Source organism: Rhodopseudomonas parapalustris (assembly GCF_053772255.1).
In genome coordinates this window covers 114,767-162,989 of sequence record NZ_JAMKBZ010000010.1, presented here as the reverse complement: position 1 = coordinate 162,989, position 48,223 = coordinate 114,767, and the positions used below count along the sequence as shown (strand labels likewise).

General features: G+C 65.7%; 45 protein-coding genes, 1 tRNA gene and 1 riboswitch. Of the genes, 20 read left to right on the top strand and 26 right to left on the bottom strand.

Going from position 1 to position 48,223, the window contains the following annotated elements; translation table 11 throughout:
- Nucleotides 1-34 precede the first annotated feature (34 nt).
- On the top strand, nucleotides 35-754 hold the full coding sequence (locus M9H71_RS11625) for a DNA-3-methyladenine glycosylase family protein (RefSeq protein WP_455405180.1): 720 nt from the start codon (nucleotides 35-37) through the stop codon (nucleotides 752-754).
- 16 nt (nucleotides 755-770) lie between these two features.
- Here the strand turns inward: M9H71_RS11625 and nikR are convergent, their stop codons facing one another.
- Nucleotides 771-1,211, bottom strand: coding sequence for a nickel-responsive transcriptional regulator NikR (nikR, locus tag M9H71_RS11620; protein WP_455405175.1), 441 nt, complete (start codon nucleotides 1,209-1,211; stop codon nucleotides 771-773).
- A gap of 187 nt (nucleotides 1,212-1,398) precedes the next feature.
- Between nikR and M9H71_RS11615 the strand changes: the two genes are divergently transcribed.
- Nucleotides 1,399-3,576 (top strand): TonB-dependent receptor, encoded by a 2,178-nt coding sequence (locus tag M9H71_RS11615; protein ID WP_455405174.1) that lies wholly within the window; start codon nucleotides 1,399-1,401, stop codon nucleotides 3,574-3,576.
- Nucleotides 3,577-3,996: 420 nt separating this feature from the next.
- Nucleotides 3,997-4,350 (top strand): PRC-barrel domain-containing protein, encoded by a 354-nt coding sequence (locus M9H71_RS11610; protein WP_455405173.1) that lies wholly within the window; start codon nucleotides 3,997-3,999, stop codon nucleotides 4,348-4,350.
- Between the two features lie 50 nt (nucleotides 4,351-4,400).
- Here the strand turns inward: M9H71_RS11610 and M9H71_RS11605 are convergent, their stop codons facing one another.
- On the bottom strand, nucleotides 4,401-6,017 hold the full coding sequence (locus M9H71_RS11605) for an alpha-amylase family glycosyl hydrolase (protein WP_455405172.1): 1,617 nt from the start codon (nucleotides 6,015-6,017) through the stop codon (nucleotides 4,401-4,403).
- A gap of 443 nt (nucleotides 6,018-6,460) precedes the next feature.
- Between M9H71_RS11605 and M9H71_RS11600 the strand changes: the two genes are divergently transcribed.
- Nucleotides 6,461-6,994, top strand: coding sequence for a hypothetical protein (locus M9H71_RS11600; protein ID WP_455405171.1), 534 nt, complete (start codon nucleotides 6,461-6,463; stop codon nucleotides 6,992-6,994).
- A 287-nt stretch (nucleotides 6,995-7,281) separates the two neighbouring features.
- On the top strand, nucleotides 7,282-7,707 hold the full coding sequence (locus tag M9H71_RS11595) for a hypothetical protein (protein ID WP_455405170.1): 426 nt from the start codon (nucleotides 7,282-7,284) through the stop codon (nucleotides 7,705-7,707).
- Between the two features lie 24 nt (nucleotides 7,708-7,731).
- Here the strand turns inward: M9H71_RS11595 and M9H71_RS11590 are convergent, their stop codons facing one another.
- A complete protein-coding gene (locus M9H71_RS11590; RefSeq protein WP_455405169.1) occupies nucleotides 7,732-7,884 on the bottom strand; it encodes a hypothetical protein in 153 nt (50 codons plus the stop codon).
- Between the two features lie 60 nt (nucleotides 7,885-7,944).
- Here M9H71_RS11590 and M9H71_RS11585 point away from each other — a divergent pair, with 60 nt between their 5' ends.
- Entirely contained in the window at nucleotides 7,945-8,118 is a 174-nt protein-coding gene (locus tag M9H71_RS11585; protein WP_455405168.1) for a hypothetical protein, read from the top strand.
- 7 nt (nucleotides 8,119-8,125) lie between these two features.
- On the opposite strand, the gene M9H71_RS11580 is transcribed toward M9H71_RS11585, so the two are convergent.
- Nucleotides 8,126-8,199, bottom strand: a tRNA-Gly gene (locus M9H71_RS11580).
- Between the two features lie 197 nt (nucleotides 8,200-8,396).
- Between M9H71_RS11580 and M9H71_RS11575 the strand changes: the two genes are divergently transcribed.
- A complete protein-coding gene (locus tag M9H71_RS11575; RefSeq protein ID WP_455405167.1) occupies nucleotides 8,397-8,975 on the top strand; it encodes a methylated-DNA--[protein]-cysteine S-methyltransferase in 579 nt (192 codons plus the stop codon).
- Here M9H71_RS11575 and M9H71_RS11570 read toward each other — a convergent pair.
- From M9H71_RS11570 to M9H71_RS11560, 3 genes are all read right to left on the bottom strand, one after another.
- Nucleotides 8,972-10,408, bottom strand: a complete 1,437-nt coding sequence (locus M9H71_RS11570; RefSeq protein WP_455405166.1) for an MATE family efflux transporter — start codon at nucleotides 10,406-10,408, stop codon at nucleotides 8,972-8,974. The two genes, M9H71_RS11575 and M9H71_RS11570, sit on opposite strands and share 4 nt — an antisense overlap.
- 114 nt (nucleotides 10,409-10,522) lie before the next feature.
- The gene (locus tag M9H71_RS11565) at nucleotides 10,523-11,572 is read right to left on the bottom strand and encodes a hypothetical protein (protein ID WP_455405165.1); all 1,050 of its coding nucleotides are present in this window, start codon (nucleotides 11,570-11,572) and stop codon (nucleotides 10,523-10,525) included.
- Nucleotides 11,573-11,717: 145 nt separating this feature from the next.
- On the bottom strand, nucleotides 11,718-12,824 hold the full coding sequence (locus M9H71_RS11560; protein ID WP_455405164.1) for a 2'-deoxycytidine 5'-triphosphate deaminase: 1,107 nt from the start codon (nucleotides 12,822-12,824) through the stop codon (nucleotides 11,718-11,720).
- A gap of 109 nt (nucleotides 12,825-12,933) precedes the next feature.
- Nucleotides 12,934-13,013, top strand: a riboswitch (SAM riboswitch).
- A gap of 75 nt (nucleotides 13,014-13,088) precedes the next feature.
- Here M9H71_RS11560 and M9H71_RS11555 point away from each other — a divergent pair.
- Nucleotides 13,089-14,300 carry an O-succinylhomoserine sulfhydrylase gene (locus tag M9H71_RS11555; RefSeq protein WP_455405163.1) on the top strand — a complete coding sequence of 404 codons (1,212 nt, stop codon included), beginning with the start codon at nucleotides 13,089-13,091 and terminating at the stop codon, nucleotides 14,298-14,300.
- Nucleotides 14,301-14,415: 115 nt separating this feature from the next.
- On the opposite strand, the gene M9H71_RS11550 is transcribed toward M9H71_RS11555, so the two are convergent.
- On the bottom strand, nucleotides 14,416-15,753 hold the full coding sequence (locus M9H71_RS11550) for an ATP-binding protein (protein WP_455405162.1): 1,338 nt from the start codon (nucleotides 15,751-15,753) through the stop codon (nucleotides 14,416-14,418).
- Complete coding sequence (locus M9H71_RS11545) at nucleotides 15,750-16,409, bottom strand: response regulator (RefSeq protein WP_455405161.1); 660 nt, start codon at nucleotides 16,407-16,409, stop codon at nucleotides 15,750-15,752. Before M9H71_RS11545 ends, M9H71_RS11550 begins: the two co-directional genes overlap by 4 nt.
- Nucleotides 16,410-16,510: 101 nt before the next feature.
- On the opposite strand from M9H71_RS11545, the gene dsbD reads away from it, so the two are divergent.
- The 3 genes from dsbD to M9H71_RS11530 are packed head-to-tail and all read left to right on the top strand — an operon-like array spanning nucleotide 16,511 to nucleotide 19,636.
- Nucleotides 16,511-18,319, top strand: coding sequence for a protein-disulfide reductase DsbD (gene dsbD / locus M9H71_RS11540; protein ID WP_455405160.1), 1,809 nt, complete (start codon nucleotides 16,511-16,513; stop codon nucleotides 18,317-18,319).
- A 23-nt stretch (nucleotides 18,320-18,342) separates the two neighbouring features.
- Nucleotides 18,343-18,975 carry a DsbA family protein gene (locus M9H71_RS11535; protein WP_455405159.1) on the top strand — a complete coding sequence of 211 codons (633 nt, stop codon included), beginning with the start codon at nucleotides 18,343-18,345 and terminating at the stop codon, nucleotides 18,973-18,975.
- Nucleotides 18,976-18,994: 19 nt separating this feature from the next.
- Nucleotides 18,995-19,636, top strand: a complete 642-nt coding sequence (locus tag M9H71_RS11530) for a L,D-transpeptidase (protein ID WP_455405158.1) — start codon at nucleotides 18,995-18,997, stop codon at nucleotides 19,634-19,636.
- Nucleotides 19,637-19,705: 69 nt separating this feature from the next.
- Here the strand turns inward: M9H71_RS11530 and M9H71_RS11525 are convergent, their stop codons facing one another.
- The 3 genes from M9H71_RS11525 to M9H71_RS11515 are packed head-to-tail and all read right to left on the bottom strand — an operon-like array spanning nucleotide 19,706 to nucleotide 22,706.
- A complete protein-coding gene (locus M9H71_RS11525; protein ID WP_455405157.1) occupies nucleotides 19,706-20,665 on the bottom strand; it encodes an SGNH/GDSL hydrolase family protein in 960 nt (319 codons plus the stop codon).
- Nucleotides 20,665-21,444 carry an SGNH/GDSL hydrolase family protein gene (locus tag M9H71_RS11520; protein WP_455405156.1) on the bottom strand — a complete coding sequence of 260 codons (780 nt, stop codon included), beginning with the start codon at nucleotides 21,442-21,444 and terminating at the stop codon, nucleotides 20,665-20,667. The genes M9H71_RS11525 and M9H71_RS11520 overlap by 1 nt, the downstream gene beginning before the upstream one ends.
- Nucleotides 21,441-22,706, bottom strand: a complete 1,266-nt coding sequence (locus M9H71_RS11515; RefSeq protein WP_455405155.1) for an OpgC domain-containing protein — start codon at nucleotides 22,704-22,706, stop codon at nucleotides 21,441-21,443. The genes M9H71_RS11520 and M9H71_RS11515 overlap by 4 nt, the downstream gene beginning before the upstream one ends.
- Before the next feature lie 250 nt (nucleotides 22,707-22,956).
- On the opposite strand from M9H71_RS11515, the gene apaG reads away from it, so the two are divergent.
- Nucleotides 22,957-23,349 (top strand): Co2+/Mg2+ efflux protein ApaG, encoded by a 393-nt coding sequence (gene apaG / locus M9H71_RS11510; protein WP_455405154.1) that lies wholly within the window; start codon nucleotides 22,957-22,959, stop codon nucleotides 23,347-23,349.
- A 100-nt stretch (nucleotides 23,350-23,449) separates the two neighbouring features.
- Here the strand turns inward: apaG and M9H71_RS11505 are convergent, their stop codons facing one another.
- From M9H71_RS11505 to M9H71_RS11495, 3 genes are all read right to left on the bottom strand, one after another.
- On the bottom strand, nucleotides 23,450-24,451 hold the full coding sequence (locus M9H71_RS11505; RefSeq protein WP_455405153.1) for an Hsp33 family molecular chaperone: 1,002 nt from the start codon (nucleotides 24,449-24,451) through the stop codon (nucleotides 23,450-23,452).
- Between the two features lie 254 nt (nucleotides 24,452-24,705).
- The gene (argF, locus tag M9H71_RS11500) at nucleotides 24,706-25,635 is read right to left on the bottom strand and encodes an ornithine carbamoyltransferase (protein WP_455405152.1); all 930 of its coding nucleotides are present in this window, start codon (nucleotides 25,633-25,635) and stop codon (nucleotides 24,706-24,708) included.
- Complete coding sequence (locus tag M9H71_RS11495) at nucleotides 25,635-26,846, bottom strand: acetylornithine transaminase (protein WP_455405151.1); 1,212 nt, start codon at nucleotides 26,844-26,846, stop codon at nucleotides 25,635-25,637. The genes argF and M9H71_RS11495 overlap by 1 nt, the downstream gene beginning before the upstream one ends.
- Nucleotides 26,847-27,323: 477 nt before the next feature.
- Between M9H71_RS11495 and M9H71_RS11490 the strand changes: the two genes are divergently transcribed.
- Nucleotides 27,324-27,833, top strand: a complete 510-nt coding sequence (locus M9H71_RS11490) for a GcrA family cell cycle regulator (RefSeq protein ID WP_164605690.1) — start codon at nucleotides 27,324-27,326, stop codon at nucleotides 27,831-27,833.
- A gap of 344 nt (nucleotides 27,834-28,177) precedes the next feature.
- On the opposite strand, the gene phoB is transcribed toward M9H71_RS11490, so the two are convergent.
- The 10 genes from phoB to M9H71_RS11440 all read right to left on the bottom strand — a co-directional run bounded on the left by phoB (nucleotide 28,178) and on the right by M9H71_RS11440 (nucleotide 38,091).
- Nucleotides 28,178-28,891 (bottom strand): phosphate regulon transcriptional regulator PhoB, encoded by a 714-nt coding sequence (gene phoB / locus M9H71_RS11485; RefSeq protein ID WP_011160307.1) that lies wholly within the window; start codon nucleotides 28,889-28,891, stop codon nucleotides 28,178-28,180.
- 73 nt (nucleotides 28,892-28,964) lie between these two features.
- Nucleotides 28,965-29,681 carry a phosphate signaling complex protein PhoU gene (phoU, locus tag M9H71_RS11480; protein ID WP_455405150.1) on the bottom strand — a complete coding sequence of 239 codons (717 nt, stop codon included), beginning with the start codon at nucleotides 29,679-29,681 and terminating at the stop codon, nucleotides 28,965-28,967.
- Between the two features lie 23 nt (nucleotides 29,682-29,704).
- On the bottom strand, nucleotides 29,705-30,526 hold the full coding sequence (gene pstB / locus M9H71_RS11475) for a phosphate ABC transporter ATP-binding protein PstB (RefSeq protein WP_455405149.1): 822 nt from the start codon (nucleotides 30,524-30,526) through the stop codon (nucleotides 29,705-29,707).
- On the bottom strand, nucleotides 30,523-31,386 hold the full coding sequence (pstA, locus tag M9H71_RS11470) for a phosphate ABC transporter permease PstA (protein WP_455405148.1): 864 nt from the start codon (nucleotides 31,384-31,386) through the stop codon (nucleotides 30,523-30,525). The genes pstB and pstA overlap by 4 nt, the downstream gene beginning before the upstream one ends.
- A gap of 1 nt (nucleotide 31,387) precedes the next feature.
- Nucleotides 31,388-32,389 (bottom strand): phosphate ABC transporter permease subunit PstC, encoded by a 1,002-nt coding sequence (gene pstC, locus M9H71_RS11465; protein WP_455405147.1) that lies wholly within the window; start codon nucleotides 32,387-32,389, stop codon nucleotides 31,388-31,390.
- A gap of 213 nt (nucleotides 32,390-32,602) precedes the next feature.
- On the bottom strand, nucleotides 32,603-33,613 hold the full coding sequence (gene pstS / locus M9H71_RS11460; protein ID WP_455405146.1) for a phosphate ABC transporter substrate-binding protein PstS: 1,011 nt from the start codon (nucleotides 33,611-33,613) through the stop codon (nucleotides 32,603-32,605).
- Nucleotides 33,614-33,762: 149 nt separating this feature from the next.
- Nucleotides 33,763-35,109, bottom strand: a complete 1,347-nt coding sequence (locus tag M9H71_RS11455; protein ID WP_455405145.1) for an ATP-binding protein — start codon at nucleotides 35,107-35,109, stop codon at nucleotides 33,763-33,765.
- Between the two features lie 3 nt (nucleotides 35,110-35,112).
- On the bottom strand, nucleotides 35,113-36,147 hold the full coding sequence (locus M9H71_RS11450; protein WP_455405144.1) for a UPF0104 family protein: 1,035 nt from the start codon (nucleotides 36,145-36,147) through the stop codon (nucleotides 35,113-35,115).
- A 249-nt stretch (nucleotides 36,148-36,396) separates the two neighbouring features.
- A complete protein-coding gene (locus M9H71_RS11445; RefSeq protein ID WP_455405143.1) occupies nucleotides 36,397-36,693 on the bottom strand; it encodes a hypothetical protein in 297 nt (98 codons plus the stop codon).
- A 3-nt stretch (nucleotides 36,694-36,696) separates the two neighbouring features.
- Complete coding sequence (locus M9H71_RS11440) at nucleotides 36,697-38,091, bottom strand: OmpA family protein (protein ID WP_455405142.1); 1,395 nt, start codon at nucleotides 38,089-38,091, stop codon at nucleotides 36,697-36,699.
- A 156-nt stretch (nucleotides 38,092-38,247) separates the two neighbouring features.
- Here M9H71_RS11440 and M9H71_RS11435 point away from each other — a divergent pair, with 156 nt between their 5' ends.
- Genes M9H71_RS11435 through M9H71_RS11425 form a run of 3 tightly spaced genes read left to right on the top strand, consistent with a single transcriptional unit; the run spans nucleotide 38,248 to nucleotide 41,311 of the window.
- A complete protein-coding gene (locus tag M9H71_RS11435; protein ID WP_455405141.1) occupies nucleotides 38,248-39,306 on the top strand; it encodes a polysaccharide deacetylase family protein in 1,059 nt (352 codons plus the stop codon).
- A 60-nt stretch (nucleotides 39,307-39,366) separates the two neighbouring features.
- Complete coding sequence (locus M9H71_RS11430; RefSeq protein ID WP_455405140.1) at nucleotides 39,367-40,173, top strand: SDR family oxidoreductase; 807 nt, start codon at nucleotides 39,367-39,369, stop codon at nucleotides 40,171-40,173.
- Nucleotides 40,157-41,311, top strand: coding sequence for a helix-turn-helix transcriptional regulator (locus tag M9H71_RS11425; RefSeq protein ID WP_455405139.1), 1,155 nt, complete (start codon nucleotides 40,157-40,159; stop codon nucleotides 41,309-41,311). The genes M9H71_RS11430 and M9H71_RS11425 overlap by 17 nt, the downstream gene beginning before the upstream one ends.
- A 6-nt stretch (nucleotides 41,312-41,317) precedes the next feature.
- On the opposite strand, the gene ugpB is transcribed toward M9H71_RS11425, so the two are convergent.
- Entirely contained in the window at nucleotides 41,318-42,643 is a 1,326-nt protein-coding gene (gene ugpB, locus M9H71_RS11420) for a sn-glycerol-3-phosphate ABC transporter substrate-binding protein UgpB (RefSeq protein ID WP_455405138.1), read from the bottom strand.
- A 215-nt stretch (nucleotides 42,644-42,858) separates the two neighbouring features.
- Here ugpB and M9H71_RS11415 point away from each other — a divergent pair, with 215 nt between their 5' ends.
- From M9H71_RS11415 to M9H71_RS11400, 4 genes are all read left to right on the top strand, one after another.
- Nucleotides 42,859-44,931 carry an ATP-binding protein gene (locus M9H71_RS11415; RefSeq protein ID WP_455405137.1) on the top strand — a complete coding sequence of 691 codons (2,073 nt, stop codon included), beginning with the start codon at nucleotides 42,859-42,861 and terminating at the stop codon, nucleotides 44,929-44,931.
- A complete protein-coding gene (locus tag M9H71_RS11410; protein ID WP_455405136.1) occupies nucleotides 44,901-46,640 on the top strand; it encodes an ATP-binding response regulator in 1,740 nt (579 codons plus the stop codon). The genes M9H71_RS11415 and M9H71_RS11410 overlap by 31 nt, the downstream gene beginning before the upstream one ends.
- Nucleotides 46,637-47,377, top strand: a complete 741-nt coding sequence (locus tag M9H71_RS11405; RefSeq protein ID WP_455405135.1) for a response regulator — start codon at nucleotides 46,637-46,639, stop codon at nucleotides 47,375-47,377. The genes M9H71_RS11410 and M9H71_RS11405 overlap by 4 nt, the downstream gene beginning before the upstream one ends.
- 204 nt (nucleotides 47,378-47,581) lie before the next feature.
- Nucleotides 47,582-48,193 carry a sigma-70 family RNA polymerase sigma factor gene (locus M9H71_RS11400; RefSeq protein ID WP_455405134.1) on the top strand — a complete coding sequence of 204 codons (612 nt, stop codon included), beginning with the start codon at nucleotides 47,582-47,584 and terminating at the stop codon, nucleotides 48,191-48,193.
- Nucleotides 48,194-48,223 lie beyond the last annotated feature (30 nt).

Here is a 48,223-nt window from a genome sequence, read left to right as displayed (position 1 = left end):
GCCCGCGCACGACGCCGGAAAGCCAAACCACCTGATGACCATCCACCTCGACTCCCAGGCCGACCTCGACGACGCCATCACCACGCTGGTGAAACAGGACCCGCGGCTGAACCCCGTGCTTCAGGTCGCCGGAATGCCCGCGCTGCGCCGACGCGAACCGGGCTTTGCCGGGCTGGCCGCGATCGTCTGCGGCCAGCAGCTCTCGACCGCCTCGGCGGCGGCGATCTGGGGCCGAGTGTCGGCGGCATTCGATCCGTTCGAGCACGACGCGATCAAGCGGGCACGGTCCGACAGGCTCGCCCGGCTCGGTCTGTCGACTGCGAAAATCAAGACGCTGAAGGCGCTCGCCAAGGAGCTCGCCGCCGAACGGCTCAACCTCGATGTGCTGGCCGAAGAAGACGCCGACGCCGCCCACGCCACGCTGACGGCGCTGCACGGCATCGGGCCGTGGACCGCCGACATCTATCTGTTGTTCTGCCTCGGCCATGGCGACGCCTGGCCGGCCGGCGATCTCGCCGTGCAGGAGGCGATGCGGATCGGCCTCGGCCTGAAAGCACGCCCGACCGTGAAACAGATGGCGCCGCTCGCCGAACCCTGGCGCCCGCTGCGCGGCGCCGCGGCACATCTGTGGTGGGCCTATTACCACGCGGTGAAGCGGCGCGAGGGCGTGATCGGCGACGACAAGGCGGCGAAAGTCGCGACGAAGAAAGCCCCGGCAAAGACGACTCGCACTCGGAAGTCGCCGTCACGCTGAAGGCTTCCGTTCAAGATCACGAGTCATGCTCGTGATGATGGTCGTGATCCTCTGCGGGCGGCTCGGCCGGGATCGTCACCAACCTTCCGTAGCGGACGCCGCGTTCGGCGAAGATGTGGTCGGCGAAGTGCTGCAGCTCGGTGGCGTTGCCGTCGAGGATCGTCACTTCCAGACACTGATCGTGGTCGAGATGAACGTGCATCGTGGCGCGCGACAGATCGTGGTGATGGTGGAAGCTCTGCGTCAGCTTGCGCGGCAAGTCGCGCTTGGAGTGATCATACGTATAGACCATCGCGCCGACGCAGTGACCGCTGGTGGTCTCTGCCGCGGTCTGCTGGATCCCGATCCGAGCCAGATCGCGGATCGCCTCGGAGCGGTTCTGGTAGCCGCGCGCCGCGATGATCGCGTCGAGCTTCTCCATCAGGTCGTCGTCGAGCGTGATGGTGACGCGGTGCATCGATAGCCCCCTTGGTGGTTACCCGATTGTCAGTATGAAGTTTTATTGACTTCGTCATACTGGCCGGGCAGGCTGCGATCGTTGGCGCTCTGCCGGGACCGCCTGCGATAACAGATTTGGGGTGGACGCGTCTTGCAGCGATGCAGGACACGAGGGGGTGTGCGTGACGAGGGTCCGGCAAGGAGTGATGCACGGCTGTGCGGCCGGTTGCATCGTGTTGAGTTTTGCTGTGGTGAGCGGGACGACGCGGGCCGAGCAGGCGCTGCCGCAGGTCACGATCGATGCCCCGGCCGAGGCGAAGCCGAAGCCGAAGCCGCCGCGGCGCCACGCACGGGAAGTCTCCCCCCACCAGGGACACGCGATCCCGGCATCGACACCGGACCCGTCCTCGTCTGCAACAGCGCCGAGCCCGAGCCGTGCCTCCGCTCCGATCATCGCGCCGCAGAATCAGGCCGCGAGCAGTCGCATCATCACCGGGGCCGAGATCAACGCGCTGCCGTTCATGCGGCCCGGCGAGGCGCTGGAAGCTGCGCCCGGACTGGTGGTCACCCAGCATTCCGGCGAAGGCAAAGCCAACCAATATTTCCTGCGCGGCTTCAATCTCGACCACGGCACCGATCTCGCCATCACGGTCGACGGCATGCCGGTGAACATGCCGACCCACGGTCACGGCCAGGGCTATGCCGACATCAATTTTCTGATCCCCGAGCTGATCGGCAGCATGACGGTGCGCAAAGGGCCGTATTTCGCCGACGTCGGCGATTTCGGCTCGGCCGGCGCGCTCGGCATCGAGTACTTGCGGGCGATGCCCAAGAATCTCGCCCAGGTCACGGTCGGCAGCTTCGGCTATCGCCGGCTGCTCGGCGCCGGCTCGACCCGCGTCGGCGACGGCACCTGGCTCGCCGCGTTCGAAGCCAACACCTATAACGGCCCGTGGGACGTGCCGGACGATGTCCGCAAGCTGAACGGCGTGCTGCGCTACAGCCAGGGCACCGCGACCGACGGCTTCTCGCTCACCGGCATGGCCTATTCCAACCGCTGGACCTCGACCGACCAGGTGGCGCAGCGCGCGATCGACCAGGGTCTGATCGGCCGCTACGGCTCGCTCGATCCGACCGATGGCGGCATTTCCAGTCGTTACAGCCTGTCCGGCCGGTTCGCGCAATCGAGCGACATCGGCCAGACCGACATCAATGCCTATGTGATCCGCTCGTCGCTGCAGCTCTACAACAACTTCACCTACTTCCTCGACGATCCGGTGAACGGCGACCAGTTCAACCAATACGACCGCCGCACCGTGCTCGGACTGAACGGCACACAGCGGTTCGACTATCGGTTCGCCGGCATGCCGGTCGAGACACGAATTGGGCTGCAGAGCCGCGCCGACAGTATCGATCTCGGGCTCAACAAGACGCTGCGACGCGACCGGCTGTCGACGGTGCGGGCCGACGATGTCTCCGAGCAGTCGCTCGGACTGTGGACCGACACCACGGTGCGTTGGAGCGATTGGCTGCGCACCACCGCCGGCCTGCGGCAGGACTACTTCACCGGGCGCGTGATCAGCGATAATCCGGCGAACTCCGGCAACGCCTCGGCATCGATGACCAGCCCGAAGGTCGGCATCGTGCTCGGCCCATGGGCCAGCACCGAGTTCTACGGCAATGCCGGCACAGGGCTGCACAGCAACGATATCCGCGGCGCCACCATCACGGTCGATCCCAACTCGGGCGCTCCGGTCAGTCGCGTCCCGTTGCTGGTGCGCTCGAAGGGCGCCGAACTCGGCATCCGCAACAAATCGATCCCGGGGCTGACGACCTCGCTCGCGGTGTTCGTGCTCGATTTCGACTCCGAGCTGCTGTTCGTCGGCGATGCTGGCACCACCGAGCCGAGCCGGCCGAGCCGCCGCGTCGGCGTCGAGTGGACCAGTCAGTACCGTCCGCTGTCCTGGCTCGGCGTCGATCTCGACGTTGCTTACACCCGCGCCCGATTCACCGACTTCGATCCCGCCGGTGACTTCATCCCCGGCGCACCGGCCTGGGTGGCGAGCGCCGGCATCACGCTCGGCGAGCAGCGCGGATGGTTCGGCGCACTGAAGGGCCGCTACTTCGGCCCGCGCCCGCTGATCGAGGACGACAGCATGCATTCGCTGTCGTCACTGATCTTCAACGCCCGCGCCGGTTATCGCTTCGACAATGGCGTGCGGGTGCAGCTCGACGTACTGAACCTGTTCAACGCCAAGACCAACCAAATCGAATATTATTACTTGTCGCGACTGCCGGGCGAGCCGCTCGGCGGCACCAACGACCGCCACGTCCATCCGGTGGAACCGCTGGCGGTCCGGCTGACGCTGGCTGGCACATTCTGATCGAGAACCGCGCGGTGAGCGAGCCACACGAGCAAGTCGTGGGGACAAACGACGTGCGACAAATGACTCGGTCCTGAAACGACAAACGCGCGCCGGCGTGTGAACGCCGACGCGCGCCTCGTAACTCGCTGGTTCCCAGGCGCTGCGGGGCGCCTCGGCCGAGCGGCTCACTGCTTGCGCATCGTCCACGGTGAGCGGGTCTCGTGCCCGCCGCAACGATACTCAGTCAGCCAACCTCAGCGGGCGTCCCCAGCGAGGTGACAGCGTTTCGAGTGAGACACTGGATCACCTCCTTCCGTTGTTTCAGAGTGAAGAGAGGATACGAACGATTCTTGAGTTTGTGAAGAGGCGATGACGCAAGCTCGGAGACGGAACAGGTTTTCGCTCCGCTCGTTGGTTTCGCTTGATAGGGAGGCCAGCATGAACCCAGAGACCAACGAAACCCACAAGTTGATCGGCAGCGACAAGGTGCAGGGAACCTCGGTGTACGGGGCCGACGGCGAGAAGATCGGCTCGATCGAGCGGGTGATGATCGAGAAGGTCAGCGGGCGGGTATCCTACGCGGTGCTGTCGTTCGGCGGTTTCCTCGGTATCGGCGACGACCACTATCCGCTGCCCTGGCCAGCGCTGAAATACAACGTCGAGCTCGGCGGCTATCAGGTGATGGTCACCGTCGACCAGCTCGAACGCGCGCCGAAATACGGTCCCGGCTCCGAATGGGACTGGCGCGGCGCCAGCAAGGTCGATGATTACTACGGCGTCGCGCTGACGTAAGCCCACGGCGACGACACCCGGCGGCCGAGAGCCGACACATAGGCAACGTTCTAAACGACGTCCTCCGGCGCGCGGCCGACGATGATGCCCTCGTTGCCGCGCAGGTCGAGCGTGGCGCCGATGCGTTCGCCGGCGCGGTCGAGCATGGTCGACAGCAGCACCTCGCCGTCGAGCCCGATCGCGTCGGACGCCGCCGAGATCGGATCCGGTCCGAGATTGAGCGCCACCAATACCGACCGCCCCTGATGATGCCGGCGATACAGCAACAGATCACCTTCCGCGGCGAGCGGCTGGTAAGCGCCAAGCGCGAGCTGGGGCAGCGCGCGCCGCAGTCGCAGCAGAGCGCGACAGAGGTTTAGGATCGACTGCGCGTCAGCGCGCAGATTAGCGACGTTGTCCTGGGCGGCGTTCGGGGCCAGCGGCAGCCACGGTCGGACATCCGAGAAGCCGGCGTTGTCCGACGCGTCCCATTGCATCGGGGCGCGGCAGCCGTCACGTCCGACGCCGATGCCCGGCACGTTCTTCTCGAACGGGTCCTGCACGTCCTCGGGCGCGATCTCGACCTGCTCCATGCCGAGTTCGTCGCCGTAATACATCGTCGGGGTGCCGCGCAGCGTCAGCAGCAGCATCGCGGCGACGCGCGCCTGTGCCGGCCCGACCCGGCTCGCCACCCGCGGCCGATCGTGATTGCCGAGCACCCAGTTCGGCCATGCGCCGGACGGCAGCGCTTGCTCGTAGCGATCGATCAGCGTGGCAATCTCGCGGGCTCGCCACGGCGTCGACAACAGCGCGAAATTGAAAGGAAGCTGCGCGCCCTTCAATTCGGCCCCGTAATAGGCGACCAGGCGTTCGATCGGCAGATAGATCTCGCCGATCAAGAGACGATGATCGAACTCCTCCACGACGCTGCGCAGTTCGGCCACCACCTCGAGCGTCTCCGGCCGATCGGCGGAGTAGATCGGGATCAGCGCGGCGTGTGGCGGCATGCCGGGCTGGAAATCCGGATTGGGCGGATTGTCGCGAAACTGATCGTCCTTAATCAGATGCCAGATCACGTCGACCCGGAAGCCGTCGACGCCCTTGCGCAGCCAGAACCGCATCGCATCGTAAATCGCGGCCCGCACCTCCGGATTGCGCCAGTTGAGATCGGGCTGCTGCTTCAGGAATGCGTGATAGTAGTATTGGCCAGTGGCGTCGTCGTATTCCCAGCCGCTGCCACCAAATTCGGACAGCCAATTGGTCGGAGGCCCGCCGTCCGGTGCCGGATCGCGCCAGATGTACCAGTTGCGCTTTGGGTTGTGCCGCGACGACCGGCTTTCGATGAACCAGGGATGCTGTTCGGACGAGTGGTTCGGCACCAGATCGAGAACGACCTTGAGACCGCGGGCATGCGCGGTGAGCACCAGCGCGTCGAAATCGTCCATCGCGCCGAAGATCGGATCGATGCCGACATAGTCGGCGACGTCGTAGCCGAAATCCGCCATCGGTGACGGAAAGATCGGCGACAGCCAGATCGCGTCGACGCCGAGATCGGACAGATAGCCGAGCCGATCGATGATCCCGCGCAGATCACCGATGCCGTCGCTGTTGCTGTCCTGAAACGAGCGCGGATAGATTTGGTACAGCACACCCGCCGCCCACCACGGCGCGCTCGCAACGGTTTCCATTCACGTCTCTCCCATGTCGGTCTCAGACGCGACAGGGCACGGCTTTGTTCCGGGCGCTGCCGAATCGGAGCCGCTGTCGTGGCACGACGATGCGTCAGCGACGTGAACGCCGCGCGCGTCACCGACGGCTCTACACCGACACAAGCGCTAGCTCGCCGCTGAGTGCGGGATGTCTCCTGTCGGCCCAGCAACACACCGGGTTACCGATCAACGCATTCGTGAATTGAACAGCCGGCTCAGGACGAATGAACTGTCTTGATCGCAAGTGATTGTTTACTGCACACGCGCACGTTCTGCTGCGGCGCGATGCCGCCGGTAGCCTGATGCTTGGGAGACTTGCCGCGCCGCAAAATTCTGCCAAGCTGGGAACCGAGAAGATTGCCGAGAATTGTCGGTCAAAGACTGAAATTCGAACTAATACTTGGCTATAGAGGAAGGTAAGAATGACGCAGATCATCAAATTGTACCAGGACGCGGCTAAGGCGCAGGCGGCCGTCGCGGAGCTGAAGGCCGCTTCGTTCAGCAATGCCGAGATCGTCTCGAGCGACAAGAACGGTACTGTGGTCACGGTCGACCCGCCGTTCGGCAAGGGCGGTCAGGCCGACGCGATCCTCAATCGCCATGGCGCGACCCGCGATGTCTCCAGTCATCACGGCAGCAGCGCCTCGCTGGTGGATTCGTCTGCCCGCCTGACCGGCGCGCCGCGGCTGACCGAGTCGCGCACCACGCTGGGGGCGATCTTCCCCGAGCTGACCGGCCCGAACTTCTTCCTGTCGTCGATGTTCGGCCCGCTGCTGTCGGCTTCGCAGAAGCCCTGGTCGTCGCTGGCGTCCAGCCAGAAGCCGTGGTCGTCCCTCACCAAGAGCCAGGACGCCTGGTCGTCGCTGGCGAGCAATCAGAAGGCTTCGGCTCAGCTCATCAACAGCCCGGCGCCGTTCTCGTCGATGCTCGGCCTGCCGGTCCTCGCCGGCCACTGAGCCACGCATATCGTCACCACGACCACACAAAATCGAGAGCGCCGGATTGAACGGCGCTCTCTTTTTTTTTGCGCCGCCGCAAGCACGGCAGTGCGCTGAAACGACTTGCGCGTGCGGCAGGCTTCCGGAATCAATCGATTAGTTCTGGAGGCTGTGATGCAGTTTGAATTGTTCTGCGCGGATACTTCTGCCCGATTGCAAGCGACCAACGACCGCCACTCGACCGCGCTTGCGCCGCCGAGCAGAGCCGACCGACCCGTGCCCTAGTCCGAACGCGGGTGCATCCGATGCTGGAGCTCGGGCTGATCGGCGTCATCGGATTGGCGCTGCTGTATTGCGCAGTTCTGTGGTGGGTGAACCGTCACCGGGACGTGCTGTATGGCGACTTCGTCAACCCTTCGGAAGGCACCGCGACGGTCGCCATGATCGATATCACGCAGCGACCGCCTTCGCGGCCGGCCGGCCTTGGGCCGGCTCTCACTGCCCAGTGGACAGGTGCTGTGGCCGCGCGGCCCGCACCCGCGGTCCAATTGCCTCCACCAGCGGGATCACACCCACAGAGCAATGAGTCCGTACACCCGTCAGCGCCACTCGATCCAGGTCCGGCCCGTCCGTCCGACACCGTCTCTGCCGCACCCACGCACCAAGACGTGCTGGCGTCGCTCCTGGAGACGATCAAGCGCGACCTGAGCGGCGCCGTTAGCAAGTCCTAGCCGACGGGCCGGACTGCACGGCACTCAGTCGTGGTGCCGCGCGATCATGCCGGCCTTGGCGTGCTGATGCGCGTCCTGATGACCACTCGCGATTACTACGCCGAACAGAATCAGCACCGTCGACACCGCGGCCGCAGCCAACAGCAGGATGTCGAAAGTCATCATGGTGCTCGTCATCGCCGTATCCCCCTGCAATGAGGCAGTGACCGAGCTTCGCGCCGATCTGGGGTGGCGGCGTTGACGCCGATCAACCAGCGCACACGCCAGATGCGGGCTGCCGTGCGCGGCGCGCAGAGCAAGCGGCCCAAACGGCAGCGGCCGCGCCATAGCGTACAGACCGACCCTGGCTCGGCGCGTCAGTCTGACGAGCCGATGATCGGCAAGCAGATGCAGGTGATCGAAGGAGCGTGAGGGCGGTTGGAGCGGGCGAAGGGAATCGAACCCTCGTATGCAGCTTGGGAAGCTGCCGTTCTACCATTGAACTACGCCCGCGCCGGGCACCGCGCTGACGCGGCGACACGCTCTGATCTAGCCGAGACGGAGCGCGCCGCCAAGGGGCGATCATCGGAAGCCCATAATGCACGACGCCGCAGCCACGGTCCCGCACTGCAAGATCGCCCAGCTTGGACGATTAACGATTTGTTCACTTTCCAGATGCCGTCCGGCCTTTCGCTGGTATAGTTCTCCGCATGGCGGGGGCTGCCTACACCATCTTCGACACCATGATGGGCCGATGCGGGATCGCATGGGACAGCGATGGCGTGCTCGTGGTGCAGCTTGCCGAAAGCCGCGAGATCGACACCCGCCGCAGGCTGCTGCGGCTGTGCCCGGACGCCCGGGAAAACAGGCCCGCAGCATGGATCCAGCCGGTCATCGACGGCGTCGCCGCGGTTTTGTCGGGCGAACCGTGGGATTTCTCCGACGTCGTCCTCGATCTCGGCGGCATCCCGGCCTTCGACTGCCGGGTCTATCAGGCGGCCCGTGCAATTCCGCGCGGCGAGACGGTCACCTTTGCCGACATCGCCAAGCAGCTTCGCGCGTCGGGCGCGGTGCATGCCGTGGGCCAGGCGATCCGGCGCAATCCGTTCGCCCTGATCGTGCCATGCCACCGCGTTCTGGCCGCCGCCGGCGACACCAGCGGCGATTGCGCCAATGGCGGCGTCATCACCCGGCGTCGCCTGCTGTCGCTCGAAGGCGCCTTGGCGAGCAGCGGCCCGACCCTGTTCGACGTCCTGCTGCCATTCGCCCCGCGGCAAGCCGACCGTTAGACGATGAGCGGTGCGACGGGCGGCTTGGGGCCCCATCGCGTCACCAGCACGCTCAGCGCCGAGGACACGCCCAGCAGCACCATCGAGCCAGCGGCGAGCAGGTAGAAATTTTCGGCGCTGCCGTGATGCTCGATGAGCAGCCAGCCGCCGATGCAGACGAACAGCAGCCGCCCGGTCTGCGCCAGAACCGGACCGAGCACCCGGGCAGCGCCCTGGGCCGAAAAATACATCGAGATCGCCAGCCCGATGAACGCATACATCGGGCCGGCCGCGCGCAGATATTGCTCGCCGGCGAGCCGCACCGCCGCATCGTCGGTGAACAGGTCGATCCAAAGATGCGGGAAGATCGCGATGCCGGTGCCGACCACGCCGACGAACAGGAACGACACCAGACCTGCCGTCCAGGCGATCTGCCGCGCCCGCTGCACCCGGCCGGCCCCGATCGCCATGCCGATCATCGGCACCGAGGCGATCCCGACCGCAAACGCGATCGAGGTCAGCATGAATTCGAGCCGTCCGCCGATGCCGTAGCCGGCCAGCACCGCGGTGCCGAACTGCGCCAGCATGTGGGTGAAGATCGTGATGGTCAGCACTGACTGCAGCGGCGAGAAGCACGACACGGCGCCCACTTTGAGAATGTCGAAGAACATTCCGCGCTCAATCCGCAATCCCGCCAGCCGCGGCTTCACGCCGGCACGTCCGGAGAAGATCACCCAGGCCATCACCGAGGCGCCGATCGTGAACGCCGCCAGCGTACCGGCGGCGACGCCGGGCATGCCGAACCGCGGAATCGGGCCGAAGCCAAGGCCAAGCACGCCGCCGAGCACGATCTGCAGCATCGCCGAACTGAGGATCATCGCCGACGGCAGCTTCATATTGCCGGTGCCGCGCAGGATCGCCGCGAAGGTGTTCATCAGCCACGGCACCACCGCGCCGGCGAAGAAGATGTGGACGTAGCCGGCCGCCTGGCTCAGCACCGCACCGCGGCCGCCGAGCAGCTCCAGCGCCCGCTCCCCGAAAGTCAGCATTCCCACCGTGAACACCAGGCCGAAGCACAGCCCGATCAGGAGCGCGTGCATCGCCAGCGCCGCGGCGCGGTCGTCGTTGCCCGAACCGAGCGCCCGCGCGATCGCCGACGCGACGCCGCCGCCCATCGCGCCGCCGGACATCGTCATGGTCAGGATCACGAACGGAAACACCAGCGCCATCGCGGCCAGCGCCTCTGTGCCGAGCCGGCCGATATAGGAGGTTTCGGCCACCGCCACACAGGTGCCGGCGGTCAGCGCCACCACGTTCGGCCACGACAGCCGCAACAATGTCCGCAGGATGCCGTCGTCGAGCAGCGGATTCTTCGGCGGCGGTGGCGTGGGGGCTGGCGGAGCCGGCGCGGGCTGCGCGACCGGTGGCAACTCCGCCACGGCGATATCGGACATGTGTTTCCCCCGAGGCCCGATCTTCAGCCGGGCACCAGCCTTCCTATCACCGTTCTCGGCGGGCGCGATGCTCACACCGCGCATGGCCGCCCGCGAACAGGTCGGAGCGCGGGCTCAGCGCACCGTCCACTGCAGCGGCATGGTGCGGTGATCGCCAGTCAGGCTGACAGCGATGCCTCGGCCGCAGGCAGCGGCCAGCCCCTCGGCCAGACCTTCGAGCACACGCAGGCAGGCCGGATGGGCATCGGCGACGCCGTCCATCAGGCCCCAGCCGGTTTGTCGTAGCTCGAAGCTGCCGCCAGAGTCGCGCAATTCGACCTCGTCACCCTGGGCGTCGAGCAGCGCTCGCAACAGAGCGGCAAAGCCGGCGGCATCGCGGCCGGTGATGCCGAGGGCCTGCGCCAGATCGTCGTAGGACTGCATCCCGATCAGTTTGCCGGTGAGATGCAACAAGTAGCCGCCATCGAGCGGACCGAACAGTTGCACCAGGACCGGAGCCGCTGTGCGGACATATTCCATGGCGTAGTTGCGGTGGGCCTTCTCCAGCCGCGGCTTTGGCCAGCTCTCGACCGGCAACGCCGGCGCGGCGGCAGGATCGAACAGCGGCGCCTCGAGATGCCGGGCGAACTGCAGCCGCTGATCCGGTTCCAGCAGCTCGTCGGCCTCATAGTAATAGCCTTCCAATCCGTCCTGGCCGTCGACGCTCTGCTTGGTGCAGACGAAGCCGAGCTTGAGATTGCCGAGCGCGACGCCGTTATTGGCGTGCCAGCCGCGCAGCATCGCCTTCGACACCTCGCCGGGCACGCCGCAGATCGCGGTGCCGCGCCAGATCCAGCGCGGCGGCGGATAGCGAATCCACGCCTTGCGGTCGGTTTCGTACATGTATTCGACGTGCACGCCGCCGATCCAATTCGACAGATAGTGATACTGCGCCGCCGCGACCGCTGGCGGCAGATGGTCGAGGCCGAGCTTGGCAAGGCCGGCGACGAAGCGCTCCTGCTGCTGACGGCGAAACACCCGAAACACGAACTCGGCAGCGTCCGCCGTGCCGCGGCGGCTGACCAGCGTGAGGATCAGGCCAGTGAACAGCGCGTGATACAGATCGGCGACGCCGTGCCATGCGCGCGACCGCGCCGCTTGCGCGGTCTCGGACGTTGCTCCCATCGGGCATTCCTTATCGTTGTCGTTGCGCGGTGGCGCGCGATCGAGACAACGGCCACCGGTCCGACTGACTTTTCACGAGCCGGACTTGAACACAACCCTCAGACTTGCTGCGGGGGATGCTGAGCGTCAGCGGCCCTGATCGAGCTTAGGTTTTGAAATGCTTGCTCAGCTTCAGGCCCTGAGCCTGGTAGTTCGAACCGATGCGCTGGCCGTACATCGCGTCGGGGCGCGACAGCATCTTTTCGTAGATCAGGCGTCCGACGATCTGGCCGTGCTCGAGGATGAACGGCACTTCGCGCGAACGCACTTCGAGCACCGCGCGGGCACCCGAGCCGCCGGCGCCTTCGTAGCCGAAGCCGGGATCGAAGAAGCCCGCGTAATGCACGCGGAATTCGCCGACCAAGGGATCGAACGGCACCATCTCGGCGGCGTAGTCCGGCGGCACCTGGACCGCTTCCTTCGACGCCAGGATGTAGAACTCGCCGGGGTCGAGGATCAGCGTGCCATCCGGGCGGGCCGCGATCGGCTCCCAGAATTCACCGACCGCATAGCCGCCGCGGCGATCGATATCGACCACGCCGGTGTGGCGCTTGGCGCGGTAGCCGACAAAGCCGTCTGAATTCTCGCCCGAGAGGTCGACGCTGAGCGCGACGCCGCCGGTCAGATCAGCGTCGTCGGCATCGACCAGCCGCTCGGCATCGTGCAGCGCATCAAGCTCGTCCTGCTCCAGCGTGGCCTGGCCGACGCGGAAGCGCACCTGTGACAGCCGCGAGCCTTCGCGGAGCAGCACCGGGAAAGTCTTCGGGCTGATCTCGGCATAAAGCGGGCCGTGATAGCCGGCGCCGATCATGTCAAAGCGGCGCGTGCCGTCGGCGATCACCCGGGTGAACACGTCGAGCCGCCCGGTCGAGCTTTTCGGGTTGGCGGCCGCCACGATGTGGCGCGGCAGCGCCAGGCTTTCGAGCAGCGGCACGATATAGACGCAGTTGGTCTCCAGTACCGCGCCGTCCGACAGGTCGATCTCGTGCAGCTTCAGCTCGTCGATCCGCTCAGCGACGGTGCAGTCCGGCCCCGGCAGGAAGCTGGCGCGGACCCGATAGGCGATCGGCCCGAGCCGCAGATCGAGACTGGCCGGCTGGATCTGGCTTTCGACGAACGGATATTCCGGCAGGATCAGGCCCGATTCCGTCATCGCCGCAATCATGCGGTCGGGCAGAATTCCGTCGGCGTCGGGCGGCAAAGTGAACGGCACGATGTTGGTCCTTCGGAGCGCAGCCATGCCCTCCGGGAAACTCAGATACGAGCCTCAACCGCTAGCCGAAGCCCGGCTTGACGGGAAGAGTACGGAGGATTAAGAGCCCGACTTATCCCGTGGTGATTTGAGCCGGCCGGCTTGCAGCCACGTTAAACAAGTCGCTAAACAGGCCGGGGACGTTGTGGTCCCGGCCCGAGGGTTGATCCCCAGGCCGGTTTTTTTGTGCCCCCATCGTCCCGATGTGGGCACGCTGGAGACCACATGTCCGAGACCAAACCGACGATTCCCGTCCCTGCTACCGCTCATTTCCGCCGCGAGACCCGCCTGGTGCATGCCGGCAGCTTGCGCTCGCAATTCGGCGAGACCTCCGAAGCGTTGTTCCTGACCCAGGGCTTCGTCTACGACAGCGCCGAACAGTGCGAGGCGCGCTTCACCGGCGACGACGCCGGCTTCCAATATTCGCGCTTCTCCAACCCCACCGTGTTCAGCTTCGAGCAGCGGATGGCGGAGTTCGAGGGAGCCGAAGCCGCACGCGCCACCGCCACCGGCATGGCTGCCGTCACGGCCGCGATCCTGGCGCCACTGCGCGCCGGCGACCATGTGGTCGCGTCGAAAGCGATGTTCGGCTCGTGTCGCTACATCGTCGAGGATCTGCTGCCGCGCTACGGCATCGAGTCGACGCTGGTCGACGGCCTCGATCTCGACCAGTGGCGCCGCGCGATGCGGCCCAACACCAGGACCTGCTTCCTGGAAAGCCCGACCAACCCGACGCTCGACGTGCTCGACATCGGCGCGATCGCGGAAGTCGCCCATGCGGGCGGCGCGCGCCTCGTCGTCGACAACGTGTTCGCCACCCCGATCTGGCAGAGCCCGCTGAAGCTCGGCGCGGACGTCGTGGTGTATTCGGCCACCAAGCACATCGACGGCCAGGGCCGCTGCCTCGGCGGCGTGGTGCTGTCGTCGCAGGCGTTCATCGAAGAACACATCCAGATCTTCCTGCGCCAGACCGGGCCGTCGCTGTCGCCGTTCAACGCCTGGGTGCTGCTGAAGGGGCTCGAGACGCTGTCGATCCGGGTCGAGAAGCAGACGTCCAATGCGGCGGCGATTGCCGACGCGCTGGCAGGCCACCCGAAGGTGCCGCGTCTGGTCTATCCGGGCCGCGCCGACCATCCGCAGGCCGAAACGGTGAAGAAGCAGATGGGCGCCGGTTCGACCCTGGTCGGCTTCGAGGTAAAGGGCGGCAAGGCCGAGGCGTTCCGCTTCCTGAACGCGCTGAAGCTGGTGAAGATCAGCAACAATCTCGGCGACGCCAAGAGCCTCGTCACCCACCCGGCGACGACCACGCATCAGCGGCTCAAACCCGAAGCGCGCGCCGAGCTCGGCATCAGCGAAGGCTTCATCCGGCTGTCAGCCGGGCTGGAGCACAAGGACGACCTGATCGAAGATCTGCTCACCGCACTCGACAAGGTGTGAGCGATCAAGGCTCCGTGTCGTCATTGCGAGGAGCGGAGCGACGAAGCGATCCGGCGTCTTACGCGATGCCGTGATTGCTTCGCTGCGTTCGCAATGACGGAGCTCAGCCTCGAAGCTATCGATCGGACCGCAGCGTGATCTCGGCGCGAAAGCCTGAGCGGTCGCTGCGGTTGGCGAGCTGCAGGCCGGCGCCGCTGCGCTCCACCGCAAGCGAGGCGATCGCGAGCCCGAGGCCGCTGCCGATCACGGATTTGTTGCGGCCGCGGAAGAAACGCTGACCGATCTTGTCGAGCTCGTCCGTGGCCACGCCGGGACCGGTGTCCTCGACCAGAACCGTGGCAGCGGTGTCGCCGATCCGCCAACTCACCTGCCCTCCGCCCCGCATGTACTGCACGGCGTTCTCGTGCAGATTGCGGATCGCGAGCTCGAGACACTCGCGATGACCACACCACACCACGTCGCGGAGATCGTCGTCGATCGTCACCTCGATGCCGTCGGCGTGTGGTGTGGCGCGGACCACCTCCTCGATCAGCGCGCGCATCGGCACGCGCGCGCGGTCGTCGACTTCGGCATGCGCGTCGAGCCGGGCGAGCGTCAGCAGTTGCCGCACCAGCCTTGTGGCACGATCGACCGCGAGCAGGATCTGTTGCAGCGCCGCCCGTGACACCGCCGGATCGTTGGCGGCGAGCGCGACTTGCGCCTGGGTCTTCAAGGCGGTGAGCGGGCTGCGCAGCTCGTGCGCCGCGAACGCCGTAATCTCCCGCTCGTGCCGCCGTGCCAGCGCGACCTTGTCGAACAGTGCGTTGAGCGCCTGGGTCAGCGGCTTCACCTCCGACGGCGTACGGCTGGCATCGACGGCGCTCATGTCGTCGGCGTCGCGGCGGCGAAGATCCGACGCGATCGTCTGCAGCGGCCGAAGACCGCGTCCGACGCTGATCCAGATCAGCAGGCCGAGCACCGGCGCGATCAGCAGCGCCGGCCACATCAGCCCCTTGATCAGATCGGTGACCAGCCGGTCGCGTAGCCCGAGCCGATCACCGACCAGAACACGAAATCCCTTCTCGGCGTCCTCCGTCGCATAGACCCGCCAGGCCTCCCCGTCGATCTGCCGCTCCGAGAAGCCCGACACCTGATCGCTGAGTTTCTGCTCCGGCGCGCCGCCCGAGCGCGCGATCATCCGGCCCTGCACCGACCACACCTGGCAGGAGAGCTGGCGCTCGTAATTGCCGGGAGACGGCGGGGTGGACAATGTCGGCAGCGTTTCCGGAACGCGCCCCTCCATGCTGCCGACCAGCGACACCACCATCCGGGCCGCCTCCTGCAACCGCGTGTCCAGGACGTGTTCGAGCTCACGCTGGCTCGACGCATAGATCCACGTCACTGCGGCGATCCACACCGCGCCGGTGGCGCCGAGCAGAACGAGAAACAACCGTAGCCGCAGCGAGCCGATCATGACGGCGCCATCCGATAGCCGAGGCCGCGGATGGTCTCAATCGCGCTGCGCCCGAGCTTGGCACGCAGATTGTGGATGTGAACTTCGACCGCGTTGCTGTCGACCTCGTCGCCCCAGCCATAAAGCCGCTCTTCGAGCTCGGCGCGCGACCGGACCACGCCGGGGCGCTCCATCAAGGCATGCAGAACCGCAAATTCGCGCCGCGACAACGCGACCGGCGCGCCGACGAGTGTGGCATTGCCTTCGGCTGGGTAAAGGCAGATCGGCCCGTGCTCCAGGCAGGTGGTCGCCCGGCCGTCGCGCCGGCGAATGATCGCGCGTAGCCGCGCCGAGAGCTCGTCGAGATCGAACGGCTTGCCGAGATAATCGTCCGCGCCGGCGTCGAGCCCGGCAATGCGGTCGGCGGTTTCGTCCAGTGCGGTGAGCAGCAGCACCGGCGTGGCGTCACCCCCGCGGCGGATGTCGCGCAGCAGATCGATGCCGCTGCCGTCGGGCAGCATGATGTCGAGCACCACTGCGGAGAAATTGTTGGCGGCGAGTGCACTGCGCGCATCCTCGCAAGTCTCAACGCAATCGATGCTGGCACCCGCGAGCGACAGCCCGGCACGAATGCCGTCCGCAATCATCGCATCGTCCTCGACCACCAAGACCCGCATCGATCCATCACCTTTCGGATCACGACTTGCGAGGCCAGCCTTAAGGCTGGCTTAAGCTGGCGGCCGAGACTGCCGGCATCCGACCCAGCGATCGGGGAACCATGGCCCGTCTCTTCCGCCTTCTCGCCTTCGTCGGCGTCCTCGCCGCAACACAGTCCGCAATTGCAGCGCCGAAGCAACCACCGTTCCGGCTGAGCGTCCAATCGGCCGCCGATGGCGTAGCCTTGACCTGGACGATTGCGCCGGGCGTCTATCTGTACCGCGACAAGATCGTGGTTCGAACGCCGCAGGGCGCCCCCGTCGTGCCGGATCTGCCTGCCGGCGAAACCAAGGACGATCCGAACTTCGGCCTGACCGAGGTCTATCACCGCGGCGTCACCGCGACGATTGCGACCGCTGCGCTGAACGGCGCCACCCGCTTGACGGTCGGTTATCAAGGTTGCGCCGAGCGCGGCATCTGCTACCCGCCGGCGACCGCAACCGTCGACCTCGCGAGCGACACCGTGACGGCGGCGGATCCGGCCGGCGCCGGACCGCAAATCCAATGGCCGGATACCCCAGAGCTCAATGAGACCGCAGCTCGGTCGACAGCAGCAGAAGCGGCACCGGCTGACGCTCCTGCGCCTTCGTTGCTGCCGTCGATGACCGAGGGCTGGGCGCCGCTGCTGCTCGCCTTCGCCGGCTTCGGCCTGCTGCTGGCATTCACGCCTTGCGTGCTGCCGATGGTGCCGATCGTCGCCGGCATGCTGACGCGCGCCGGCCGCGACATCTCGCCGGTTCGAGGCTTTGCGCTGGCGCTGACCTACACTTTGGCGATGGCCACCGCCTACGCCGTGCTCGGCATCGCCGCCGCCTGGTCGGGACAGAATCTACAGGCCGCGCTGCAAACGCCGGCCGCGCTGGTGGCAATGGCGGCGATCTATGTCGCGCTGGCGCTGTCGAGCTTCGGCCTGTTCGAGCTGCAATTGCCGGCACGGTTCGGTGACGCGCTAAGCGGGCGCATCAGCGGACGTACAGGTCCACTGCTCAGCGCAGCGGCACTGGGCTTCACCTCGGCGCTGATCGTCGGGCCGTGCGTGACGCCGCCGCTCGCCGCAGCTCTGCTCTACGTCGCGCAGACCGGCGACACCGTTCGCGGCGCCGCCGCGCTGTTCGCGCTCGGACTCGGCATGGGCTTTCCGCTGATCCTGGTCGGCATCTTCGGCGGCGGCATCCTGCCGCGCTCAGGGCCGTGGCTTGTGACGGTGCGCAAGCTGTTCGGCGTCGTCTTTCTGGCGATCGCAACCGCGCTGATCGGGCGCGTGGTGCCCGGCCCTGTCAGCCTGTTGCTGTGGGCGGCGCTGGCGATCGCAAGCGCCGTGTTTGTCGGCGCTTTCGACCGGCTCAGCCGTCAACACGGCCCGGCGCCGCGTCTGGCCAAAGCGAGCGGGCTGGCGCTGTTCGTCTACGGTGCAGCGCTGATCGTCGGTGCGGCAGCGGGCGCCGACGATCCGCTGCGGCCACTCGCCACGCTCGGCCAGGGACGTGCGGATCCGGCGATCGAGGCCCGCACGGTATCTTCGATCCAATCCTTGAACGCCGCGATCGCCGACGGTCGTGACCGCGGCAAGCCGATCATGATCGACTTCTCGGCCGACTGGTGCACCGCCTGCAAAACGATGGAGCGCACGGTGTTCGCGGTTCCGGAGGTGCAGCGGCGCCTTGCCGGACTCACCGTGATCCGCGCCGACGTGACCGCGACCAACGCCGACACCGCCGCGCTGATGAAACGGTTCGATGTAATCGGACCGCCGACGCTGGTGTTTCTCGATCCCCACCGCGGCGAAGAGATCGCCGCTGCCCGCATCACCGGCGAAGTTTCCGTCGATGACTTCACCCGGACCCTGCAGCGCCTGGACGCGCGGTCCTGACCATCGTCCGACAGGAGGAAGACATGAATCGCAGACAATCCCTGATGATCCTCGGCGCGATCGCGGCGGTGCCGCTGGTGAAGTACTTCGGCGCGCCGGAAGCCTGGGCCGAGGGGGTGGATGTCGGCGCGATCCTGCGCGATCCGGATGCGCCGGAAGCCGGCAACCCGAAAGGCGACGTCACCATCGTGGCCTACTTCGACTACAACTGCCCGTACTGCAAGAAATCAGAGCCCGACCTCGAAAAGGTGGTGCGCAGCGACGGCAAGATCCGGCTGGTCTACAAGGACTGGCCGATCCTGACCGAAGCCTCGGTCTACGGCGCGCAGATGGCGCTGGGCGCGAAGTATCAGGGCAAGTACCAGGCGGCCCACGACGCACTGATGGCGATACCCGGCCGCGGCATCTCAAGGGATCAGATGCGCGATGCCGTCGCGGCCTCAGGCGTCGATATGACAAAGCTGCAAAGCGATCTGAGCGCCCATGGCGACGCGATCACGGCGCTGTTGCGACGGACACTGTCGCAGGCCGACGCGATGGGCCTGCAGGGCACGCCGGTGTATCTGATCGGCCCCTACAAGGTCGCCGCCGCGCTCGACGCCGATGCCTTCAAGAAGGTGGTGGCGCAAGCGCGCAGCAGCCGGACGGCAAAGTAAGCGAGGCTGATCGCAACAAATGCTGTTTCGCTCTGCACTGGTTCTGGCCATCACCGCCGTCGCGCTCGGCGGCTGCGTGACAAACTCGCAAATTCCCTCGCCGACCGCCGCCGTGAGTACCACGGTCGCGGCTCGCTACGCCGCGATCGACACCGAAAGGCATCCGATCGCCGGCGTTGCGGCCGAGGATCTCGATCCCGCTTACGTGCGGCAACTGGTCGACTACAGGACCACCGAACCACCGGGCACCGTGGTGGTCGATCCACGGAAGCGCTTCCTCTATCTGGTGACGGAGGGCGGCAAGGCGCTGCGCTACGGTGTCGGCGTCGGCAAAGCCGGGCTCGAATTCACCGGCACTGCCGAGGTCGGCCGCAAGGCCGAATGGCCGCATTGGACGCCAACCCCGAACATGATCGCACGCGAGCCGGAGCGCTATGGCAAGTGGGCCAAGGGCATGGACGGAGGCGAAAGCAATCCGCTCGGACCGCGGGCGCTGTATCTCTACAAAAATGGCAAGGACACGCTGTTCCGGATCCACGGCACCACCGAGCCTTGGACGATCGGTCACGCGGTGTCGTCCGGCTGCATCCGAATGCTGAACCAGGACGTCATCGATCTGTATGGCCGGGTGCCGAAGGGCGCCAAGGTGGTCGTGCGATAGTGCGTTTCCCGGAGACGAGAAAACCAGCTCGCATGAAGAACGCGCGTCGCAGCCAAAAGACGCGCGCGTTCACATCGGCCGATATGCCGTGACCTCACCGGGCGCGGCGGTGGTGCCGAGCTTGATTTGACCGACCGAGCGGATGATGCCGTCGCCGAGCAGTTGCGCAAAGCAGGCGTAGCCCCAATCGTTCATGTGCAAGCCGTCGGCGATGACGAACTTGTCGAACGGCATCGCATGCTGCTCGTGCCATTCCTTCATCACCTCAAACCGCGGAAAGATACCGACGCGGCGCAGCTCGGCCAACCGGCCGAGCAGCTTCACGGTCTTGCTGGCGTTCTCGCCGCGTTCGTTGACCCGGGGCGCGTATTGCGGATCGACCAGCACGACATCGGCTTGCGAGGCCTGGATCACCGAGATCCCTTCTTCTACCAGGCTCGCGGTCTTGTCGGCCGCGAGGTCGTGCAGAATCGCATTGGTGCCGACCTGCCAGATCACCAGATCCGGCTTGGCGTCGAGCACGGTGGTCTTGAGCCGTTTCATCATGTCGCGGGCGTCCTCGCCGCCGACGCCGCTGTTGATCACGGTGATGGTCGAACCCGGATAGTGACGGCGGAGCTGCGCGGCGAGCCGGTTCGGATAGTTGAAGGCCGGCGAGCTCGAACCGTAGCCCTGCGTCGACGACGAGCCGAACGCGACGATCACCACCGGCCGGCCATCGGCCAGCTTGTGGGCGACGTGCGGCAATGCGCCGATCGACTTGGCGCCACCCTTGGGCGGCAGGCACGGCACCCGGGCCAGAATGTCGCCTGCCTGCCTGGCGACGTCCTTGATCTTGTCGAGCGTCTTGCCGGCGATCCCCTTGTGGCGCTCGAGCGCCGCGACGTCGATCTCGCCTTGCCCCGGCTCGGGCATGGGGTCGGCGGCAACTGCCGGATCCTGCGCCAGGGATGGCGAGGCCGGCTGCAGGATCAGCATCATCGACAGCAGCGCTGCGGCGGCGGCGGCGGACCGGAAACGAACTCTCATCAACGCTGGATCCTTACCTCCGCCGGATCGGTCTGCGCGGCCTCGATCACGAGCGCCATCAGCGCGCGCGCCAGGCAATTGTGGACGCGCAACGCCAGATCGATCCCCGGCGCGGGGCTGAACAGATCGAACTCGCCGGTCTCGTTCCAGTGGCGCATCAGGGCAAAACGGTCGAACAGCGGAACATCGTGCTCCTGCGCCACCACTCGCATCGCGTCGAGATAGGGCGCCGGATTGATCATGGTCTCGGTGCGGGGACTATACTGCAAATTCATCAAGATGATGTCAGCGCCGGCCTGCTTCACCGCGTCGATGCCCTGGCCGAGGGCGGTGCGGAACTCGTCCGGATCGATCGAGCGGATCGCGTCGAAGGTCCCGGTCTGCCAGATCACCAGCACCGGCTTGCGTTCGGCAACCAGCGCCCCGAGCCCACTGGCAATGTCGGCGGCGGTCCGCTTCGGCCGCATTTCCATCGTGACATTGACGGTCACCCCCGGGAAACGCTCTCGCAGCAGCGCCTGCAGCCGGCCGGGATAGGAGCTGTTCTCGGCCGATTGGATGGTCGAGGAGCGGCTGCCGACCACCAGGATGTCGAGCTTGCGGGTGGTCTTCAGGGCTGCGGCGACACCCTTCAGCTTGGCCTCGGTCGCCAGCAGATAGGCCGGCGGCACGCAGGAGGGAGCGTCCGGCCCGGCGGCAGCCGGAGACGACAGCCCGACCACCGTCAGCAATGCCGCGGCCGCCATCCATCCCAAGCCGGCCTTCGCCACGGCCTTCATGCTGCATCGCCTCCCGCAAGGTCGGCGTCCGGCGGTGCCCGCGACCCGGCCTTGCTTGCCACATTCTTGTACCACGAGAACAGCCATGCGGCGGCAGACATGATGCAAATCCCTGACACGCTGACGACGAAATGCAGCAGAGCGCCGCCCGAGACCTCCGCCAGGATGAAATAGCCCGCGAAAGCGAGAAAGATGCCGATGCAGAAGATCTCCAGCGAATGCTGGCCGCACAGGACCAGCGGCCGCAACCACAGCGAGCTCAACGCCGGCCAATCGCGCGGGATGAACCGCACCGTCAGCGCCGCCAGCGCCAGAAAGTGCGCGAACCGCAGCACGTCGAGATTGGGCTTGTCGATCGGGTACATCCACTGCTCGAGCCATTTCGGCAGGGTGTGGAACAATTGCGGCGTGTACCAGGTCAGGGTGACGTAGAACGCAGCCACCAGATAGGCCGCGGCCAGCCACAGCGTCACCTTCGACGCCAGGACCCGCGACAGCCGCTTCGCCCCGCCCATCGCGCACCAGGCGCCGAACACGAACAGCAGTTGCCAGGCATAGGGATTGAAGACCCAGGCGCCACTCGGATAGGCGGTGAGGTGCAGGTCAAACTGCCAGGTCGCGGCATACAGCAGCGTCGCCAGCCCGAGCGTGATATCCGGCCAGCGCCGCATCAGCCACAGGATCGGCGGCAGGAAGAACATCAGCACGATATACAGCGGCAGCACGTCCATATTGACCGGCCGGAACCGTAGCAGCAACGCCTGCACGATGGTGACGTCGGGCTGCTTGAGGAAGTCGAGGATGCCCATTTCCTCGGAATACAGCGGGTTCTGGAAACTGGTGGCGACGTAGGAGATCTCGGCCAGGAAGATCGTAAACAGGAACACATGCGCGACGTAGATCTGCCAGACCCGCTTCAGGATGCGCGCGGCGGCCACCACGAAGCCGAGATCGGTCATCGCCTTGCCGTAGACGAACGCCGCAGTGTAGCCGGAGATGAAGATGAAGATCTCGGTGGCGTCGGAGAAGCCGTAATTCCGCAGCGTGAACCAGGTCAGCACATTGGCCGGCAAATGATCGATGAAGATCAGCCACAGTGCCAGACCGCGGAACAGATCGAGCCGCAATTCCCGCTTCGGCACCGGCTTGCTCGGCGGCGGGGCCGCCGGCAGCGGTGACGGCTCAGCCGGCTCGGTCGGCGGCGCACCTGCGGGCGGCGCGCCGGTGACCGGTTCGGCAATGGTGGTGACGGGAGGAGTCATGTGGCTCCGCGATGGCGCACTGCACGCTTGTCGTTGCTATAGCAGCCGGCGCGCCACCGGCGAAGCGGCTGGCGGCACGGCCGGCACTCTGACGCAGCCTGCAAAGGTGCTGGTCCGAAGCCGAGGTTGGCTAGCGCCGAACTATGTTGAAACCGCGGAGAGGCCGGCGCGACAACCTGAAACTCGTTCTGAACGACTGGTTTCAACGCTGATTTTCGTTATATTTGGGCCAAGAGCTGGAAATCGAGCCATGTACCGTGCCGTCACCCGCCGGATCGAAGTGACCGTTGAACCGAATTATCTGCCCGAGCGCTCCTCGGCGGAGAACCGGCAGTATTTCTGGTCCTACACCGTGGTGATCACAAATTCGGGGGAGGAGACCGTCCAACTCCGCACCCGGCATTGGGTGATCACCGACGCCTCCGGCCGGACCCAGGAAGTCCGCGGCGAAGGCGTGGTCGGCGAACAGCCGGTGCTCGCGCCCGGCGAGCGCTTCGAATACACCAGCGGCGTCCCCCTCCCCACCGCCTCCGGCTTCATGGCCGGCCGCTACCAGATGGAAACCGAGGCAGGCGAGACCTTCGAGATCGACGTCCCGGCGTTCTCGCTGGATAGCCCGGAGGGGAAACGGACGCTGAACTAAGCGGCAGTTCGTGGCTTGGGTCGAGCGTAGCGAGACCCAGCACGAGGGCTTACGAAGCGATGCGTTTCGCCTTCGGCTCAACGCATCCTACGGCTACGACCTACTCCACCCCCGCCTCTTCCGGCGTGAATTCGTACACCGAGCTGCAGAACTCGCAGGTCACCACAACCTTGCCGTCCTTGACCATGTCGGCGCGGTCCTGGGGGGCGAAGCGGGACAGCATGCCGGCGACGGCCTCGCGCGAGCAGGAGCACTCGGCGCGCATTGGCAGCGACGAGAACACGCGGACGCCGCGCTCGTGAAACAGCCGGAACAGCAATCGTTCGCCGGACAGATCCGGGTCGATCAGTTCGACGTCTTCGACGGTGGCGATCAGCGACTGGCCTTCGACCCACGCATCGTCTTCCTCGACCGTGTGGGTGACGGTGCCTTCCGGCGCATCGCCCGGATGCAGATCGGCCTGACGGGCGCGCTCGGGGCTCTTGGGGAGAAACTGCAGCAGCATGCCGCCGGCGCGCCAATGGTGCCGCCCGCCCTCGCCGCCGCGCCATTCCTCACCGACCGCGAGCCGGACGCGCGTCGGAATCTGTTCCGAACGCAGGAAGTATTCATGCGCGGCTTCTTCCAGCCCACCGCCGTCCAGAGCCACCAGGCCCTGGTAGCGCCGCATGTCCGGCCCCTGATCGATGGTCATCGCCAGATGGCCGCTGCCGAGCAGCGCGCCGGACGACAGCCCGGGCTCCAGCCGGGCCTCGTCGTAGCGCGCATACGCGCGCAGCCGGTCGGGCGCCTGGAAGTCGACGATCAGGAACGACACCGGGCCGTCGGTCTGGGTCTGCAGGATGAAGCGGCCGTCGAACTTCAGCGACGAGCCGAGCAGCGTCGTCAGCACGATCGCCTCGCCGAGCAGCTTGGCCACCGGGGCAGGGTACGCGTGCTTGGCGAGCAGCTCGTCGAGCGCCGGGCCGAGCTTGGTCAGCCGGCCGCGCAGATCGAGCGGACCGACTTCGAACGGCAGCACGCTGTCGTCGATCGGTACTGCCGACGGCGCGCGCTCGGGGGGCATCTCGGGGGAGGTCGGATCGGGGGCTTGTGAGGTCATGGGCGCTTATCTGGGGGTGAGAGGCCGAGATCGAAAGGGCCGGACTGGGAGGCGAATGGCAGCGATGCCAAGGGGCAGGCTTTAGTCTCCCTCCCCCTTGCGGGGAGGGTGGCCGGCCGTAAGGCCGGTCGGGTGGGGGTAGCCACACGCTCAGTGCTCGGAGCACCCCCACCCCGGCCTCCGCTTCGCTCGGCCGACCCTCCCCGCAAGGGGGAGGGGCACGACGGCCGCTTCGCTCACATGGGAAGAAGTAACTACGCCACCGCGCCGAGGCACCAAGCCAGGATGCCCTTCTGCGCGTGCAGGCGATTTTCGGCTTCGTCGAACACCACAGACTGCGGGCCGTCGATCACTTCGTCGGTGACCTCCTCGCCGCGATGCGCCGGCAGGCAGTGCATGAAGATCGCGTCCTTGTGGGCGAGCGACATCAGCTTGGCGTTGACCTGATAAGGCTTGAGCAAATTGTGGCGGTGCTCGCCGTCCTTGTCGCCCATCGACACCCAGGTGTCGGTGACGACGCAGTCGGCGCCGCGCACCGCCTCTTCGGGATCGGTCCCGATGCTGATCGCCGCGCCGCTCTGCTTGACCCAGTCGCGCAGTGCCTTGCTGGGCGCGAGTTGCGGCGGGGTGGCGATCTTGAGCTTGAAGTCGAAGCGCTGTGCGGCGTGAGCGAACGACGCCAGCACGTTATTGTCGTCGCCGGTCCAGGCGATGGTGCGTCCCTTGATCGGGCCGCGATGCTCCTCGAACGTCATCACGTCGGCCATCACCTGGCACGGATGCGACTTGCGGGTCAGGCCGTTGATCACCGGCACGGTGGCGTTGGCGGCGAGCTCCAACAGCGCCTCGTGATTGAGGATGCGGATCATGATGATGTCGACGAAGCGCGACAGCACCCGTGCGGTGTCGGCGATGGTCTCGCCGCGGCCGAGCTGCATTTCGGTGCCGGTCAACATGATCGACTCGCCGCCGAGCTGGCGCATGCCGACGTCGAACGACACGCGGGTGCGGGTCGACGGCTTGTCGAAGATCATCGCCAGCGTCTTGCCGGCGAGCGGCTTGTCGGCATCGGCGTTCGCCTTGCGCTTCGCCTTCATGGCGACGGCGGCGGCGAGCATGTTGCGCAGTTCCGAGGTCGGCAGTTCGGTGAGATCGAGGAAGTGCCGCGGCATGTTGTTGCTCATCACACCGCCTCCTTCTGCGCCGCCTGTCCGGCAAGCGTGACGCAGGCGCGCTCCAAACGGCCGATCGCCTCGTCGAGCTCGGCTTCGCTGACGATCAGCGGCGGCAGCAGGCGCACGACGTTGTCGCCGGCACCGACGGTGAGCAGCTTCTCGGCCCGCAGCGCCGCGATCAGTTCCGGCGACGGCACCACCGCCTTCAGGCCGAGCAGCAATCCTTCGCCGCGGATCTCGCTGACGACCCGAGGATGCCGATCGACGACGCCGGCGAGCTTCTGCTTCAGCAGCAGCGACATCTTCTTAACGTGGTCGAAGAATCCCGGCTGCAGCATCACATCGAGCACCGCATTGGCGACCGCGACCGCCAGCGGATTGCCGCCGAAGGTCGAGCCGTGCGCACCCGGCGCCATGCCCTTCGCGGCTTCGGCGGTCGACAGACACGCGCCGATCGGAAAGCCGCCGCCGAGTGCCTTGGCCAGCGCCATGATGTCAGGCGCGACGCCGAGCCGCTTATAGGCGAACAGCTCGCCGGTGCGGCCCATGCCGGTCTGCACTTCGTCGAAAACCAGCAGCAGGCCGTGCGCGTCGCACAGCTCGCGCAAGGCCCGGAAGAACGCCAGCTCAGGCGAACGCACGCCGCCCTCGCCCTGCAGCGGCTCGATCAGGATCGCCGCGGTCTCCGGACCGATCGCCGCCTTCACCGCGTCGATGTCGCCGAGCGGAAGCTGGTCGAAACCTTCGAGCGGCTTGCCGTAGCCTTCCAGGTACTTTGCCGAGCCGGTGGCGGCGAGCGTGCCGAGCGTGCGGCCGTGGAACGCGCCTTCGAAAGTAATCACCCGGGTGCGCTCGGGCGCGCCCTTCGAGAAGTGATAGTGCCGCGCCATCTTCAACGCGCACTCGACCGCTTCGGCGCCCGAATTGCAGAAGAACACCATGTCGGCGAAGCTCTGCTCGCACAGCCGCTCCGCCAGCCGTTCGCCCTCAGGGCTCTTGAACAGGTTGGAGACGTGCCACAGTTTGGTCGCCTGCTGCTGCAAGGCTTCGACCAGATGCGGATGGCAATGGCCGAGCGCGTTGACGGCGACGCCACTGGTGAAATCCAGATAGCGCTCACCGTCGGTCCCGTGCAGCCATACGCCCTCGCCGCGCTCGAACGCGACATCCGCTCTGGCGAAAACCGGGAGGAGATGGGACGTTGCAACGCTCTGAGACATAGCCGATCCGATCGGAAAAAAGCGGGCCGCCGGCCGGACGCGTCACGCGCATGACACGAACGCAGTCAGGGACAACGTACCCCGGAAACGAAACGTGCCGCCTTTCCAGGCGGCACGTGGCATTATTTTAGAAGCGTCGAACTCACTGTCAACACGGAGCTTCGACGAAGTGCTGCCAGAAAAGCACTACTTCTGCAGTTTGTTGTGGCTTCGCGGACTCACTCACAGGAGAAGGTGTGGACGCACCGGGTCGGACTCTTGCGCCCGAGTCACGGCATATTGTAGCCTTTTGCCTGTCGGGTACGACATCTCGTGCGCGGTTTGTAATCCATTTCGAGTTCTCGGATGAGGCGTAACGCCGGGGCGGCAAGGGTCGTCCGGCGAGCGCTAAGGGATTCTGACAGCAGAGATTTTGACGACCTCACAGCCGCGGTTCCGCGCCGCCCTTCGGCGCCCGCGGCAGGAAGGGATAGAACTATGACGGCATTGACCTGGACCGACGAGCGCGTCGAGCAGTTGAAGAAATTGTGGGAGGGCGGGCTGTCGGCGAGTCAAATTGCCGCTGAGCTGGGTAACGTCACCCGCAACGCCGTGATCGGCAAGGTCCACCGCCTCGGCCTGTCGGGCCGGGCCAAGAGCCCGACCTCGGCAGCTCCGCGGCCGCGCAAGGCGCGTCCGGTGCAGCAGATGATGAGGGTGAACCGTCCGGTGGCCCGTGGCAACACCGCCTTGGCACACGCCTTCGAAGTCGAAGCGGAGCCGGATCCGGTCACGTTCGACAACGTGGTGCCGATGAACCAGCGGCTGTCGCTGCTCGAACTCAACGAAGCCACCTGCCACTGGCCGGTCGGCGATCCGTCGAGCCCGGAATTCTTCTTCTGCGGCGGCAAGTCTCTGCCGGGCCTGCCGTACTGCGCGCATCACTCGCGCATCGCCTATCAGCCGGTCGGCGACCGCCGCCGCGCTGCGCCGAAGACCACCCGCTAGACTGACGCCGCCAGCCCAAGGCCGCGGCAAACCGCGCTCGCGCAGCGCAGGGCTGCGCGGCCCTGCCAAACTGTCATCGCCCGCAAAAGCGGGCGGCCCAGTATGCCAGAGCGTCCGTTACTTCCCGCCCACTTACTGTAATCCTGAATCCTCCGCTTGCGCGGAGGATGACGCTGCTATGTTGGGCTAAGGCCGCGGCCGAACGATTGCAAAAGCGGTAGGGTCGGCAAAGTCGCGCCGTGCCCACGGATTACAACATCACGCTCGCGGTCATCGTGATTTGAAAAGAGCCTTTTGGTGGGCACGCTTCGCTTGGCCCACCAACATCGCAAACCTGCTAACAACTACGATGGGCTGCCTTCCACCTTGGCGAAGCGGTCGTCGAGAGCGTAGCCGGCGCCGCGGACGGTGCGGATCGGATCCTGCTCGCGGCCGATATTGAGCAGCTTGCGCAGGCGCCCGATGTGGACGTCGACCGTGCGCTCGTCGATGTAGATGTCACGGCCCCAGACGCCGTCGAGCAGCTGCTCGCGGCTGAACACCCGGCCCGGATGCTCCAAGAAGAACTCGAGCAGGCGATATTCGGTCGGGCCGAGATCTATCGGCCGGCCTGAACGCGCCACCCGACGCTTGTCGCGGTCGAGTTCGAGGTCGCCGTAAGCCAGCACGGTAGCAAGCCGCTCGGGCGCTGCGCGGCGCAGCAGGCCCTTCACCCGTGCCAGCAGTTCCGGCACCGAGAACGGCTTGACGATGTAATCGTCGGCGCCGGTCGCGAGACCGCGGACCCGCTCACTCTCCTCGCCACGCGCCGTCAGCATGATGATCGGCAGTTGCTTGGTTTCCGGCCGTGCCCGCAGCCGGCGGCACAGTTCGATGCCGGACAGGCCCGGCAGCATCCAGTCCAGGACTACCAGGTCGGGAATCCGTTCCTTCATCCGGGTGTCGGCGTCGTCACCGCGCGCCACCGTTTCGACCTCGTAACCTTCAGATTCCAGATTGTATCGCAGCAGCGTCGTCAGCGCTTCCTCGTCTTCGACTACCAGAATGCGCGCAGCCATCGTCGTCCTCGTCTCAGTGTCGTCTCGATACGCCCCTGGCGGCCGGCCCGGCGGGCCGGCGGCCAGATCTGCGTCAGTTACCGGGGGTCGCGTTCGCGAAGGTGGTCATATCGCCCTTCGGACGCTTGTCCATGATCTGCTGACCCTCGATCATGTAGAACACCGTCTCGGCGATGTTGGTCGCATGATCTCCGATCCGCTCGATGTTCTTGGCGCAGAACATCAGGTGGATGCAGAACGAGATGTTCCGCGGGTCTTCCATCATGTAGGTGAGCAGTTCCCGGAACAGCGACGTGCAGATCGCGTCGACTTCCTCGTCGCCGTTCCACACCACCATCGCGGCCGGCAAGTCGTGCGCCGTGTAGGCATCCAGCACCGCCTTGACCTGCGACTGCACCAGATCGGTCATGTGCTCGAGGCCGCGGATCAGCTTCAGCGGATGGAAGTCGCTGTCGATCGCGTTGACACGCTTGGCGATGTTCTTCGACAGATCGCCGATCCGCTCCAGATCGGTGGCGACCCGCATCGCGCCGACGATGTCGCGCAGGTCGACCGCCATCGGCTGACGTCGGGCGATGGTGAGCACCGCGCGCTCTTCGATATTGCGCTGCATCTGATCAATCTCGGCATCGGCCGCGACCACGCGCGAGGCCAGCGCGACATCGCGCCGGATCAGCGCGTCGACGGAGTCGACGATCTGGCGCTCGGCCAGGCCGCCCATCTCCGCGACCTGCCGGGTGAGTTCCTGCAGATCGCCGTCGAACGCCTTGGTGGTGTGTTCGAATCCCATATCCGTGCTCCTCGCCCGCGGCGTCAGCCGAACCGGCCGGTGATGTAGTCCTGGGTGCGCCGATCGCTCGGCGAGGTGAAGATCTTGTTGGTCGGGCCGAACTCGATCAGCTCGCCCAGATACATGAAGGCGGTCGATTCAGACACGCGCGCCGCCTGCTGCATGTTGTGGGTGACGATCGCGATGGTGTACTGCTCCTTCAGCTCGTCGATCAGCTCTTCGATCTTGGCGGTGGAGATCGGATCGAGCGCCGAGCACGGCTCGTCGAACAGGATCACTTCCGGCCGCACCGCGATGGTACGCGCGATACACAGCCGCTGCTGCTGACCGCCGGACAGGCTGAGACCGGAGGCGTTGAGCTTGTCCTTGACCTCGTTCCACAGCGCGGCGCCGCGCAGCGCCTTTTCGACCCGCCCGTCCATTTCCGATTTGGAGATCTTCTCGTACAGGCGGACGCCGAACGCGATGTTCTCGTAGATCGTCATCGGGAACGGCGTCGGCTTCTGGAACACCATGCCGACCCGGGCGCGGAGCAGGTTGAGGTCGAGCTTGGGGTCGAGAATGTTGGTGGTGTCGAGCAGCACCTGCCCCTCGGCGCGCTGTCCCGGATACAGGTCGTACATCCGGTTGAAGATGCGCAGCAGAGTCGACTTGCCGCAGCCCGAGGGGCCGATGAAAGCGGTGACCCGGTTGGCGGCGAGCGCGAGATTGATGTGCTTCAGCGCGTGGTTCTGGCCGTAGTAGAAATTGAGGTCACGCACGGTCACCTTGGCCGGGCCGTCCGGCTGGGCGCCGATCAGCGGCATCGCGGACGGAACGCTGGTGGCGATCGAGATCTCGGTCATTTCGTGGTCCTCTCGGCGCCGATGATGCGCGCGCCAATGTTCAGGGCAAGCACGGTGAGGGTGATCAGCAGCGCGCCGGTCCAGGCGAGCTGCTTCCAGTAAGCGTAGGGGCTCTGGACGAAGTTGTTGATGGTAACCGGCAGGTTGGCCATCGTCTTGGTCAGATCCAAGCTGAAGAACTGGTTGCTGAGCGCGGTGAACAGCAGCGGCGCGGTCTCGCCGGCGACGCGGGCCGTCGCCAGCAGGATGCCGGTGATCAGACCGGCGCGCGCCGCCCGATAGGCGATCCGGCGGATCACCAGCGAGCGCGGCAGACCGAGCGCGGAGGCGGCTTCGCGCAGTGAGCTCGGCACCAGCAGCAGCATGTCCTCGGTGGTGCGCACCACCACAGGGATCACGATCACCGCCAAAGCCAGCGCACCGGCGAGCGCCGAGAACCGGCCCATCGTCACCACCACCGCGCCGTAGATGAACAGGCCGATGATGATCGACGGCGCGCTGAGCAGGATGTCGTTGATGAAGCGGATCACCGAGGTCAGCTTGTCGTGCTTACCGTATTCGGCCAGATACGTGCCGGCGAACAGCCCGAGCGGCGCGCCGATTCCGACGCCAAGAATGGTCATCAGAACCGAGCCGACGATGGCGTTGAGCAGACCGCCGGTGGTCGAGCCCGGCGGCGGCGTGTTCTGGGTGAGCACTTCGAGATTGAGGCCTGCGAGGCCGTTCCAGAACAGCGTGAACAGGATCAGCGCGAGCCAGGTGACGCCGAACAGTGCGGCAGCCGAGCACAGCACCTTGATCACCACGTCGTTGCGATGACGCCGCTTGTAGATCGGATTGTCGAGGTGGATCGGCGTCATGTTACTTGCCCGCCTTCAGTTCGAGCCGCAGCAGCAGCAGCCGGGCGGCCGCCAGCACCAGGAAGGTCAGAATGAACAGCAACAGGCCGAGCAGGATCAGGCCCGATTGATGCAGGCCGTCGCTCTCGGCGAATTCGGAGGCGATCGCCGCCGAGATCGTGGTACCGGGCGAGAAGATCGACCCGGTGATCCGGAACGAGTTGCCGATGATGAAGGTGACCGCCATGGTCTCGCCGAGCGCACGGCCGAGCGCCAGCATCACGCCGCCGATCACGCCGACCCGCGTGTAGGGGATCACCACGCTGCGCACCACTTCCCAGGTCGTGCAGCCGACGCCGTAGGCTGCTTCCTTCAGCACCGGCGGCACGGTCTTGAACACGTCGACCGAGATAGCGGTAATGAACGGCAGCACCATGATGGCGAGGATCAGCGCGGCGTTGAACAGGCTGAGATAGGACGGCGGGCCGGCGAAGATGTCGTTCAACACCGGGATATCGGCGAAGATCGCGATCATGAACGGCTGGAAGTGATAGGCCAGGAACGGCCCGAGCACGAAGAAGCCCCACATGCCGTAGATGATCGACGGGATACCTGCGAGCAACTCGATGGCGAGGCCGATCGGGCGGCGCAGCCACATCGGGCACAGCTCGGTCAGGAAGATCGCGATTCCGAGACCGACCGGGATCGCGATCACCATCGCGATCAGCGAGGTCACCAGCGTGCCGTAGATTGGGCCGAGTGCACCGAGGACCGGCGGATCGTTGGCCGGCGCCCAACGCGCGGTGGTGAGGAACGAGAAGCCGAATTCACGGATCGCGGGCCAGGCACCGACGATCAGGGAGACGATGATGCCGCCGAGGATCAGCAACACCGAAATCGCGCAGGAGCGCGTCGTCCAGTAGAAGGCCTTGTCGCCGAGCTTGAAGGCGCTGAGCGCCTTGGCCCGATCGTAAGGTCCGGCAGCCGCTTGCAATCCGGTCGTCTCAACCGCCATATCCGCCACGCTAACTCTCCCTATGCCTTCTGCAGGGCCGAAACCGCGCTTCGCGGCTGGAGATTTCTGAATTGAAACCGGATGCGCGATCGATCGTCGCGCCTGCACCGACTGCGGTGCAAAACCGGAGTCCGAGAAATCCGTCCCTCGGATTCCGTCGCTCGCGTGAACGTCGTGCTGCGACCCGGACGGAGCCGGATCGCAGCTTCGACATTCAGCCTATCAGCTCTTGATGTCCGCAGCCCAGGTCTTCTCGATCAGCTTGACGACCGGTTCCGGCATCGGGATGTAGTCGAGCGCTTCGGCAGCCTTGTCGCCGTTGGTGAACGCCCACTTGAAGAACTTGATGGCTTCGGCGGAGGCAGCCTTGTCGACCGGCTCCTTGTGCATCAGGATGAAGGTCGCGGCAGTGATCGGCCACGACGCGTCACCGGGCTGGTTGGTGAGGATCAGGTAGTAGCCCGGAGCCTTCGACCATTCGGCGTTCGAAGCGGCGGCCTGGAAGGCGGCCATCGTCGGCTGCACGGTCTTGCCGACGCTGTTCACCATCGCCGTGTAGGTCAGCTTGTTCTGCTTGGCATAGGCGTATTCGACATAGCCGATCGAGTTCTTGGTCTGACCGACGTTGCCGGCAACGCCTTCGTTGCCCTTGGCGCCGACGCCGACCGGCCACTCGACCGCGGTGCCTTCACCGACCTTGCTCTTCCACTCCGGGCTGACCTTGGACAGGTAGTCGGTGAAGTTGAAAGTGGTGCCCGAACCGTCCGAACGGCGAACCACGGTGATCGCTTCGCTCGGCAGGTTGACCTTCGGGTTCAGCTTCTTGATCGCGGCGTCGTCCCACTTCTTGATTTCGCCGAGATAGATCTTGGCGAGGGTCGGACCGTCGAACACCAGCTCGCCCGGCTTGACGCCATCCAGATTCACCACCGGCACGATCGCGCCCATCACCATCGGCCACTGCACCAGGCCGTCCTTCTCGAGCTCTTCCGGCTTCAGCGGCTTGTCGCTGGCGCCGAAGGTCACGGTCTTGGCGACGATCTGCTTGATGCCGGCGCCCGAACCAATCGACTGATAGTTCAGACCGTTGCCGGTTTCCTTCTTATAAGCGTCCGCCCACTTCGAGTAGACCGGGTACGGGAAGGTGGCGCCAGCGCCGGTAATGTCAGCCGCGAAGGCCGAGGTCGACGCCGCAACCAGACCGGCTGCGACGATTGCCTTGATGAAATTCATGGGGAAGGTCTCCATCTGTAAGCGAAGCGCTCAGCGCGCCCGACTGCGCTTACCCCGCCCCGTCTACGGGCGGTCGGTTGACCTTTTATGAGGGTTTGATGACAGTCATGTGACTGACCTAAGTCGCTGATTTCAGGTGACTTTTGGCCTCAGACCTGGGGCTTTCCCTGAGGGATGCAAACGGTGAAAGTCGCGCCCTTTTTCAGGACGCTTTCGATCAGCAGCCGCCCCCGGTGACGGTTAACAATATGTTTCACCAGCGATAATCCTAACCCCGTACCGCCCTGGGACCGGCTGTCGCCGATATCGACCCGGTAGAACCGCTCGGTCAGCCGGGGCAGATGCTCGGGGGCGATGCCGGGTCCGAAGTCGCGGACGACGGCACGATATTCGGGCCCCCCTTCGCCCGAAACCGCAGCCATCACCGTGACGACCACGCGCCCGCCGGAGGCGCCGTATTTCAGCGCGTTTTCGATCAGGTTTTCGAACAGCCGCAACAGCTCTTCGCGATCGCCGGCGATCGTGGCGGCGTCCTCGGGCAGATCGAGCTCGATCACCACCTGGCGTTCCTTGGCCAGCGGCTCGAGCCCGTCGGTGACCTGTTTGATCAGCGGCCTCAGATCGATCAGCGCGTCGGGACGGACGTGCGCGCTGAGCTCGACCCGCGACAGCGACAGCAGATCGTCGATCAGCCGCGCCATCCGGGTCGCCTGGGCGTGCATGATCCCGAGGAAGCGTTCGCGCGCTTTCGGATCGTCACGGGCCTGTCCCTGCAGCGTGTCGATGAAGCCCGACAGGGCGGCGAGCGGCGTGCGCAGTTCGTGGCTGGCATTGGCGACGAAATCGGCGCGCATCTCTTCGACACGGCGCAGCGGCGTCAGATCGTGGAACGTCATCAGCATGCATTGATCGGTGCCGCCGAACGCGGTCGGCACCTGCACCGGCGCAATCATCAGTTCCAGCCAGCGTTCGATCGAGCCGTGATCCAGATAGGTGACGCGGCGCGGCTCGGAGGTGGCGATCGCCTCGCGCAGCGCAGTGACGATCTCCGGACTGCGCAGCGCGAACTGCGCCAGCTCGCGCACCCGCAGGGCCGGAGCGAGCTGCGCTGCGGCAGCATTGAGATGAATGACGCGGCCCGCGCGATCGAGCAGCACGGCCGGATCGGGCATCCCGCCGACAATGGCACGCACCACCGGCATTTCCACCGGGCTGACGCCGAGCGTATCGTCGAGCGCGCTGGAACCGTCGTGCAGCCGCCATGGCACCAGCGCGGCGGCAACCAGGGTGGCGAATGCGGCGAGCGCCGGACCGATCGACAGCTCGGCGAACAGCACCAAGGCGGTGAGTGCGAGCGCCGCGGCGATCAGGATGATCGCGGCGTGACGGAGCCTATCGGACCAATGCGTCAGCAGCGATGTCGATGATGGCGGGGGAGCGAGCACGAGATCGCGGACCGGGCGGGCTTGCTCGTCGGGCGCGGGTGCGGTGGTCATGGCTCAACCTGGTGAGGGATCTCCGCGCACCGGTTTCGGCTTCAGTGCTTCGGCCAGCGGGCGAACCCGCTTCGGCCGCGCACCGAGCACGATTTCCCGGACCGCAAGCACGATCACCGATATCACGAACGGCACGATGTAGTACAGCAGGCGGAACAGCAGCATGCCGGCGAGCAGCTCTTCCTTGTCCATCTGCCACAGCCCGACCAGCATCGCGGCGTCGAACACGCCGAGCCCACCGGGCGAGTGGCTGGCGAAACCGAGCAGCGTCGCCGACACGAAGATCACCGCCACCACCACGAAGCCGACATTGGGCTCGTCGGGCGTGAGCACATACATCGCCAGCGCGCAGAACCCGAGATCGACGATACCGATTGCGATCTGCAGCAGGGTCAGCTTGCCGCCCGGCAGCGTCACCGTCCAACTGCCGCGCCCGACGCAACGCGGCTTGAACGACACCCAGGCGACGTAAATCATCAGGCCTGCGAGGATCAGCAGCGCGAGCACGCGGTTGACCGACGGCGGCAATTGATCGACCGCGGACGCCGCCTCCGGATGATAGGCCACGCCGAGACCGAGCACCGCGGCGTTACCGAGCCAGAACGTCAGGCCGGCGAGAAAACACACTTTGGCGACGTCGATCGCATCCAGCCCCCAGGCCGAATAGATCCGGTAGCGCACCGCGCCCCCGGTCAGCGCGCTGGCGCCGACATTGTGGCCGATCGAATAGCTGGTGAAGGCGGCGAGCGCGTTGACCCGGTACGGCACGTCGCCGCGGCCGATCGCATGAACGGCGAACAGATCGTAGAAGGTCAGGGTGAAATAGCCGGCAGCGACGAACATCGCGGCGAGCGCGATCGAACTCGGATCGGTCTGCCCCATCGCATCGAGCACGCGATCGAGGTCGATGCCGCGCAGAATATGGTACAGAACGTAGCAAGCGGCCGCGATGACCGCGATGCTGACCGCAACACCGAGTTTGTGCAGGATTTGCTTCTCGCGCAGAACTGCGATCGTTCTGCGTATTGCGATCCGCATCGAGACCTCGAATCCCCTTCGCCCGCGCTTCTACCCCTGGTGTCACGGCCCAGGCGCCGTGGTTCGGCCGACCGCGCATCGTTGGTAGCGTGTTTTCAGGCCGAGTGGAATTCGGTCAACACCGGAAGACCGCCGGCGACGCTTCAAATCCGCTTCAACCGACCGACTGCACCTTCGCTGTTATTGGGATTTCGTTGCAACGCGGGACCTATCGTCGCAGCGGCCGGTCGATCGCGGCCGCCACGACCGTCAGGGCTGCGGCGATTGCCGCGCGACCACCCAGTAACGGAGCCACGAGCCGATCGCACACCCGATCAGATAGGCGGCGACCATGGCGAGGAAAAGGTCGAGCCAATAGCCGGCCCGACCGGGAACCAGCCTGGCGAGCGACAGCCCGACCAGCACCGCCGCGATCCCGCCGACGCCCAGCCCGGCGTTCTTGGACAGGCTGGGTCCGCGGTGGACCACCGAGATCCACCCGATCGCGAAGCCGAGCAGCAGCGATCCCACCAGCCAGCCCCAGAAGAAGTCCGACAAAGCCACCATGCGTCACCTGACCACGAAATCGATCCGGCGGTTCTTCGCCTTGCCCGCCTCAGTGTCGTTCTCGGCGACCGGAATCTTGCTGCCATAGCCGAACGCCTCGAACCGCTCGGGCGGCAGGCCGGCGCGAACCATGTAATCGACGACCGCACGGGCGCGCCGTTCCGAAAGCGTCTGGTTGAATGCGTCGTCACCGTCGCTGTCGGTGTGTCCGGCGACTTCGATTTTGGCGTTGGGGCAGCGCATCGCGGTCTCGATCAGCCTGTCGAGCAGGCTGGCCGAGTCCTTGTCGATGGTGGCGCTGGCGGAGTCGAACTGCACCGTTCCTTTGGCCAGCAGGCCGTTGAACAATTGCTGGCACACCGTGGCGTCCACCGGCGCCGCCTGCGGCTTGACCGACAGATCGATCTTCACCGTCCAGCCTTGCGGCAGTTCCTTGTTGAGGCCGCCCCGGATCTGGTTCGCCGCGACGTCGTAGAATGCGTCACCCGACAGGTGCACTTCGCGGTCCGACAAAACCAGGGTGCCGGTCGACAGCCGCGACAGCGCGCCGAGAGCGGGCAGAGCGGCATCGACGAACCCTTTCGGCGCTCCGACGCTGGCCTTGAGGTGATCGACGACCTTGTCGCCGAAGAATTTGCGGCCTGTGGCGCCCGCGAGCGCTGCGTGGACGGCATTGTCCGGAACGTAGCCCTCGAGCGTCACCTGACCTGAAACCGGATCCTTATAGGCGCGGAACACGTAAGGCGGTGCCTCGATCTCGTTGTCGCCGACCGAATAGCCGTCGGGCAGATTCCGGAGCGCCGCGGCGATCGCTTCGCGGCCGCCGAGATCCTTCGCCATCCCCTTCAGCGCGACCTTGGTCCCGGTGAGGGTGATCTTGCCCTGTTTGAGCTTGGCCATCTGGTCGATCAACAGCATCGCCGCCGCATCGAACCGCTGCGGGGCGCCGCGTGCCAGCGCCATGCGGTCGACCACCTCGACGCCCGCGAACGCGGCCTTGGCGCCGTCGAACAGGCGCGTCCTGCTGGCCGGCAACGGGGCGCTGCCGCTCAGCGTCACCCGGACGACATCGCGTTCGATCGACCACACGTAAGGTGACGCCTCCGGGACCAGCTTGGTGCGATCATTAACCAGACGAAGCCCCGGCACAGCCTCGACGGCGGATACCGCGGCCCGACGCCCCTCTTCGGAGAACGCCTCTGCCGTCAACGTGATGTCACGTCCGGCAGCGGTGATCTTGGTCTTGTCGAGGATGGTGTCTTTGAGCGCAGCCGCGGAGCGGGCGCTGAGTTCGGCTTCCACGGCAGGCATCGTCGTCCAAGCGGCGACGGCCCAGAGAATAACCAGCGGAATGGCGCCGGGCCACCATTTACCGCTGGAGCTGTAGAGTCCGCGCATTCCGCTTCCCGTGGATCAGAAGCAGAGAGAAATCAAACCGTTGGAGGGCTGTCAAACGCAATTCCTGAAAACAGCAACCAAAGTTGCGCTTCGCATAACCGTTTCTTCAACCGTGGACTCCTAGCATCCCCCCGAAATGATGTAGCCTTCGCTTCGATGAAACATTTTCGCCACAATATGATCCGCGCCGGGCTCGAAGCCCTCTATTACACGGGCGCGCACCGGGTATTGCGTCCGCTCTGTTCCGGAATCGGCACCATCTTCATGCTGCACAACGTCCGGCCCGGCCGCGACGATTCGTTTCAGCCAAATCGCCACCTCGAGGTCACCCCGGACTTCCTGCGCGCCACTCTGAGGCATTTGCGGCAGCTCGGGATCGATCTCGTCCCGATGGACGAGCTGCATCGCCGATTTCGGGCGCGCGACTTCGGCCGGCGCTTCGCCTGCATCACGCTCGACGACGGCTATCGCGACAACCGCGATTTCGCGCTTCCTGTCTTCGAGGAGTTCGGCGCCCCATTCACCGTCTTCGTCACCAGCGACTTCGCCGAAAGCAACGGGCGACTATGGTGGGTGACGCTGGAACGGGTGATCGCAGCCCAGAGCCGGCTGGAAATCGCGATCGGCGGCCATGACCTGCGTTTCGACATTCCGACGCCCGACGCCAAGCAGGCGGCCTTCGAGCGCATCCACCATCTGTTGCGCGGCCTGCCGAACGGCGGCGATCTCGATGCCACCATGACCGGGCTGTGCCTGCGCTACGGAGTCGACGAAACCGCTGCGGCTCGCGAGCTCTGCCTGTCTTGGGACGAACTGCGCCGCTTCGCCGCGCACCCGCTGGTGACGATCGGCGCTCACGGCATCACCCATTGCATGCTGCGCCGACAGAGCGAATTGGTCGCCGCCCACGAACTCACCGGCAGCCGCGCCCGCATCCAGGACGAACTGCAGCGGGCGGTCGACCACCTCGCCTATCCGTATGGCGACAAAGCCTCAGCGGGGCCGCGCGAGTTCGCGCTCGCCCAGGCGGTCGGCTACAAGACCGCGGTGACCACGCGTCCGGGTATGATGTTCGCCGAATACGCCGATCACCTCACGGCGCTGCCTCGAATTTCGCTCAACGGCCATTATCAGGACGACCGGCTGTTACCGGTGCTGACATCCGGTGCCGCCACCGCGGTGTGGAACGGCTTCCGCCGCGTCGCTGCGGCGTGATTTCTTGACTCACTCTCCTCGCCGCCGCAAACAAGCGGCCAAAGATCCGAGGGAGGCGTCATGTTCAAAGATTTGTTTTCGCTGCAAGGCCGCGTCGCATTGGTAACCGGCGGCTCTCGCGGCATCGGCAAGATGATTGCGGCAGGCTTTCTCGCCTACGGCGCATCGCGGGTTTACATCACCGCGCGCAAAGCCGCCGCCTGTCAGGCCGCCGCGGACGAACTCACCGAGATGTATCCCGGCGAGTGCGTGGCACTGCCGATCGACATCTCGACCATGGCCGGCATCGAAATGCTGGCCGCCGAGATCAAGCGCCGCGAGAGCTCGCTCGATATCCTGGTCAACAACGCCGGCGCCGCCTGGGCGGCCGACTTCGACGAATTCCCGGAGAGCGGCTGGGACAAGGTGATGACCCTCAACGTCAAGACGCCGTTCTTCCTGACCAAGGCGCTGGCGCCGCAGCTTCGCGCCGCCGCGAGCGCCGAACAGCCCGGCAAGGTGATCAACATCGCCTCGATCGACGGCATCTTCGTCAACCCGTTGGAGACCTACCCTTACGCGGCCTCGAAGGCCGGGCTGATCCATCTCACCAGGCGGATGGCGGTGCGGCTGATCAAGGATCACATCGTGGTCACAGCAATCGCGCCGGGACCGTTCGCCTCCGACATGAACAAGGCGGCGCGCGACGAGGCCGATGCGGTCGCCAAGCGGGTGCCCGCCGGCCGGATCGGCACCGATGAGGACATGGCGGGCACGGCGGTATTCCTCGCCTCGCGGGCCGGCGACTATGTGGTCGGATCGACCGTGACCGTTGACGGCGGCGTCGCCTTCGCCAATCCGGGCATCAAGGGTGACGGCTGGGCATAGCCGCCTCGCTTTGCGTCTCCCGCCGAAGCGGTGGGGGACGCGCCTTCCCAAAGGTCGCCTCACCGCCCAGCCACGTTCGGAAGCGCGGGCCTCCGCCTGCGGTGTTGCGCCCCACCTGCCGAAATTTACCTTGAATTATAATGCACCGAACGGCATCCGTTCGTTTGCTGGCGCTCGTGGCCGGCACTATCATTCTCCAAACAGGTGCGAACGGACGGTCATGGTCGAGCCAAACGACACCGATGCGGGCTTTCTGCTCGACCTCGGCCAGCACGTTCGCACCATGCGTGGCCGGCGCGGCCTGTCGCGCAAGGTGCTGGCGAAGGTCTCCGGCATCTCCGAGCGCTATATCGCTCAATTGGAAAGCGGCAAGGGCAACGTCTCGATCGTACTGCTCCGGCGGATTTCCGAAGCGCTGGCGACCCCGCTGGAAGATCTGCTGCCGTCCGACGAAACGTCGGCCAACTGGCCGGTGATCCGCGACCTGGTGCGACGCGCCACCCCGGTGCAGATCGCCCATGCCAAGGACGTGCTGTCCGGACTCGGCAGGCTCGGCGCCAACATGCAGCGCGAGGCGACCTTCCACGGCATCGCGCTGATCGGCCTGCGCGGCGCCGGTAAATCCACCCTCGGCAAGATGCTGGCCGACAGCATCGGCTGGAGTTTCGTCGAGTTGAACCGCGAGATTGAACGCCAGAACGGACTGTCGGTATCCGAGATCATCGCCCTGTACGGCCAGGAAGGTTTCCGCCGGATGGAGCAGGCAGCATTGAGGCAGTTGCTGGCCCGCAACGAGCCGGTGGTGCTGGCGACCGGCGGCGGCATCGTTTCCGAGCCGATCACCTTCGATCAGATCCTGACCTCGTTTTACACCATCTGGTTGAAGGCACAGCCGGAGGAGCACATGACCCGGGTGCGCGGCCAGGGCGATATGCGCCCGATGGCCGACGACCGCGCCGCGATGCAGGAACTGCGCACCATTCTGCAGAGTCGCGAACCGCTGTATGCTCGCGCGGCCGGCGTCCTCGATACCGCCGGACTGACGGTCGAGGCAGCCGCACGCAAGCTCGTCGAGATGGTCTCGCCGGTGCTGAGCCGGGATTCAGGAGCGTTCGGCCTTCACCGGCCGGCGCCGTAGGCGCCGTTACGGCTTGGTCCCCTCGAACTGCCGCAGCAGCTTGTTGCCACGCTCGACTGCGGAATCCATCGCCGCCTGGGCCGACTTATCACCATGGACCGCGTGCTCGAACTCGACCTCGATCGCGGCCCGGACCAGCACGAACGAGCCGAGCCGCAACCCGCGAGAATTGTCGGTCGGCGGCTTCAACGTGATCTGTTCGATCGAAATCGCAGTCCCCGGATTGCGGTCGTAGAAGCCCTGAGCGCGGGTGAGATCGTAAGCCGCCTTGGTGATCGGCAGATAGCCGGTGTGCTGGTGCCAGGCCGCCTGAATCTCCGGCTTCGACAGATAGGCGAAGAACTTGGCCACTCCTTTGTATTCCGCCGCCGGCCGGCCACGCAGCACCCACAGCGTGGCGCCGCCGATGATGGTGTTCTGCGGCGCGCCGGCCACATCCGGCCAATACGGAAGGCGGCCGTAGCCGACCTCGAATTTGGCATTGGTCAGGATGTCGGCGCGGGTCGCCGACGAACCGATGAAGATGCCGCAGTCGCCCTGCTGGAATCGCGGCTCCGCCGCCGTGGCACGGCCGCTATAGTCGTAGATCTTGGTCTTCTGCCAATCCGCGAGCTGCGCGACATGGCGCACCACCGTCGGATTGTTGAACACCAGCTCCGCATCCAACCCGCCGAGCCCGTTCGACCGCGTCGCCAGCGGCAGGTTGTGATAGGCGGAGAAATTCTCGACGTTCACCCAGGACGGCCACGCCGTGGTGAAGCCGCAGGCCGCTCCCGCATCGCGCAGCCGCTTCGCCATGGTGCCGACGTCGGGCCACGTTGCAGGCGGCTTGTCTGGATCGAGCCCGGCCCGACGAAACAGTGTCTTGTTGTAGTACAGGATCGGCGTCGACGCGTTGAACGGAAACGACAGCATGTTGCCGCTCAGATCGGTGTAGTAGCCGGTGACCGCGGGGAGGTAGTCGGCCGGCGAGAACGCTTCGTTCTCGTCTTTCATCAGCTCGTAGACCGGATACACCGCGCCCTTCGCCGCCATCATGGTGGCGGTGGCGATCTCATTGACCTGTACGATCGCCGGCTGAGTCGAGGAACGGAACGCGAAGATCGCCGCGGTCACGGCCTGGGTGTAATTGCCCTTGTAGCTCGGCACCACCCGGTAATCGGATTGCGAGGCGTTGAAATCCGCCGCCAGTTTCTCGAGCTGCCGGCCGAGCTCGCCCGACATCGCATGCCACCACGCGATCTCCGTGGCCGCGCCGGCAGGAGCGGTCCCGGCACCGCCGCAAACCAGGACTGCGGCGATTTGCGCAAGTTTTCTGAACATCCCGGCCATCGTCAGACGCGCTCACTCCCGATAGCCATCGCCCAGGCTGATCTGCTAGCTTGGCGGGACTTCTCCGATCCCTGTGAACGGCATTAACCTTATGGGATTGAACTTGCCGCTGTCCAGCCGAGCCGTGGTCCCGCACGCCGACGCCGCGCGCGCACCAGCGGTTGCGGCCGGGCGGCCGAGTGGTGATCGACGAAACATCGACCGGATTGGACCCGATGTCTTCGAAGCCTGCTGACGCCGAGCCGCGCCCGGACAACCGTGGCCGCACAGGCCTCGTCGGCTTGGTGCGGGCCGTGCCGATCCGCTGGCGGATCCTGTCGATCGCAGCTCTGAATTCGCTGGTCGTTCTGGTTCTGATCAGCCTGATCTGGAGCGGCTCGCGGGAGCTACGCACCGCGTGGGACGACGTGCGGCACGTCCGTGAGTCCGACAACATCCTGGCACTGCTCGAGAGCGAAACCGGCCGGCTGCAGAATCTGATCCATCGCTACATCAACCAGCCCAGCCCCGATTTGTTTGCCGAGATCCTGCTCCTGCGCGAGGCTGTGCTCGGGACGCTGACCAACCGCGCCTCGACCGATCCGATGCTGTCCGGTTCGGTCGAGGAGCTGGAGCGCGCGACCGAGCGCTTCCTCGGCGGCTTCGGCGATCTTCGGGCGCTGCAGACCACCATCAAGGCGACCTACGAAAACCAGGTCCAAGCGCCGGCACGTGACATCGCAGCGTTGTTCGCCGTGATCGCCGGCGCCAGCGGCCAGCGCGATGCGCTGATCCTGCCACCGCTCGGCCGCGCGCGTGAGGCGTTCACCGCCATGCTGGTCGCGGCGAACTCCTACTACCTGTCGCTGTCGCCGCAAGCTGCCGAAGACGCGCGGCAGAACACCGAGACGATCGTGCGCACCATTCCGGTGATGACCGACCTCGCCGACAACGATCTGCAGAAGATGGCACTGGAGAAGCTGAAGCTGCGCACCGGGGCGCTGAGCGACGGCCTGCAGGAACTGACCGATCAGCTCGCCAAACGGAGCGATCTGCTACGCAACTCGATCGACGCCAGCCAGGCCGCGACCATCGCGGCGATCGATGCGCTCTCGGTCAAGATGCGGCAGCGCGAGCAGAAAGCGCAGGAGACGTTCGATCGCACCCTGGCGGGAATCTCGCAGAAGGTGCTGACGATCGCGCTGATCTTCCTCGGAATCATCATCTCGGCCGGGATCGTCATCGCGCTCAGCATTCGTCTGCCGCTGCAGCAGATCCTCGCCTCGATGCATGCGATCACATCGGGCAATTACGACCGCCGCGTCGCCGGCACCGAGGCGCGGGACGAGGTCGGCGCGATGGCCCGCGCCGTCGAGGTGTTCCGCGAGAACGCCATCGACAAGCGCAAGGCGGAAGACGATCTGCGTGCATCGAAAGAGAAGGCCGAGAGCGCACTGCTCGAACTGAAGACCGCGCAGCAGAATTTGATCGATGCCGAAAGGCTGGCCGCGCTCGGCAGTCTGGTCGCCGGCGTCGCCCACGAGGTCAACAATCCGATCGGCATCAGCCTGACGGTGGCATCGAGCTTCACCCGCCGCGCCACGACCTTCGAGGCTGAACTCAAAGGCGATACGCCGCTACGGCGCTCGCAACTCGACGAATTCGTCCGCTCGGCACGGGACGCGGCCCAGCAGCTCGTCGGCAACCTGCAACGGGCGGCCGATCTGATCCAATCCTTCAAGCAGGTCGCGGTCGATCGTTCGCACGCCGAGCGCCGGCGGTTTTCGCTGCACGAGGCGACCGATCAGATCGTCGCCAGCCTGAAACCGGTGCTGAAGCGTGCCCCGATCGATCTCCGTATCGACGTGCCCGAAGGGCTGGTGATCGACGGCTATCCCGGGGCCTACGGACAGATTTTGACCAACCTGTTTCTGAACGCCGCCAACCACGCGTTCCCGGACGCCCGCCCCGGGGCGATCACCATCACGGCGCGCCCCCGCGGCGCCGACGACATCGAGATCATTTTCGCCGACGACGGCGCCGGCATGACGCCGGACGTGCAGCGCCAGGCATTCGACCCGTTCTTCACCACCCGCCGTAACGAGGGGGGCACCGGCCTCGGCCTGCACATCGTTTACAATCTGGTGACCCAGCAGCTCGGCGGACGCATGGTGCTGGAATCAAGATTAGGACAAGGCACGACTTTTCGCATTATCATGCCGAAGACCGCCACCGGTGGCGCGGCTCCTGCCGCTCCGCCCATCGACGGAAACCTGCAATGGCCGACCAGGACGATATCCTCGAGCTGATCGAAGACACCGATTCGACGCCTGAGGTATCGGGCGCGCGAAAATGGAAGATCGCGGTGATCGACGACGACACCGCGGTGCACGACGGCACCCGGTTCGCACTCAGCGATTACAGCCTGAACGGCCAGGGACTGGAAATCGTCTCGGCCTATTCCGGCGCCGAAGGGCGCGAACTGATGCGGGCCAACCCCGACATCGCCGCAGTTCTGCTCGACGTCATCATGGAGACCGACGCCGCCGGCCTCGATTTGGTCGAGTTCATCCGCAACGAGCTGAAGAACGAGACTGTCCGCATCATCCTGCGCACCGGCCAGCCGGGCCAGGCACCGGAACGGCGTGTGATCGTCGATTACGACATCAACGACTACAAGGCCAAGACCGAACTCACCGCCGACAAGCTGTTCACCTCGCTGACCGCCGCTCTGCGCAGCTACCAGCAGCTCGAACGCATGGTGCAGACGCGGCGCGGCCTCGAAATCATCATCGACGCCGCCTCGACGCTGTACGATTTCAAATCGATGCAACGGCTGGCGGAGGGCGTGCTGACTCAGCTCGCCTCACTGCTCAACGTCGACTGTGCCGGTATTCTTGTGTTGCGCGATTCCGGCGAGGACCTGGCGGTTCTGGCCGGATCCGGCTGTTACAGCCGCTTTATCGGCACCACCTGCCAAGGCAACGGGCTCGACCAGAACCTCCGCCAGATGGTCGAGGAAGCGTTCCGGCGCCGCAAGCACGAATTCGCCAACCACCGTACCGTGCTCTACATCCGCACCGGCAGCGGCCGCGAAGTCGTGGTGTTGCTGCAGGCCGAACGCGAGCTGTCGGAAACCGACCGGTCGCTGGTCGAGATCTTCGGCAGCCGGCTGTCGATCGCGTTCGACAACGTCATTCTCTATCGCCAGTTGCATGAGGCCAATACCCAGCTCGAAGACCGGGTGGCGCAGCGCACCCGGGCGCTGACCCTCGCCAACCGCCGACTGTCGACGCAGTGGCTGCGGCTGCAGCGCGCCAATGCGTTCAAGAACGAGATCCTCGGTACCGTCGCCCACGATCTGAAGAACCCGCTCGGCGTCATCCTCGGCCGCACCGAGATGCTCACCGAACTGATCGGCGCCGAAGCCTCCAAGGACCACGTCATTGCCCAGGTCGACCACATCCGCGACGCGACCCGGCGGTTGACGCTGATGGTCGACCACCTGATTTCCGACGCGATGGCCGACGCGTTCGACATCTCGATCCGGCGCGAGCCGGTGGACCTCGCGGCGCTGGTTGGGGAGGTTGCGGAAGCCAACCGGCCGATGGCGCAGAACAAGCAGCAGGAGATCTCGGTGTCGACGCCGGAGGCTTGCACCACGATGTGCGACTCCGACCGGATGCGCGAGGCGATCGACAATCTGGTCAGCAACGCCATCAAATACAGCCCGGTCGGCGGGCGGATCGCGCTGCAGGTCGATAGCGACGGCGACAACACCGTGATCCGCGTCTCCGACGAAGGCGCCGGTCTGTCGCCGGAAGACCTCGGACGGTTGTTCGGCCGCTTCCAGCGGCTGTCGGCCAAGCCGACCGCCGGCGAGAGCTCGACCGGCCTCGGGCTGTCGATCGTCAAGAAGATCGTCGACATGCACGGCGGCCAGGTCACCGCCGCGAGCCCGGGCCCCGGTCAGGGCGCGACCTTTACCATCACACTGCCCGCAGCACCGCCGTCATGAGCCAGAACCCGCACATCATCGTCGTCGACGACGAAGCCCCGGCCCGCGAAATGGTCGGCGACTATCTGAAGATGCACGGCTTTGCCGTCACGCTGTGCGACGGCGGCAAGAGCCTGCGCGCCGAGATCGCCACCAAGCTGCCGGACCTGGTGGTGCTCGACCTCAACATGCCGGAAGAAGACGGGCTCTCGATCATCCGCGACCTCAAGGCGAAATCGAACGTCCCGGTGATCATGCTGACCGCGACCGCCAGCCCGATCGACCGCGTCGTCGGCCTCGAGCTCGGCGCCGACGACTACATCGCCAAGCCCTGCGAGCTACGCGAATTGATGGCGCGGATCCGCTCGGTGCTGCGCCGCGCGGCGCCGCCGAAGCCGGCCGCCACTGAACCGGCGAGTGCCGCCAAGGCCGATAACGCCCAGCTCGTCCGGTTCGGCACCAAATGGCTCGATCTTGAAGCCCAGGCACTGCGCGACGATGACGGCAACGAGCATCCGCTGACGGCATCGGAGTTCGGCCTGCTGAAGGTGTTCGCGGCCAATCCCAAACGGGTGCTGTCGCGCGAGCGGCTGCTGGAGCTGGCGAATGCGCGAGATGCCGAAGCCTTCGACCGCGCGGTCGATCTCCGCATCATGCGGATCCGCCGCAAGATCGAGCCGGACCCGACAAAACCGGCCGTAATCAGGACAATTCGCGGCGGGGGCTATTTGTTCTCGCCGGCCAGCGAACGGGCCTGACCCTGCCGGCCGACCGTCGCGGCCGCCTGCAGCCCTGATCCCTCTCGCCTTTTGCACCGATTGTTTCGTCACCGACCAAGCGACGAAACAATTCGAGCATGACACGAAACCATTTTCCGCCCCGGCGCAGACCTCCTGAAACGGTAGCTGGCTAGTAGTTCTCCCAACACGCCGCGGGGGAGCGCGGCACGAAGGGAGCTCGTCATGCAGAACGTCATTGCGCTCAACGACGCCGGCCGCCTGGGCATCCTCGCCGCCAGAGCCACGAGCGATGAAATGCTGCTCGCCAGCATTGCGGACGGTGACCGGACTGCGATGCACACTTTGTACGCTCGGCACAATGTGCGGGTTTATCGGTTCATCCTGCGGATGCTGCGCGACGCTGCGACCGCCGAGGATCTGGTCAGCCAAGTCTTCCTCGACGTGTGGCGGACCGCCCGGCAGTTCGAAGGCCGTGCTCAAGTGTCGACCTGGCTGCTGTCGATCGCCCGCTTCAAGGCGCTCACCGCGCTGCGCCAGCGTCAGCACGAGGATATCGACCAGGACGACGTGCTGGAGATCGCCGACGGCTCGGACTCGCCGGAGACCGCCCTCGACCGCAGCCGCACCAGCGACATCTTGCGCGCCTGCATCGCCAAACTGTCGCCGGCCCATCGCGAGATCATCAATCTCGTCTACTATCATGAGAAGTCGGTGCAGGAAGTCGGGCGCATCGTCGGCATCCCGCAGAGCACGGTGAAGACCCGGATGTTCTATGCCCGCAAGCAGCTCGCCGAACTGCTCAAGCGGCACGGCGTCGAGAGCCTCGCGGCGTGACGTCGCAGGTGCGCCGATCCGCGCCGCTTG

Coding starts and splice junctions, on each gene's coding strand:
- M9H71_RS11625 (WP_455405180.1), top strand. CDS start 35: ATGACCATCCACCTCGACTCCCAGGCCGACCTCGACGACGCCATCACC.
- nikR (WP_455405175.1), bottom strand. CDS start 1,211: ATGCACCGCGTCACCATCACGCTCGACGACGACCTGATGGAGAAGCTC.
- M9H71_RS11615 (WP_455405174.1), top strand. CDS start 1,399: ATGCACGGCTGTGCGGCCGGTTGCATCGTGTTGAGTTTTGCTGTGGTG.
- M9H71_RS11610 (WP_455405173.1), top strand. CDS start 3,997: ATGAACCCAGAGACCAACGAAACCCACAAGTTGATCGGCAGCGACAAG.
- M9H71_RS11605 (WP_455405172.1), bottom strand. CDS start 6,017: ATGGAAACCGTTGCGAGCGCGCCGTGGTGGGCGGCGGGTGTGCTGTAC.
- M9H71_RS11600 (WP_455405171.1), top strand. CDS start 6,461: ATGACGCAGATCATCAAATTGTACCAGGACGCGGCTAAGGCGCAGGCG.
- M9H71_RS11595 (WP_455405170.1), top strand. CDS start 7,282: ATGCTGGAGCTCGGGCTGATCGGCGTCATCGGATTGGCGCTGCTGTAT.
- M9H71_RS11590 (WP_455405169.1), bottom strand. CDS start 7,884: ATGACGAGCACCATGATGACTTTCGACATCCTGCTGTTGGCTGCGGCC.
- M9H71_RS11575 (WP_455405167.1), top strand. CDS start 8,397: ATGGCGGGGGCTGCCTACACCATCTTCGACACCATGATGGGCCGATGC.
- M9H71_RS11570 (WP_455405166.1), bottom strand. CDS start 10,408: ATGTCCGATATCGCCGTGGCGGAGTTGCCACCGGTCGCGCAGCCCGCG.
- M9H71_RS11565 (WP_455405165.1), bottom strand. CDS start 11,572: ATGGGAGCAACGTCCGAGACCGCGCAAGCGGCGCGGTCGCGCGCATGG.
- M9H71_RS11555 (WP_455405163.1), top strand. CDS start 13,089: ATGTCCGAGACCAAACCGACGATTCCCGTCCCTGCTACCGCTCATTTC.
- M9H71_RS11550 (WP_455405162.1), bottom strand. CDS start 15,753: ATGATCGGCTCGCTGCGGCTACGGTTGTTTCTCGTTCTGCTCGGCGCC.
- M9H71_RS11545 (WP_455405161.1), bottom strand. CDS start 16,409: ATGCGGGTCTTGGTGGTCGAGGACGATGCGATGATTGCGGACGGCATT.
- dsbD (WP_455405160.1), top strand. CDS start 16,511: ATGGCCCGTCTCTTCCGCCTTCTCGCCTTCGTCGGCGTCCTCGCCGCA.
- M9H71_RS11535 (WP_455405159.1), top strand. CDS start 18,343: ATGAATCGCAGACAATCCCTGATGATCCTCGGCGCGATCGCGGCGGTG.
- M9H71_RS11530 (WP_455405158.1), top strand. CDS start 18,995: ATGCTGTTTCGCTCTGCACTGGTTCTGGCCATCACCGCCGTCGCGCTC.
- M9H71_RS11525 (WP_455405157.1), bottom strand. CDS start 20,665: ATGAGAGTTCGTTTCCGGTCCGCCGCCGCCGCCGCAGCGCTGCTGTCG.
- M9H71_RS11520 (WP_455405156.1), bottom strand. CDS start 21,444: ATGAAGGCCGTGGCGAAGGCCGGCTTGGGATGGATGGCGGCCGCGGCA.
- M9H71_RS11515 (WP_455405155.1), bottom strand. CDS start 22,706: ATGACTCCTCCCGTCACCACCATTGCCGAACCGGTCACCGGCGCGCCG.
- apaG (WP_455405154.1), top strand. CDS start 22,957: ATGTACCGTGCCGTCACCCGCCGGATCGAAGTGACCGTTGAACCGAAT.
- M9H71_RS11505 (WP_455405153.1), bottom strand. CDS start 24,451: ATGACCTCACAAGCCCCCGATCCGACCTCCCCCGAGATGCCCCCCGAG.
- argF (WP_455405152.1), bottom strand. CDS start 25,635: ATGAGCAACAACATGCCGCGGCACTTCCTCGATCTCACCGAACTGCCG.
- M9H71_RS11495 (WP_455405151.1), bottom strand. CDS start 26,846: ATGTCTCAGAGCGTTGCAACGTCCCATCTCCTCCCGGTTTTCGCCAGA.
- M9H71_RS11490 (WP_164605690.1), top strand. CDS start 27,324: ATGACGGCATTGACCTGGACCGACGAGCGCGTCGAGCAGTTGAAGAAA.
- phoB (WP_011160307.1), bottom strand. CDS start 28,891: ATGGCTGCGCGCATTCTGGTAGTCGAAGACGAGGAAGCGCTGACGACG.
- phoU (WP_455405150.1), bottom strand. CDS start 29,681: ATGGGATTCGAACACACCACCAAGGCGTTCGACGGCGATCTGCAGGAA.
- pstB (WP_455405149.1), bottom strand. CDS start 30,526: ATGACCGAGATCTCGATCGCCACCAGCGTTCCGTCCGCGATGCCGCTG.
- pstA (WP_455405148.1), bottom strand. CDS start 31,386: ATGACGCCGATCCACCTCGACAATCCGATCTACAAGCGGCGTCATCGC.
- pstS (WP_455405146.1), bottom strand. CDS start 33,613: ATGAATTTCATCAAGGCAATCGTCGCAGCCGGTCTGGTTGCGGCGTCG.
- M9H71_RS11455 (WP_455405145.1), bottom strand. CDS start 35,109: ATGACCACCGCACCCGCGCCCGACGAGCAAGCCCGCCCGGTCCGCGAT.
- M9H71_RS11450 (WP_455405144.1), bottom strand. CDS start 36,147: ATGCGGATCGCAATACGCAGAACGATCGCAGTTCTGCGCGAGAAGCAA.
- M9H71_RS11445 (WP_455405143.1), bottom strand. CDS start 36,693: ATGGTGGCTTTGTCGGACTTCTTCTGGGGCTGGCTGGTGGGATCGCTG.
- M9H71_RS11440 (WP_455405142.1), bottom strand. CDS start 38,091: ATGCGCGGACTCTACAGCTCCAGCGGTAAATGGTGGCCCGGCGCCATT.
- M9H71_RS11435 (WP_455405141.1), top strand. CDS start 38,248: ATGAAACATTTTCGCCACAATATGATCCGCGCCGGGCTCGAAGCCCTC.
- M9H71_RS11430 (WP_455405140.1), top strand. CDS start 39,367: ATGTTCAAAGATTTGTTTTCGCTGCAAGGCCGCGTCGCATTGGTAACC.
- ugpB (WP_455405138.1), bottom strand. CDS start 42,643: ATGGCCGGGATGTTCAGAAAACTTGCGCAAATCGCCGCAGTCCTGGTT.
- M9H71_RS11415 (WP_455405137.1), top strand. CDS start 42,859: ATGTCTTCGAAGCCTGCTGACGCCGAGCCGCGCCCGGACAACCGTGGC.
- M9H71_RS11410 (WP_455405136.1), top strand. CDS start 44,901: ATGGCCGACCAGGACGATATCCTCGAGCTGATCGAAGACACCGATTCG.
- M9H71_RS11405 (WP_455405135.1), top strand. CDS start 46,637: ATGAGCCAGAACCCGCACATCATCGTCGTCGACGACGAAGCCCCGGCC.
- M9H71_RS11400 (WP_455405134.1), top strand. CDS start 47,582: ATGCAGAACGTCATTGCGCTCAACGACGCCGGCCGCCTGGGCATCCTC.